Source organism: Yinghuangia aomiensis, assembly GCF_039542225.1.
Classification (GTDB): Bacteria; Actinomycetota; Actinomycetes; order Streptomycetales; family Streptomycetaceae; genus Yinghuangia; species Yinghuangia aomiensis.
The window spans coordinates 1-56,336 of sequence record NZ_BAABHS010000005.1 but is presented as its reverse complement, the minus strand read 5'-3'; the positions used below and the strand labels follow the sequence as shown (position 1 = coordinate 56,336).

Sequence of the window (56,336 nt, the reverse complement as noted above, 5' to 3'; positions counted from 1 at the left end):
GACCTGGACGACCTGGGCGTCGAGTCCGACGAGGTCGGCCTGTCCGCCGCCTGGTCGACGGTCGACTCCGCCACCGCCCGCCCGCCGCGCAGCAAGGGCGAGGTCGTCGAGGACGAGGGCGACGGCGGCGTGAAGCTCGCGGAGTTCCTCGCCGCGAAGAAGTTCATCTGAGTCGGGCAGCACCGGACCTTACGACTATCCCCGGGCTTCACCGGACAAGGAGAGAATGCTGTGGGTGAGATCCTCGTTCTCGTCGACCACGTCGACGGAGCCGTTCGCAAGCCGACCCTGGAACTGCTGACCCTGGCGCGCCGCCTGGGCGAGCCGTCCGCGGTCTTCCTCGGAAAGGGCGCCGACGCCGCGACCGAGACCCTGGGCCGCTACGGCGCCCAGAAGGTGTACGTCGTCGACGCCGCCGAAATCGACGACTACCTCGTCGTCCCGAAGGCCGACGCGCTCGCGCAGATCGCGCAGTCGGCGAACCCGGCCGCCATCCTCGTGCCGTCGTCCGCCGACGGCCGCGAGATCGGCGCCCGCGTCGCGGTGCGCCTCGGCTCGGGCCTGATCACCGACGCCGTCGACGTGGTCGCCGGCGAGAACGGCCCGGAGACCGAGCAGTCGGTCTTCGCCGCCACGTACCAGGTCCGCGCGCACGTCACCAAGGGCACGCCGGTCATCACCGTCAAGCCGAACGCGGCGACCCCGGAGGAGGCCCCGGCCACCCCCGCCGTCGAGTCCGTCTCGGTCGAGTTCTCCCGGGCCGCCACCGGCACGAAGATCGTCTCGCGCGCCCCGCGCGAGAAGTCCGACCGCCCCGAGCTGACCGAGGCCGACATCGTCGTCTCCGGCGGCCGCGGCGTGAACGGCGCCGAGAACTTCGTGGTCATCGAGCGCCTCGCGGACTCCCTCGGTGCCGCGGTCGGCGCCTCGCGCGCCGCCGTCGACGCCGGCTGGTACCCGCACAGCCACCAGGTCGGCCAGACCGGCACCCAGGTCTCCCCGCAGCTCTACATCGCCGCGGGCATCTCCGGCGCGATCCAGCACCGCGCGGGCATGCAGACCTCCAAGACCATCGTCGCCATCAACAAGGACGAGGACGCACCGATCTTCGACCTGGTCGACTACGGCGTGGTCGGCGACCTGTTCAAGGTCGTCCCGCAGCTGGAAGAAGAGATCAACAAGCGCAAGTAAGGCCCCAGGCCTACCGCTTCACCACACCGGCCCCCGATTCCGCACGGAATCGGGGGCCTGTGGCGTTCCGGTGTTCGTCGGCGCGGCCCCGTCGGCTACTGTCGGCTCCCCGATCCCGAGGAGGCGCCATCACCGACCCGAAGTTCCGGCTCATGAACGCGGACGAAGACGAAGTCCTCGGCGAATGCCGGGACATCGACGGCCTGTTCGTTCCCGATGACACACCGCCGAGGAATCGGCTCGTGCTGCTGGGCTGCTCGTCGGCCGACGCCATCAGCGAGGCCTTTGCGTCCCCGGCGCGGCCGTCCTATCTGGAATGGGAGGAACTCGACCGCGACGGCGACGCGATCGGGGGCTACTACGCCGACGCCCCGCACCTCGTCGACATCCGGCCCTGCCTGCGCGATCTCCGCCGACACGATGTCGTGGTCGAATACGGCGACGGGGGCGCCATCCCCGGCACCAGCGCGCCTCCGTATACGCATTTCCCCTTCTCCTCGGGCTACCGGCTCCGGGCCCACCAGGGCGACACGGCCCGCGAACTCGGCACCTTCCGCCAAGAGTCCTGGTTCGTCACCTACGACGACGAACCCGACGTCCCGATGACCTTGGTCGGTTGCGCGCCCGGCGACGGCCTCCGCCGCATCCTCGCTTCCACGAACCCCCGCCGCCGAGGCATCGGCCCCGTGTTGCTGTATCTCCTCGACCGAGACGGCGATGTCGCCCACACGGAGTCCTGCAGCATCACCGTCGGCGACGCGCGGCCGTCCCGCCTCGGCGACGGGCTCCTCGACATCACCGTGACCGGCCCCGCCTGGACGCGCCCGGTCGTGGATGCCGCCGCGGTGTGGGATCTGTGGCTGAACGGCAGGCCTACGAAGCCGGGTTCGTGGATCGGGCTAGCCGCCCGGGGCCGAGCGGAATGGCTGTCCTGGGCGGTCCCCGCCCGCGCGGGCTTCGCCGTCGGTACGTCCGACAGCCCCGCCGGGGCCGTCCACGAACTCGACGGCAGCGAGGTCACCGACGAGACCGGCTTCTTTTGCGCCTTGGGCGAGGCCGTCAACGGTCCGGGCGGATACTTCGGCAGATGCCTCGACGCGTTGGACGATTGCCTGAGCGGCGGGTACGGGGCCAGAACTCCGTTCACCCTGGTCTGGCGTCACTCCGAAGTGGCGGCCCGGCACGCGGCCGAGGCCGATGCCTCGTGGTTCGCCGACTGTGTGGACCTTTTGCGGAGTTCCGGCGTCGACGTGCGGATGTCCTGACCTCCCGACGCCGTCGCGGCCGCGGACGAACGAGCGCGGCGTGCCCCGCGCTCGCCGAGTGCCCATACCCCCAGACCCGCCAGGGCGAAGGACGCGCCCAGGGCGCATACCGCGTGCCAGCCGGCCGCGGCGTACAGGGTGGTTGCGGTGATGGCGCCCAAGGCGCTGCCGAGGGAGTAGAAGACCATGTAGCCGCCGATGAGGCTGCTGCCCGCGTCGGGGCGCAAGGCGTAGAGCACCGTTTGGTTCGTGACGTGGACGGCTTGTACCGCCAGGTCCAGGACGATGGCCCCTGCTGCCAGCGCCCACAGGGTCGAGGTGGTTGCCGCGAGGGGCAGCCACGAGAGGGTCAGCAGGGCGAGTCCGCCGCCGGTGACGTGGCGGGCGTAGCCGCGGTCGGCGAGGCGTCCGGCGGGGGACGCGGCGAGGGCGCCGGCCGCGCCTGCCAGGCCGAAGGCGCCGATGGCGGAGTGCGAGAGCGTGTACGGCGGTTCGCTCAACGGCAGGGCGACGCTGCTCCACAGGGTGCCGAACGATGCGAACAGCAGCAGCGCGATCACCGCGCGTTGCCGGAACAGCGGTTCGGTGCGCAGGAGTTCCGGCAGCGAGCCGAGCAGCTTGCGGTACGGGGGCGGTGTCGGCCGGGCGCCGCCGGACGGGAGGATGCGCGCGAGTGCGGCCGCGACGGCGACGCTCAGCACCGCCGATGCCGCGTACACCGAGCGCCAGCCCGCGGCGTCCGCGAGCAGCCCGGCGACGGTGCGCGCGAGCAGGATCCCGACCACGATCCCGGCGGTGACCGTGCCCACCACGCGTCCGCGGGACGTGTCGTCGGCGAGTGCGGCGGCCGACGCGACGAGGAGCTGCGTCACCACCGCGAGGAGCCCGACGGCGGCGAAGGCCGCGAAGAGCACGCCCGGGGACCGCGCCGTCGCGACCGCGGTCAGCGCGAAGGCCAGCGCCAGCATCTGGGCGACGGCGAGGCGCTTGCGGTCGAGCCGGTCGCCCAGCGGTACGAGCAGCAGCAGGCCGATGCCGTAGCCGAGCTGGGTGAGGGTGACGACGGCGCCGACGGCGCGCTCGCCGATGCCGAAGTCGGCGCCGAGGGTGGCGAGCAGCGGTTGCGCGAAGTACACGTTCGCCACCGAGGCGCCCGCGGCGACGGCGAACAGGAGTGCGGCTCCGGGCGGGAGGCCGGTGGGGGCGTTGGGGCGCAGTGCGGGCACGGCGGCTCCTCTCTGGTTTCAAGATGAAACCAGAGGAACGTAGCCGTTAGTGGTAGCATGATGCAACCACGAAAGCCCGGGAGGCCCGGAGATGGTGAAACGCACCCGGTTCGACGCGGAGCCGTGCCCGGTCGCGCGGTCCGTCGACGCGATCGGCGACTGGTGGTCGCTGCTCATCGTGCGCGACGCGTTCGACGGGAGCCGGCGATTCGGCGACTTCCAACGCGGGCTCGGGATCGCCAAGAACATCCTCACCGCGCGGCTGCGCGGCCTCGTCGACGCCGGGATCCTCGACCGGCAGCCTGCCGCGGACGGCAGCCCCTACCAGGAGTACGTGCTCACGCCCCGGGGCCGCGACCTGTTCCCGGTCGTGGTCGCCCTGCGCCAGTGGGGCGAGCGGCACTTCTTCGAACCCGGCGAGCCCCGGTCGGAACTCCTCGACCGCCGCGACGGCAAGCCGCTGGCCCCGCTGGAGATCCGCGCCGCGGACGGCCGGCGTGTGGAAGCGCCGGAGACGGAAGTGCGGAAGGTGCCGGAGGGGGAGTGACCCCGGCCTGACCCGGCCCGGTCGGCGGCCGACCCGGGCCGGGTGCGGGCCTTGCGTCAGTGCTTCTCGCGGTACGTGTGCAGCGGCTCCGCCACCGACGCGTCGGTGCTGACCCGGCGCCGGTCGGGTTCGACGGCCGTGAGGGCCGTGGCCGGGCGGAGGCTGACGAGGGAGCGGGCGGCGAGGTCCTGGTAGACCTTGGTGCCGTTGGCCTTCCAGGCGAGTTCGGCGTCGGAGAGTTCGCGGGTCACCTTCGCGGGGGACCCCGCCGCGAGGTGCTTTTCGGGGACGACGGTGCCCGCCTTCACGAAGCTGTTGGCGGCGACGAAGGCGTACGCGCCGAGGTCGACGCCGTCCATGACGACCGCGTTCATGCCGACCAGGACGCCGCGGCCGACGCGGCAGCCGTGCAGGATCGCGCCGTGGCCGATGTGGCCGTCTTCTTCGACGACCGTGTCGGTGCCGGGGAAGCAGTGCACGACGCAGCCGTCCTGGACGTTCGCGCCCGCGCCCACGGTGATCCGGCCGAAGTCGCCGCGGAGACTGGCCAGCGGGCCGATGTAGCAGTGCGGGCCGATGATCACGTCGCCGACCAGGACGGCGTCCGGGTGCACGAACGCCGTCGGGTCGATCACAGGGACCACGGAGTCGATCTCGTATACCCGGGCCATGCCTGTCTCCGTTCCGTCGCAGCTCCCCCGCGGAGCCAGTATTGCTGACGGTGCGTCAGGTTTGGTGGGTGCCCGGCCTCACTCCTCGCCGAGGGCCGCTTCGTACGCCGCCAGCGTCCCTGTGAACACCGCCCGCTCCGCCGGGGTCAGCGGCTCCAGCGCCTTGCGCCACGCCCCCGCGCTGCGGCCCAGCCAGGCCCGGATCGCGGGCTCCTGGGCCGCCGCGATCCCGACGATGGCCTTGCGCCGGTCGGACGCGTCGGGGGAGCGCTCCAGAATGCCCTGCCTGGCGAGGTCGCCGACCATCAGGCTCACCGTCGCCGGCGCGACCTCCAGCCGCGCGGCCAGCTCGTTGACCGGCATCGGGCCGTCGAAAACCAGATAGGCGAGCAACGACAAATGCCGCGGCGCCAGCGTGAACCCCCGGAGTTCGGGCGGCACGCCGAGCCGCTTCGCCCGCCCGACGATCCGCGGCATGAGCAGCAGCAGCGTCCGGATCGCATCGTCGACGTCGACCCCCGGCGCGCCGTCGCGGGCCGGGGCGTCTCCCGGATCGGTTGACACCGGCGCGTCACCTCCATGGCTTCGAGAGCAAAGATACTTGGACCTGCCGCGCGAGGAACGCCGCGTGCCGGCCGAGGTGTTGCGGCGCGTCGAAGAGATCGCGGGGATGTCGGCCGGGGAAGGGGCTGCGGCACGCCGCGCAAAGCGGCAGGCTCCGGGCCGCGGACGCGGACCCGGAGCCTGCCGTCGAACCGAGGGGTGGATCAGTCCTGCACGCGGTTCCCGTCCATGCCCGCGTTCGGCGCCGCCTTCGCGACCAGGTCGGGGATGACGTCCGAGAGTTCCGCCGGGCTCCAGCGGCTGCCCTTGTCGACGGTCGGACCGTTGGCCCAGCCCTCGGCGACCGAGATCGAGCCGCCGGCGACCGAGAAGACCCGGCCGGTGACGCCCGCCGACGCGGTCGAGCCGAGCCACACGACCAACGGCGAGATGTTCTCCGGCGCGAGCTTCTCCGCCGCCTCGGACTTGTCGCCGATGAGGCCGGCCAGGTCCTCGGTCATGCGGGTGAGCGCGGTCGGGGCGATCGCGTTGACCGTGACGCCGTAGCGGCCGAGTTCCTGCGAGGCGATGACCGTGAACGCGGCGATGCCGGCCTTCGCCGCGCCGTAGTTCGTCTGCCCGACGTTGCCGAAGATGCCCGACGGCGACGACGTGTTGATGATGCGCGCGTCGACGGCCTCGCCCGCCTTGGCCAGGTTGCGCCAGTGCGCGGCCGCGTGGTGCGCCGGGCCGAAGGTGCCCTTCAGGTGCACCTTGATGACCGCGTCCCACTCGGCTTCGCTCATGTTGGTCAGCATGCGGTCGCGCAGGATGCCCGCGTTGTTGACCAGCACGTCGATCCGGCCGAACGTGTCGATCGCGAGCTGGATCAGCGACGCCGCGCCGTCCCACGTCGAGATGTCCTCGGCGTGCGCGACGGCCTCGCCGCCCGCGGCGACGATCTCGTCGACCACGGCCTGCGCCGGTCCCGTGGACGCGCCCGTGCCGTCGCGCGAGCCGCCGAGGTCGTTGACGACGACCTTGGCGCCCTCCGCGGCGAATGCCAGCGCGTGGGAGCGCCCGATGCCGTTGCCCGCGCCGGTGATCACGACCACGCGGCCGTCGCAGATGCCCATTCAGTCCTCCTGGACCCGGATCAATTGCTGACGCTCAATCAATAGCGTCACGATAACCGGGGACGCCAGAGGGAGAGAGGGCGAGCCCGGGATCCGCGGGCGGCAGCGGACGGCGCCGCACGCTTTCCGCCAACCCGTCCGCGCGGTCGCGGAGCGCGTTCAGCAGCGGCGTGGCGGCGCTGCCGCGGCGGACCGCGGCGAACAGGTGGCGGCGCGGCGCGGGGGCGCGCAGCGGGCGCACCGCGACGCCGGGCGGTGCCGACGCGAGCGACATGTGCGGCATCATCGCCACCCCGAGACCGGCGGCGACCAGCGCGTACATGGCGCCGAAGTCGGTGACGTGGTGCCGAACGCGCGGCTGGAAACCGGCCTGGCCGCAGGCCTGCGCGGCGAGCGCGTGGCAGGCGGTGCCTTCCGCGGTGAGCACCCATTCCTCGTCGACGAGGTGCGCGGCGAGGTCGAGTTCGGCGAGGTCGGCGAGCGGGTGGCCGGCGGGCAGCGCCATGTGGACGGGCTCGCTGAGCAGCGGATGCAGCACCAGCGTCGGGTGGTCGGCGGCCGGCACCTGCGGCGAGTTCATGACCACCGCGAGGTCGAGTTCGCCCGCGACGAGCAGCGGGATGGCGTCCTCGGTCTCCTTCTCGACGATCGCGAACCGCCAGCCCGGGTGGGTGTCCCGGACATGCGCGACCGCGGGCGCCACGAGCGACGCGAGCGCGGTCGGGAACCCGCCGACCCGGGCTTCGCCGACACCGCCGTGCGCGTGCGCGGCCAGGTCGGCGCGGGCGCGTTCGAGCTGGACGCCGATCGCGTCCGCGTGGGTGAGCAGGACGCGGGCCGCGCCGGTGAGCCGGACGCCGCGCCCGTGGCGCTCCAGCAGCGGGACGCCCGCCTCCTTGGCGAGCACCGCCAACTGCTGGGACACCGCCGACGGGGTCAGGTGCAGGCTTTCCGCGGCCGCGGCGACCGTGCCGTGCCGGGCGAGGGTCTGGAGGATGCGCAGCCGCTTCAGGTCCATTCAGGAAAACTACCGAATGGGTCCCGGAAAAAGTAGCTGGTCCTGAGGATAGGCCCGCCGGAACACTGGCGGTCATGCCGGAATCGCCGCAGGTGCCCCAAGTCCCCCAGATCCCGCACATCCCGCAGATGCAGCGCTCTCACACGGTCCAAGCCGCCCTGGTCGCCGTCATCTGGGGCCTGAACTTCGTCGCCATCGACTACGGCCTCGACGCGTTCCCGCCGCTGCTGTTCGCGGCCCTGCGGTTCACCTTCGTCGCCCTGCCCGCGGTGTTCTTCGTGCCGCGGCCGCGGGTGCCCGTGCGGATCGTGGTCGGCGTCGGCATGCTCGTGTGCGTCGGCCAGTTCGGCTTCCTGTTCACCGCGATGCACCTGGGCATGCCCGCCGGGCTGTCGTCGATCGTCCTGCAGTGCCAGGCGATGTTCACCGTGCTGTTCGCGATGGCGTTCCTCGGCGAACGCCCGGCGCGCGGCAGGCTCGCCGCGCTCGGCGTGGCGGCGGCCGGACTGGCGGTCATCGCGGCCGGACGCGGGCAGAGCGCCGGAATCGGCGCGTTCCTCCTGGTCGTGGCGGCGGGCGCGTCGTGGGCGCTGGGCAACGTGCTGACCCGGCGGGCGGGCAGCGCGGCGGGGGTCGGGCTGGTGGTGTGGTCGGGGCTGGTCGCGCCGCTGCCGCTGTTCGGGCTGTCGCTGGCCTTCGAAGGCTGGTCGGCCGACCGGGACGCGCTCACCGGCATCGGCCCGTCCGGCATCGCCGCACTGGTCTACATCGTCGTGGTGTCGACGTTCGCCGGCTACGGCCTGTGGAACAACCTGCTCGGCCGTTTCCCGGCCGTCGCCGTCGCCCCCTACACCCTGCTCGTCCCGGTCGTCGGCATCGCCGCCGCGGCCGCCGTCCTCGGCGAACGCCCCACCGCGTGGGACTGGGCCGGGGGAGCGGTCGTCATGGCCGGAATCGCGCTGATGAACCTCCCGACCCGCCGCCGCGCCGTGCCGCACGAGCCCGTGCGCACCCGCGCGCCCGCACCCACCCGCGAGCCCGCACACACGCAAGCGCGGGACCCCCGCCGAATCCGGCAGGAATCCCGCGCCGCGGACGGTGCCGACCCGGTCGGTGCCGGGTGACTACCGCATGACCGCTGTTCGGCTGCGTCGGTTACTTGGTGATGCCGAAGCGGTCCAGGCCGTACGCCTTGATGGCGTTGCCGCGGAACAGCTTGTAGCACTCCTCCTGCGTCAGGCCCGCGTTGGTGGCGATCTCCGTCGCGACCTTCAGCGTGTGCGGGAACGTCGCGTCGGCGTGCGGGTAGTCGACCTCGAAGCAGATCTGGTCGATGCCGATGATGTCGCGGTTCTTCAGGCCGATCTCGTCGTCGAAGATGCAGCCGTACACGCGGTCCTTGATGTACGACGACGGCTTGTTCGCCAGCGACGAACCGAAGTCGTTGTCGTCGCGCTCGGCCCACAGCTTGTCGGCGCGCTCCAGCACGTACGGCATCCAGCCGACCTGGCCCTCGGCGTACGCGATCTTCATGTTCGGGAAGCGGTCGAACACGCCCGAGAAGATGTAGTCGACCAGCGAGCCCATCGCGTTCTGGAAGGTCAGCGTGGACGACACGATGAACGGCGCGTCGGGCGACGTCGACGGCATCTTCGACGACGAGCCGATGTGCATGTTGATGATCGTGCCGGTCTCTTCGCAGGCCTGGAAGAACGGGTCCCAGAACCGGCCCTTGTCGTGCACCGACGGCAGGCCCAGCGGCACCGGGTTCTCCGAGAACGCCACCGCGAACGAGCCCTTGGCCGCGCAGCGGCGCACCTCGGCCGCCGCCAGCTGCGGGTCCCACAGCGGGATCAGCGTCATCGGCAGGAGGATGCCCTTGCCCTCACCGGCACACCACTCGTCGATGATCCAGTCGTTGTACGCCTGGACGCAGAGCAGCGCCAGCTCCTTGTCCTGGCGCTCCAGGAACGCCTGGCCGCAGAACCGCGGAAGGATGTTCGGGAAGCAGATCGACGCGTCCGTGTGGTTCGCCGCCATGTCCTTCAGGCGCTCGGACTGGATCCACGCACCCGGACGGATGTCGTCGAACGTGACCGGCGTCACGTCCAGCGTGTCGAAGCCGACCGCCGCGGACAGCTTCGGGAACGGGTAGACCAGGTCGTCGTACAGCCACCAGTCGCACCACTCGCCGTCCTCGACGCCCTTCTCGTACGAGAAGACGCCGCCGACGAAGTTGAACTTCGCCTTCTCGCGCACCACGCGCGGACCGCGGTCCTTGAACTTCGCCGGGAGCCGGTCCTGCCACAGGTTCGGCGGCTCGACGACGTGGTCGTCGACCGAGATGATGCGGGGGATTTCCAGCGTCATGATGCGGCTCCTGATCCGTGCCCTGGCCTGTCCCCTCCAGGAAACCCGCTGCGCCCGGCCCGGCCAAGCCCCCAGTCCCGGCTAACGTTATTCCGCACGGGCATATCCTGGCGGCATGGACTTGCGGGATCTGCGGAGCTTCCTGGCCGTCGCCGAAGAACGCCACTTCGGCCGCGCGGCCGCCCGCCTCTACCTGTCGCAGCCCATGGTGTCCAAGGCGGTCCGCCGCCTTGAGCAGCAACTGGGCGTCCGCCTGGTCGACCGCAGCTCGCTGCCGGTCACCCTGACCCCGGTCGGCGAGCAGTTCCGGCGGCAGGTCGACGACGCGTTGCGGCTCCTCGACGACGCCTGCGCGGACGTCCGCCGGCGCGCCTCCCGGGAAGCCGGGCAGGTGCGTGTGGGGTATACCTCGGGCCTCGGCCCGTCGCTCGTCTCCACCGCCATCTCCGCCCTGCACATCCGCCACCCGGAACTCCGCGTGCAGTGGACCAGCGAACCCACCGCCCGCCAGGTCGCCGACGTCCGCGAAGGCGTCCTCGACGCCGGCATCGGCTGGATGCCCGACCTCGGCCCGGGTCTCGGCTCCGCCCGCGTCGGCACCTTCGCCTTCGTCGCCCTGCTGCCCGCCGACCACGAGCTGGCCGCCCGCGACTCCGTCGACCTCTCCGAGCTGGTCCGCGGCGAACCCGTCATCGTCTGGCCCCGGGGCCCCCACCCGCGCCTCTACACCCGCGTCACCGACGCGCTGCGCCGTGCGGGCGCCGACGACATCGTCGAGGCGTACGGCAGCGTCGACGACGTCATCGCCCGCGTCGTCGACCGCCAAGGCGTCGGCATCTCCCCGCGCAGCTGGGCCCGCCAGCGCCCGGTCCGCGGCATCGTCCAGGTCGACCTCACCGGCACCCCCGACGTCCCCGTCACCGCCTTCTGGCGCTCCGACCGCGACCACGAAGGCGTGGACCTCCTGGTCCGATGCCTGCGCGAGGTCGCCGAGGACAGCGACCTCGCCGAGCAGCTTTAGCCGACCTGTCCGGCTGCCGGGGACGCCAAGATCCGCCCTTCGCGGCCCGTCCGCCCGACGCCCCGGAACCGCCCCCGCCGGGCCCCGCGGCGCGGTCGGCGCGGCTCGGTACGCTGCTGCGCACCGCGGGGCGATCTTCTGGCTGGGGGATAGGTGCACGACGACAACGGCAGTGACGGCGGCTGGCAGTGGGAGCGCCCGGAGGGCGGACGCGGCCGCCATCCGTGGGAACGGCCGTGGGACCGGCTGCGGATGCGCCGCGGCGGGGCACGCCGCTACGGGACTGCCGGACGCTGGGACGTGTTCGCGAGCTGGTGGTTCCGCACCGTGATGGTCAGCCTGTTCCTCGCGTTGGCCTTGGCCGTCATGAAGGGCGACTGGGGCACCTTCGGCGGCGACGACAAGTCCGCCGACTCGCCGGCCGACGTCGCGCCATGGCCGGCCGGAGCCCTGCTCGACCCCGAACAACTCCCCCTGATACCCGGCGAGTTGACCGGCTGGCGGACGGACTCGGGACACCGCGGCCCCGACTGCGTGCAGGTGAAGCTGCCGAACTCGGACGATGTGCGGGTGAGCGAACGGGGATTCACGCACGACACCGGCGGTGCCCGCGAGACGCTGATCCGCTACCAGCCCTTCACCCAGCGGCCCAACGCGCTCAGCCGCGTCATGGACGCGGTCACGGCATGCGCGGAAGGCTCGAAGGGCGTGCGCACCCCCGGCACGTCGGACGCGAACAACCTGGTGTGGGAGATCGACGACCCGAAGGGCGCGGAAGGGAAGGACACCCGGCTGCGGATCGGCATCCGGTTCGCCTACGACGCCATCGTGCTGGTCGTGGTCGACAGCAAAGGGCCGCCCCTGGACCCGGCGGTGCGGGTCATGGACGGGCTGCTGTCCGCGGCGGGCCGGGAAGCCGGCATCGCGGGCGGACGCCCGGCGGGCGGCGACATCCCGGCCCGGCCCGGAGTCCCGGCCTAGGCCGTCGCGGTCACTGCCTAGCCCGCGGCCCGGATGCGGCCGGTGTCGGTCTGCGCCCGGTAGCGCCGGTGGGCCGCCACGGTCTCCACCGCCACCAGCAGTGCCGCCACGCCCCCCGCCACGGCGGTGGCCGGCGCGGGCGGCAGGACGAACCCGGCCAGCACCAGCGCCGCCGCCGCGATCGCCCAGCGCACCAGCCGCTCCGGACCGCACGGGTCCTTCGGCCGCAGCGAGATCACCCCGACGGCGACGAGGAAGACCGCCAGCGGGACGGTGACCGCGAGCGCGGCGGTGCGGTCCGGAATCCCGTGCTCGGGACCGTGCGCCGCGACCGCCGCCGCGGCGGTGGCGATACCGCCGCCGACCGCGGCCAGGGCGCCGAAGACGACGTAGTGGCCGTAGCCCCACGTGAACGCCCGGGTCTGGCTGTCCGGCCCGTCGCCGCCGAGGGTGTCGAAGTACAGCCACCAGCACGAGAAGGCCACCAGCAGCCCGCCGCCCGCGACCGTCACGACCGGGGCGGTGACGCCGCCTTCCGTCGCGTCGTTGACCGCCACCGTCGCGGCCAACACGGACTCGCCGAGAATGATCAGCGCGAACAGGCCGTACCGCTCGGCGATGTGCTCCGCGTGCCACATCAGACCCGGCGCTTCGGCCTGCTCGGCCCAGATCGGCACCAGGATCTCGATCAGCATGAGCGGCAGGAACAACGCCTTGAACAGGGTGATCGAGTCCGGGATCGCCGCCCCGATCCACAGCAGCTGCACCACGCCGACGCCGATCGCGTACCGCCTCGCCCGGGTCCGCACACTCGGCTGGTGCGCGGCGACCCGCAGCCACTGCACGATCAACGCGACCCGCATGACCACGTAGCCGGCCACCACCACGCGGTACGTCTGGCCGTCGAACGCCGCGTCGACACCGGCCGCGAGGATCAGCACCCCGGCCATCTGCAGCAACGTCAGCAGCCGGTACGGCACGTCGTCGCTGTCGTGCGCGCTGGCGAACCACGTGAAGTTCATCCAGGCCCACCACACCGCGAACAGCAGCATCGCAAAGCCCTGCATGCCGGTGCCGATGTGCCCGGTGGCGTACGCGTGCTCCAACCGTCCGGTCAGCTGCGACACGGCGACGACGAAACACAGGTCGAAGAACAACTCCAGCGGCGTCGACGCCCGGTGCTCCTCGTCCGGATCCCGCAACGCCGCCCCCCGGCTCCACGGCTTTCCCGCCGTGACCACCAGGTTCTCCTCGGCCGCCATCCCCGCTCCGCTCCTCGTGCGCCAGATCTGCGCCACAGTACGCAGCGGGCGGGGGGAGTGGGGGGATTGCGGCGGGACGGGGGTCTGCGTGCGCGCGAAAGCCGTACGGCAGAAGTCGCCAAGCCGGATTCCGGGCGCAACGCAGCCGCCACCGGCACGCGTTTTGGCGGAAGATGCGGCGCAGACAAGCGGCACATGCGGCACGGACAAGCGGAAGATGCGGTACCGGACCGCACACGAACGCCGCCCGGCGTCGCGCCGGACGGTACGGAAGGGACCCCACCATGGCCTCGAGACGCGACGTGGTGCTCGTCGTCGACGACGATCCGGCGATCCGGCGGGCCGTCGGGCGCGGGCTGCGGCTGGCCGGGTTCGACGTGCGGCTGGCCGCCGACGGCGGGGAAGCCCTCGCCGCGGTCGCCGGCGACGCGGACCCGGGAGGCCCGCCGGACATCGTCGTCCTCGACGTGTGCCTGCCCGACCTCAGCGGCACCAGCGTGTGCCGGCGGCTGCGCGCCGACGGCTGGGACCTGCCGATCCTCGTCCTGTCCGCCCTCGACGAGGTCGCCGACCGCATCGCCGGGCTGCAAGCCGGCGCCGACGACTACCTCGTCAAACCGTTCGCGTTCGAAGAACTCGAACTGCGGCTGCGGGCCCTGCTGCGCCGCATACCCGGCACCGCGGGCCGGGCCGCACCCGAGACCGCGCTGCGCTGCGGCGGCCTCGTCGTCGACCCCGTGGCCCGTACCGCCACCGTCGACGGCACCGAACTCACCCTCACCCGGCGCGAATTCGCCCTCCTCGAAGTGCTCGTCCGCAACCGCGGGCGGGTGCTGAGCCGGGATCAGATCCTGGACCGGGTGTGGGGCTACGACTTCGACGTCCGCTCCGATGTCGTGGACACGTTCGTCAGCTACCTGCGCCGCAAACTCGAAGCCGACGGCGCACCGCGGATCCTGCACACCGTCCGCGGCATCGGATTCGTGCTGCGCGAGGACGGGGCCCGCCGGTGAGACTCTCCACCCGCATCGCCCTCGTCACTTCCGTGCTCGTGCCGCTGCTCGTCCTGTCCGCGGGACTGCTGCTGTTCCGGCTCGTCGTGCACGACCAGCGCACGCAACGCGACGACACCCTGCGGCGCCGAGCGGCTGTCCTCGCCCCGCAGGCGCAGTCGCTGCTGCGGGCGACGGCGAAGGACAACGACCGCCAGGAGCAGAGCCGTTCGGCCGAGCTGTTCCTGTCGGCGCTGGACGACGGGGTCCGGCTGACGACGACCGAGCAGACGTACAAAGCCGGACCCCAGCCCGGCCCCGACGTGAAACTGCCCGCCTCGGCACGCAAGCCGATCGGGGTCTCGGAAGGGGGACGGCACTGGCGTGCCGTGTCCGTCCCGGTGGTCCTCGCCAAGCCGCGCACGGCCGCGACGCTGTGGCTGTTCACCGCCGACGACGAAGCCCGCGGCCGCGAGAAGCAGCTGCGCAACCGGGTCTTCCTCGTCGCCGCGTTCGCCGTCCCGGCCGCCGCACTCGCCGGGTTCGCCGCCGCGAGCCGGGCCACGAAGTCCCTGCGGCAGCTGCGCGCCCGCGCGGCCGGACTCGACCCGAGCACCGACGCGACGCGCGACGTCCACGTCCCCACGGGCGTCGGCGACGTCGACGACCTCGGCAAGACCCTCGCCACCCTGCTCGGCCGCTACGACGAGCAGGCCGCCCGTACCGCGAGCGCCCTCGACACCGCCCGCTCGTTCGCCGCCGTCGCCGCGCACGAACTCCGCACGCCCCTCACCAGCATGCGCACCAACCTCGACGTCCTCGACCGGCACCCCGACCTCGACGCCGCCGACCGCACCGAGATCCTCGCCGACCTGTCCGGCGAACACGCCCGCGTCCTCGGCCTGCTCCGCGACCTCGGCGCGCTCGCGCAGGGCGACCTCATCGGGGACGACGCGTTCGGGCCGGTCGACCTCGCCGCCGTCGCGCAGGCCGCCGTCGACACGGCACGCGTCGCGTACCCGCGTGCCGACATCGCCCTCACCACTCTCGACGACGCCTTGGTGCGGGGCTGGGAGACCGGGCTGCGGATGGTCCTGGACAACCTGATCGGCAATGCCGTGGTGCACGGCGGGGCGACCACCCGGGTCCGGGTGGACGTCCGGACCGAAACCGGCGCCGACCGGGTGCGCATCACCGTCGCCGACGACGGCCCGGGGATCCCCCCGGAACTCCGCGCCGCGGTGTTCGAACGCTTCCGCCGCGGAGCCGCCAGCCCCGGATCCGGCCTCGGCCTCACCCTCGTCGCCCAGCAGACCGCCGTGCACGGCGGCACCGTGGAACTGGCCGACGCGGACCCGGGACCCGGGCTGCTCGTGCGGATCGACCTGCCCGTCCACCCGCCCGCGGCCACCGCCGCCGACCGGCACGACTGGCTTTCCGGAACGGGCCCAGGCCCACAGGGTTTCCACAAAAACCGCGGTTAACGTCGCCGTCATCGGCACCGGGACCCGCCGGTGCCGCCGACGGAAAGGAAACCAGCCATGGCACGTTCGACCCGCGTTCTCGCGCTCGGCGCGGTCCTCGCGGCCGCCGCCGCGCTCGGCGCCGGCCCCGCCGTCGCCGACACGGGCACGCCCTCCACGGCCCCGTCCGCCCAGTCCGACGCCGCGCAGAAGGCGGCCCAGAAGGCGGCGGAGAAGGCGGACAAGGCGGCCGCGAAGAACGCCGCCAAGTTCTGCGCCCGCGTCCCGGTCCTGGAGACCCGCCTGAACAAGGCCCTGACCCGGCTCAACGGCGGCGCGAAGGACGCCGGCTCCATCGCCGCGGTGCAGGCGCGCATCGACCGTCAGAAGGCCCTCGGCCACCCGGAGATCGCCACCCTCCTCGGCGACCGGCTCGCGGCCCGGCAGGCGCTGCTGCCGATCCTGACGAAGGGGAAGACCGACCTCGACGCGGTCAAGAACTGGTGCGCGGCCCAGCCGAAGCCGGCGTCCAGCCCGTCGGGCAAGGAGTGACCCGCGCCCGAGCCGGACTCGCCGTGGCGGGGGTGGTCGCTGCGGTGCTCCTGACGGCTTCGTGCCAGTCGGACGGCGGCAGTTCGGCCACCCCTTCAGGCGGGACCCCGGCCGCCACGGCGGTGCCGTCGGACATCGCGAGCATCGCGGCCGCGGCGGAGTCGGCCGCGGACCGAGCGGACGCGGACGCGGCGCAGGGGGACGGCGACTCGGCGCCGTAGACCGGATGACCCCGCGTTTCCCCCGCATGTCCGTCCCCGCACGGTGTGAGTGCTCCGACACTCCGCGGCAACGTCGAAGTAACACGACATCAGGTTGCGTAACGCGCGCGTAACTTCGACGTACACCGGGGGAAACCGGGGCTCTCCACGCTGGGCTGAGCCCCGCGGCCGGGCGGGGCGTGCCCAGGGGAAAAGGACATGCCGATGCGATTGGCCGCGGACCAGCTCAATGCCGGGGACACCGCGTGGATGCTGGCCGCGACCGCGCTCGTGCTGCTGATGACGCCGGGGCTCGCGCTCTTCTACGGCGGCATGGTGCGCGCCAAGAGCGTCCTCAACATGATCATGATGAGTTTCGCGGCGATCGCCGTCGTGAGCATCGTCTGGTTCGCGTTCGGGTGGTCGCTCGCGTTCGGCGGCGATCTCGGCGGGGGCGGCCTCCTCGGCGGGTTCGGGCAGATGTTCCTGCACGGGATGAAGCCCGACTCGCTGACCGGCACGATTCCGTCGCTGGTCTTCATGGTGTTCCAGCTGACCTTCGCGATCATCACCGTGGCGCTGATCAGCGGCGCGATCGCCGACCGGGCGCGGTTCCGGGCGTGGCTGGTGTTCTGCGCCGTGTGGGTGACGCTCGTGTACGTGCCGCTCGCGCACTGGGTCTGGGGTCCGAACGGCTGGATCCGGGAGAAGCTCGGCGCGCTCGACTTCGCCGGCGGCCTGGTCGTCGAGGTCAACTCCGGTGCCGCGGGCTTGGCGGTCGCTCTGGTCCTCGGTCCGCGCCTCGGCTTCAAGAAGGACCCGATGCGCCCGCACAACCTGCCGCTCGTGATGCTCGGCGCCGGGCTGCTGTGGTTCGGCTGGTTCGGCTTCAACGCCGGCTCCGCGCTCGGCGCCAACGGCCTCGCCGCGCAGTCCCTGGTCAACACGCAGGCCGCCGCGTGCACCGCGCTGCTCGGCTGGCTGCTCGTGGAGAAGCAGCGCGACGGGCACGCCACCACGCTGGGTGCGGCGTCCGGCGCCGTGGCGGGCCTGGTGGCGATCACCCCGTCGTGCGGCGTCGTCGACATGCCGGGCGCGCTGGTGATCGGGCTCGCGGCGGGCGTGCTGTGTTCGTACGCGGTCGGCTGGAAGCACAAGTTCGGCTACGACGACTCGCTCGACGTCGTCGGCGTCCACTTCGTCGGCGGTGTCGTCGGCACCGTGCTGATCGGCGTGTTCGCGTGGGACGGTGTCACGCCCGACGGCGAGCGCGGCCTGCTGCACGGCGGCGGACTCGACTTGCTGGGCAAGCAGATCGCCGCGGTGATCATTGCGGCGCTGTTCTCGTTCGGGGTCACGTACGCGATCGCGAAGGTCATCGACCGGACGATCGGGTTCCGCACGTCCGAGGAAGACGAGCAGGTCGGCCTGGATCTGGCCGTACACGCCGAGACCGCCTACGATCTCGGTTCGGTCGGGGCCGCGTCCCACCTGTCCGGGGGCTCCTTCGGCGGCGGAACCGGCGGCACGGGCGGCTTCGGCATCAGCCGTCCGGACCGCGCCGAGCGGGCCGAGCGGGCCGACGCCGACGAGGACTGACCGCACCACGCGCCGGGCCGGCCTCCTGCGCCCCGACGAGGATTTGGCGGAAGAAGAGCCATGCGACTGATCACCGCGGTCATCAAGCCGCACCGACTGGACGACGTGAAGACCGCGTTGCGGGAGTTCGGCGTGCAGGGCCTGACCGTGACCGAGGCCAGTGGCTTCGGACGGCAGCACGGGCACACCGAGGTGTACCGCGGCGCCGAGTACCACGTGGACCTGGTGCCGAAGATCCGCCTGGAGGTCGTGGTCGAGGACGGCGACGCCGCGGACGTGATGACGATCATCACGAAGGCCGCCCACACCGGGAAGATCGGCGACGGGAAGGTGTGGAGCGTTCCCGTCGAGACGATCATCCGCGTACGGACGGGCGAACGCGGGCCGGACGCGCTGTAGCGCGCCCGGCCCCCGCATCCTCACTCCGCCGAAGGCACCCCCGCCACGCGGCGTTCGCCGCCGTTGCGGTCCTGCCAGAGCCGGTAGACGTCGACGGCGGCGTCTTCCGGCTGGTGGCGCATGGGCAGGCGGCGTTCGGTGTAGTCCTTGGCGAACTCGTCGTAGAACGTCGCCAGCTCGAAGTACTTGCGGTCGTCGACGTAGTGCGGCTCGTAGGCGTCGCGGGTGGTCAGGAACACCACCTCGTCCGGCGAGCAGTAGTACAGCGAGCCGAGGCACATCGGGCACGGGTGGGCCAGCACGTAGATCGTCGTTCCGGTCAGGTGCTCGGTGCCGAGCTTGGTGCACGCGTCGCGGATCGCGAGGATCTCGGCGTGGGCCGTGGGGTCGCCGGTCTGGGCGACCTTGTTGGGGCTTTCGGCGAGGATCTCGCCGTCCTTGACGATGACCGTCGCGAACGGCCGTCCGCCTTCGAGGACGTTGGCGCGAGCCAGGTCGATGGTGCGTTGTGCGAAGTCCATGGCGTCTCCAGGAGGCTCGGAGCGGATCAGAACGGCTTGGTCGGCAGGTACTTGCCGTCCAGCGTGATCACGGCCCGCTCGCCGCCCTCCGGGTCGGCGACCTTCTTGACGTCCAGCTTGAAGTTGATCGCCGAGATGATGCCGTCGCCGAACTCCTCGTGGACGAGCGCCTTGAGGGTGGTGCCGTACACCTGGAGCATCTCGTAGAAGCGGTAGATCGTCGGGTCGGTCGGGATGCCGCCCGGGATCGAGCCGCGGGTGGGAATGGTCCGCAGCAGCAGCTCGGCGTCCTCGTCGAGGCCGAGCAGCTCGACGACGGCCTTGGCGGAGTCGGCGGGCAGGGCGTGCTGGCCGAGCACCGCGGCGGTGACGAAGGCGACGGACAGGCCGGCCGCGTCCGCGATCTGCTGCCAGGTCAGGTCCCTGCGGGTCTTGGCGAGGACGGCTTCGGCGGCGAGGGCTTCGCGGGCGGTGGGGTCGAACTGGGCGTGCGGCATGGCGCTTGCTTCCTTGCGGTGGGGGAGAGGGGGAATCCGGGGGGAACGGCCGGTCAGGCCGCGTGTGCGGGAGCTGCCGGGGCGAGGACGTCGACGCCGCCGGTGGCGATGTCGAAGACCCAGCCGTGCAGCGTGACGGTGCCCGCGGCCAGCGCGCGGGCCACCGCGGGGTGGGTGGCCAGGTTCGCGAGCTGGGCGAGGACGTTGTGGCGGACCAGCGCGTCGACCGAGGAAGCGGCTGCACCGGCCCCCGTGCCGGACACCGCTTGTGCCGCGTCCGCGTGCCGCAGCCAGCCCGCCACCGCCGGGGCGGCGGTCAGGTCCCGGCGTTCGGCGAGCGCCGTCATCGCGCCGCAGGCGGAGTGCCCGCAGACGACGATGTCGGAGACGCCGAGCACGGCGACGGCGTACTCGATGCTGGCGGCGACCCCGTCCGTGCCCGGCGTGTACGCGGGGACGAGGTTGCCCGCGGTACGCACCACGAACAGCTCGCCGGGCTCGCTCCCGGTGATCAGCTCCGGCACCACCCGGGCATCCGAGCAGCCGACGAACAGCGTCGACGGCGCGTGATGCGCGGCCAGGTGCGCGAAGAGGTCCGCTTTGGCCGGGTAGACGTCGCGGCGGAACCGGGCGACGCCTTCGGTCAGGTCGGGCATGGTCACTCCTTCGATCGCGGCCGGTCCGAAAACCGACTCCTTCACCATGCACGAGCAGGGTCTATAGCGTCCAAGACGGAGAAATCATCACTCCTATAGATGTCGTCTATAGTCGGAGGAATGGCCGTCGAACTCCGTCATTTGCGCTATCTGCTCGCCGTGGCCGAACACGCCAACTTCACCCGGGCGGCGGAGGAACTCCACGTCTCGCAGCCGACCCTGTCGCAGCAGATCAAACAGCTCGAACGCGCGGTCGGCGCCCAGCTCCTGGACCGCACCGGCCGCGCGGTGCGGCTCACCGACGCCGGAGCGACGTACGTCCACCATGCCCGCCGCGCCCTGCGCGACCTCGCGGCCGCCGAACGCGCCGTCCACGACGTGCGGGACCTGTCGCGCGGCCACCTGCGTCTTGCCGTCACCCCGTCGTTCAGCGCCTACCTCGTCGGCCCCCTCACCGCGGCGCTGCACAGCCGTCACCCGGGCATCACGCTGACCGTCGAGGAAATGCCGCAGGAACGCATCGAACCGGCGCTCCTCGCCGACGCCATCGACCTCGGCATCGCCTTCGGCGGCGCACAGGCGACGGGCGTCGGGGCGGATCCGCTGTACGCCGAGACGCTCAGCCTGGTCGTCGGGGCCGCCCATCCCGATGCCCGGCGGCCCGAGAGTGCGGCGCCGCTCACGACCGCGGATCTGGCCGAACGGCAACTCGCGCTGCTTACCGGTGACTTCACCACCCGCGGGCATGTCGACGCCTATTTGGAACGGCACCGCGTGAGCCCGCGCATCGCGGTCGAGGCGAACTCGATCCAGGCGCTGGCCGAGATCGTCCGGCATGCGCCGCTGGCCACCGTGCTGCCGGATGCGGTCGCGGACGGCCACCCGGACCTCGTCCGGGTGGCCGTCGCCCCGCCGTTGCCGCCGCGCACGGTGGTGGTACTCGGGCGCACCGGCGCCTATCGCAGTGCGGCGGCCCGGGCGTTCCTGCGCATTGCGCAGGACTTGGTGCGGGAACGCGGGTATGCCACCGCCTGGTGGGAGGAGGGAGGGCCCTGAGTCAGGCCTCCGACAAGTCCGGTGCCCGGCCACCCGTCATCTTCGTCACCAGCCGCGTCGTAGCCGCCAACCGATCCCCGTAAGCCAGCACCTGCCTCCCCGTCACCTGCGACAGGCCGTTCAGCGTCATCCCCAGCGCCACCGTCCCCAGCGCGTCGAAGACCGGCGCCACGATCGTCGTGATGTCGTACGTCGCCTCCGGGTCCACCTCCAGCAGCTCGTAGTCCTCCTCGCCCAGCGCCGCCGTCAATTCCGCGATCCGGTCGCGCAGGCGCGGCGCTTCGCGGGGCCGATCGGCGAGGCGTTCCAGCGTCGCGCCGATCTCCGTGCGCGTCGGGCTCTCGACGGTGATCGAATAGCCGCGCTCGCGGACCACGGCCAGCGACAGCGGCAGGTGCACGCTCGCCGTGGCCTGCATGCGCCGGTCGAGCCGGGTCAGCCATGCCTCGATCTGCGCGGGCGGGGACCACGCGAAGAACGCCTGGCCCACCGGCGGGACGAGCGGCACCCGCTGCCCCACCCGCACGTCCGCCGACGCCAACTGCGGGCGCCCCTCGATCGCCAGGATCACCAGGTCGTCGCCGACCGGCGCGCTCAGGATCGCCTCGGTGCTGAATTCCTCCGCCAGGGCCCGCATTTCCCCCCGGGCCAGATCCACCATGCGGTTGCTGCGCAGCGCCGCGTCGCCGAGCGCGATCAGCGCGGGGCCCAGCTCGTACGTCTTGCGCCGCGGATGCCGCACCAAATAGCCCGCGTCCTCCAGCGCCTGGAGCACCGACAGCGCGGACGCCAGGTTGATGCCCGTCGAGGCGGACAGCTCGGACAGCGTGAACGCATCGCCCGGATGCGCCGCGAAGAAGTTCAGGATGTCGATCGCGCGTGTCGCCGCGAGTGCGGGACGAACCATCGTCGTCCTCCCCAGAATGCTCGGCCGGTCCCCGTGAACGCGCTGCCGCCCGGCGCCCACGCCGACGCGCGGAACCGGAATCGGCCCTGCCGTCGGCCTTGTGGCCTGGCGGACATCGCGTCACACTCCCTATCACATTTCGAAGTGCTTTTCAGAATATCGAAAAATCCTCGGCAGACCCCAGCGACCTGGAGGCGCGCGCATGAAGCTCGACGTGCTGTACGAAGTCGACGTCCCCCGCCCCTGGAACGGCCCCCACCCCTACGGCCAGCGCCGCGAGGAGCAGCGCGCCTACCGCGAGGCGGTCGAACAGATCCGGCTCGCCGACAAGATGGGCTTCAACACGATCTGGGCGGTCGAACACCACTTCCGCGAGGGCCGCTCCCACATGCCCGCCTCCGAAGTCTTCCTCGGCCATCTCGCCGGCCTGACCGAGCAGATCCGCATGGGCTTCGGTGTCACCCTCACCCCCTTCGGCTTCACCCCGCCGCAGCGCATCGCCGAAAAGGTCGCGACCGTCGACATCCTGTCCAACGGCCGCGTCGAGTGGGGCACCGGGCGCTCGACGCCCATGGAGCAGACCGCGTTCGGCGTCGACATCGCCAAGTCGCGCGACGACTGGCGCGAGGCGATCGAGATCGTGTGCGGCATGTGGCGCGACGAGTACTTCGAGTACGAGTCCGAGCGCTTCTCGTTCCCGAAGCGCATGGTCACCCCGAAGCCGTTCCAGGACCCGCACCCGCCCGCGTGGATGGCCGCGACGTCCAACGGCTCCGCCGAGGTCGCGGGCGCCAACGGGCTCGGCCTGCTGTCGTTCTCGATCATGCAGCCGCTGGAGGTCATGGCCGCGCAGGTCGCCGCGTACCGCGCGGCCGCCGCGAACGCGACGCCGCTGACCGACGTCGCGACCAACAAGGTCGCCGCCTACACCCTCGTGCACACCACAGGCAGCAAGAAGGTCAGCCCGAAGGTCTGGGAATCCGTCGCCTGGTGGTACAAGAACCTCGCGATGTTCACCCTGGAGTGGGAACTCCCGCACCTGAGCCCGGAGGAACGGGACAAGACCTTCCCGCTGCTCAAGCCGCTCTTCGAAGGCGACGTCCCGGTCGAGACGTTCGACGCCGCGGACATGATCGTCATCGGCGACGTGGAGACCTGCATCACCAAGATGAAGCGTTACGCGGACCTCGGCGTCGACGAACTCATCTGCTACGTCCAGTGGGGTTACCTGGACCACCAGGACATCCTCAAGACCATCGAGATCCTCGGCAAGGAAGTCATCCCCGAGCTGGAGAAGTACACGCCCAAGGTGCAGCCGCCGACCGCCTGATCCCGACCCCGCCCGGATTCGTGGCCGGACGTGCCGAAGTGGTTTGCTTGCCCCGCCGGCACTCCGCCGGCGAGTCCGAACTCGAGGAGTGGTGATGGGGCAGGTCAACGCCGATGCGTCGCGCGAGGTCGCCGGGGAGCCGGACGCGGTGTTCGCCGCGCTGTCCGACTACGCGGGGACCCGGCCGAAGCTGCTGACCGAGCACTTCTCCGGCTACGAAGTACGCGAAGGCGGCCAGGGCGCGGGCACGGTCGTGCACTGGAACCTCCAGGCCACCAAGAAGCGTTCGCGCGAATGCCTGCTCGACGTCGCCCAGCCCGCCGAGCGCACCCTGGTGGAGACCGACCGCAACTCCAGCATGGTCACCACCTGGACGGTCGTCCCGGCGGGCACCGGCGGCAGCCGCGTCAACATCCACACGACGTGGCAGGGTGCGGGCGGCATCGGCGGCTTCTTCGAGAAGACGTTCGCGCCGTCCGGCCTTCGCAAGATCTACGACGGCGTGCTCGCCAGGATCGACGAGGTCGTCTGACCCAGCGCCGGCACCCGACCGGCCGACGCACCACGCAAAAACGCCGGAGTCCCACAAGGACTCCGGCGTTTCGTGTGTCTCCTGCCCTCCCGCCCGCGCGGGGCCGCGCGGGGGGCCGGGGCGCGCCGCTCAGGCCGCGGCCAGCAGCCACCCCGCCGCGACCCCCAGGCACACCGCGTTCACCACGCCGAACAGGCCGACCCACGCCGCGCCCGGGATCCGGGTCAGGGTGGCGAGCTGGTCGGCGTCCGACCACTGCGCCTGGCCGCGGCGGCGCAGCTGCTGGAGTTCGAACACCGGGCGGATGCCGGCGATCAGCAGGAACCACACCAGCAGGTACGCGAACCCGGCCTGCACCTGGTACTTGGCCAGCCACGACACCGCGAACACCACGCCGCCGACCACGACCAGGGCGAACGCGCCGTACACGTTCCGGATCATGGTGAGCATCAGCGCCAGCCAGAGCAGGGTGATCCACAGCGTCATGGTGATGTGCCCGGACGCGAGGAGCGCCGCGCCGCCCATGCCCAGCAGCGACGGGGTCACGTACCCGGCGAACGCGGTGACGACCATGCCGAAGCCCGTCGGCCTGCCCACCGACAGCGTCACCCCGGAGGTGTCCGAGTGCAGGCGTATGCCCGTCAGGCGCCGCCCGGACAGCAGCGCGGCGAGCGCGTGGCCGCCTTCGTGCGCGATGGTGACCACGGTCCGCAACGGCCGCCACACCGGGCGGTTCAGCACCGCGGCAAGCGCGACAATCCCGGTCACCGCCATCAGCCAGCGGGGCGGGTCGGGCTGGGTGCCGACGACCCGGTCCCACAACTCCTGCAAGGACACCGTCTCCACGCGCGCTCCGCCCTACACACCGCTATTGATTGACCCTGACAAGGACTCGTAGTACGCAGTGCGTCATGACGATGCACCCTGACGACGAGTTCCATCCGCCGACCGTCGACGACCCGTACTGGACCGAGACGTGCTGGTTCACGTTCACGGTTCCCGAGCGCCGGCTGTCGGGCCAGTTGTATCCGTTCTTCCGCCCGAACCAGAAGGTCGCCGCCGGCGGCGCCTACTTCTGGGACGACACCGGCCGCCACCCGCACGACGCGCTGTACGCCAAGAACTTCTGGCATCTCCCTCTCCCCGAGCAGCAGCTGACGGACATTCAGCTACCCAACGGGATCAGCTACAAGTGCCTCGAACCGCAGAAGGTCTACGAGGTCAAGTACACCGACCCCGACGGCGGCGACGAGATCTCCGTCGACCTGACCTTCACCGCCGTCCTGCCGCCGCACTACCTCGGCGACAAGCACGTCGACCAGCCCGGCCGCTACACCGGCACCATCGAGCTGCGCGGCGAGACCATCCCGGTGGACTCCTACGGCTTCCGCGACCGCTCCTGGGGCGTCCGCTCGCAGTTCGGCCAAGGCCTCATGACCTCGCCCGCGCGCCGCGGCGGCTACAGCTACGCCACCGCCTCCGACCGGGACGCCTTCCACTCCATCACGATGGACTTCGGCTCCGGCTGCATCTCCATCCACGGCTACGTGCTCCGCGACGGCGTGTGGGCGAAGCTCGCCAAGGGCCGCCGCGAGGTCGTCGAACGCGACGCCGAATCCGGCTGGGCGACACGTGTCGTGTTGGAAGGCGTCGACGAACTCGGCCGCGAACTCCACGCCGAAGGCCGCACGATGAACCGCCTCGGGTTCTTCCTCAACCCGAACCTGTTCACCGTCAACTGCCTCACCGAATGGACGTTCGACGGCGTCACCGCCTACGGCGAGGACCACGAGAACTTCAGCGCCGCGGAAATCCGCCGCTTCAGCCGGGAACTCCGCGAGCTGCGCGTCGGGTAGCGGAACGTGATCCCGCGGTGACCGGACGGGCGGCGCGGCAGGCCCCGGCACGGCGGCCACGGACCCGGGACCAGGGTCCTGGCGCCGTGCCGCCCTTGGTCGGGACCTGCCACGAACCGCCCGTTCGGCGCGGCGGGCGACCGGAGCGAGGACGACCGTCCGGCTTATCGTGGACCGCGTGAACACCGAGCCGACCCCCGAGCGGCGGGTCGCCGGGCGGCTCGACACCGCGCCCTCGCCTTCCTCGATCACCGCGCGCTGGATCTGGTGGGCCCCCTTCGTCCTCGTCGCCGTCGACGCGCTGGGCGAAATCATGATCCCGCGCAGGCTCGCCGCCGGATTCCTGCTCATCGGCGTGCCCGTGTTCGCCGCGCTCACCCGCAGCGCCCGCACCGTCGCCCTGTTCATCGTCGTCGCGCTCGGCCTGGAACTCCTGTTCGCGTGGCGGTTCGACCACCTCGGCGAGGTCCACCACATCGGCCTTTACGTCTCCACCGTCGTGCTCGGCACGGTCAGCATCGAGCTGTCCCGCCAGCGCCAACGCGACGCACGCAACGTGATCCAGGCCCGCTCGGTGTCCGAAGCGCTGCAGATGATGCTGCTGAAACCCGTTCCGGCCACGCTCGGGCCGGTCCACGCCGCCGGCTTCTACGCGGCCGGCGACCCGCGCACCCTCGTCGGCGGCGACCTGTACGACCTGGTGGAAACCCGCTTCGGCGTCCGCGTCGTCATCGGCGACGTCCGCGGCAAAGGCCTCGGCGCGATCCGGCACGTCGGCACGGTCCTCAGCAGCTTCCGCGACGCCGCCTACGACATCCCCGACCTGGCGGACCTCGCCGACCACATGGAACGCCGCCTCGTCCGCGAAGCCCACGAGGTCGGCGACACCGAACTGTTCGTCACCGCGCTCTTCCTGGAATTCCCCGCGGACCGCCCCGAGGTCCGCATCGTCGGCCGCGGGCACCCCGCGCCGATCCTCGTCCGCGACGGCAAAGCGCAGAAGATCCCGGTCCACCCCGGCATCCCCCTCGGCCTCGGAGCGTTCGCCGACACCCGCACCGAAGCCACCACACAGCCCCTCGCCCCCGGCGACGTGCTCGTCCTGCACACCGACGGGGTCAGCGAAGCCCGCGACGGGCACGGCGTCTTCTACCCGACCGAGGAACGCCTCACGACGCGATTCTGGGGACGCAGCACCGTCGACCCCGCCGCCGTCGTGGCGTTCCTGCGCGAAGACCTCGCGGCGTACGCGGTCGAGGCGGAGGACGACGTGGCGGTGATCGCCCTGGCGCGCGGGGCGTAGTCCGCGCCGGTTGTCGTTCGCGCCGTGTAATTCGCCCGGTGTGATTCTCCCGGTGTGATTCCGCGGGTGTGATTCCGCGGGTGTGATTCCGCAGGGTCGCGCTACATGCCGAAGGCCTTCCGCAGCGCCGCGTACGAGCCCGCGGTGGCGGCCGCCGCAGGGGCGACGAAGTCGGCGAAGCTGACGAAGCCGTGCGACATGTCCGGGTGGTCCTCGACGGCGGCCGGGACTCCGGCGGCACGCAGCCGCTCCGCGTACACGATCCCCTCGTCGTGCAGCGGGTCCTCGCCCGCGACCACGACCAGCGCCGGGGCGAGTCCGGACAGGTCGTCGGCGAGGGCGACGGCGCCATAGGGGACGGCCGCGCCGGGCGGGATCTTGGAGAAGTAGTGCTCGCCGAACCACGCGATGGAGTCCGGCGGCAGCAGCGGGTCGTTCGTGTTGGCGAGCTGCGACGCGGTGCCTTCGACGCCGGTCGCCGGGTACCACAGCAGCTGGAACACCGGCTGCGCGATCCCGCGGTCGCGGGCCATGAGGCACACGGCGGCGGACAGCGAGGCCCCCGCGCTGTCCCCGGCCACCGCCACCCGGTCCGGGTCGCCGCCGAGGTCCGCGGCATGCTCGCGGACCCACGCGTAGGCGGCGCAGGCGTCCTCGTAGGCGGCCGGGAACGGGTGCTCGGGCGCCAGCCGGTACTCGACCGAGACGACGATGCAGCCGACCTGCTCGGCGATCTTCCGGGCCACCGGGTCGTGGCTCCCGATGCTGCCGATGCAGAACCCGCCGCCGTGGAAGAAGACCACGACCGGCAGCCCGGGCGCGGCCTCCGGGGATTCCGGCGCGTAGATCCGCACCGGCAGCTCCGGGGCGCCCGCCGGGCCCGGGACCGTCCGGTCCTCGACCCGGGGGAGCGGCGTGGTGACCGGCCGCAGAGCCATGCCGGCGTCCATTTTCGCGCGGAACTCCGCGGGCTCGCCGGCAAAGGCGAGCTGCGGGATCGCGGCGAGGAACGCGCCGAGTTCGGCGTTGAGCGTCATGAGGGCTCCCTCGGGCAGGTGGTCGCGGTGAACCGGACGTGGTGGTTGGCACGCGGTGTCAGGCTGGGGGCACTGTACGGCGCGGCGCGGGGGAGGTGAAGCGCGTCGCGTGCGAAGCTGTGGACAACCGACGGCTGTGGACGAAGAGCTTGCTGCCCCGGCGCCGGTTCGGGCAGCGTGGAATTCAGGGGACCCCCCAGGCCGGTGTGATCATCGGGGAATCGGTCTCCGTCGAGAGGGGCTCTCATGCGCGATAGGGCCACCGTCACCGCCCCGCCCGTGTCCGGCATCGGCACCAGTCCGCCGCGGCCCGACGGGATCCTCAAGGTCAAAGGGGCCTTCGCGTACGCCTCCGACCTGTGGGCGGACGGCATGCTGTGGGGTGCCACGCTGCGGAGTCCGCATCCGCGGGCGCGGATCCTCTCCGTCGACATCGGCGCCGCGCTGGCCACCCCCGGGGTCGAGGCCGTGCTGACCCACGCGGACGTCCCCGGCCGCAACCTCTACGGCCTCGAAACCACCGACACCCCCGTCCTCGCCGAGGGCGAAGTCCGGTACCACGGCGAGCCCGTCGCGATCGTCGCCGCCGACCACCCGGAGACCGCCCGGCGCGCGGCCGCGCGGATCGCCGTCGCGTACGACGTCCTCGACCCGGTCGTCACCGAAGCCCAGGCCCTCGCCCCCGACGCGCCCACCGTCAACCCGTTCCACCCCGGCAATGTCGTCGCCCGGCAACCCGTCCGCTGCGGCGACCCCGACGACGACGCCGTGCGCGCCCGCGCCGCGGTCGTCGTGCGCGGCCGGTACGCCCTCGGGATGCAGGACCAGGCGCCGCTCGGCCCGGAAGCCGCACTGGCGGTGCCGGGGGAGGACGGCGGCATCGACCTGTACGTCGCCACCCAGTGGCTGCACGTCGACCAGCGCCAACTCGCCCCCGTCCTGGGCCTCCCCGAGGACAAGGTCCGCCTCACCCTCGGCGGCATCGGGGGCGCGTTCGGCGCCCGCGAAGACCTCACCTTGCAAGCGCACGTCTGCCTGCTCGCCCTGCACACCGGCAAGCCCGTCAAAATGGTCTACGGCCGCGAGGAGTCGTTCCTCGGCCACGTGCACCGCCACCCCGCCACCCTCGACTACGAACACGGCGCCGACCGCGACGGCAAACTCGTCTACGTCAAAGCCCGCGTCGTCCTCGACGGCGGCGCCTACGCCTCCACGACGTCCGCCGTCGTCGGCAACGCCGCGGTCCTCGGCGTCGGCCCCTACGAGGTGCCGCACGTCGCCATCGAATCGATCGGCCTGGTCACCAACAACCCGCCGTGCGGTGCGATGCGCGGTTTCGGCGCGGTGCAGGCGTGCTTCGCGTACGAGAGCCAAATGGACCGGGTCGCCGCCGAACTCGGCCTGCATCCCGTCGAGTTCCGGCAGCGCAATGCGCTCGCGGAAGGCGGGGCGACGCCGACCGGGCAGGTCCTCGACTCGCCCGCCCCCGTCGCCGAGATCCTCGGCATCGTCCGGGACCTGCCGATGCCGGCCGACGCGCAGCCCCGGGACACCGGCGAACTCCCGGGCGGCTACTCGTATTCGACCCGCGGCGAAGGCGTGCGGCGCGGCGTCGGCTACTCCGTCGGCGTCAAGAACATCGCGTTCTCGCAAGGCTTCGACGATTACTCGACCGCCCGGGTGCGCCTCGAACTGGTGGCCGGCGAGCCGCTCGCGACGGTGCACACCGCCGCGGCCGAGGTCGGGCAGGGCGGGGTGACGGTCTGGACGCAGATCGCCCGCACCGAACTCGGGCTCGACGCCGTGGTGCTGGAGACCGCGGACACGCGTGTGGGATCGGCCGGGTCCACGTCGGCGTCGCGGCAGACGTATGTGTCCGGCGGGGCCGTCCGGGACGCCTGCCGGCTCGTGCGGGCCGAGCTGCTCGCCCGCGCGGGACTGCCGGCCGACGCCGTCCTGGCCGGGGGGCTGGTCACCGCGGCGGACGGCACCGTACTCGGCGGCATCGCCGACGCGCTGGCCCGGGCGGGCGAGCCGATCGAACGCACGACGGAGTTCCGGCACCGGGCCACGTTCCCGCTCGACCCCGTGACGGGGCAGGGCGACGCCGTCGTGCAGTACAGCTTCTGCGCGCACCGGGCGGTCGTCGACGTCGACGTGGAACTCGGCCTCGTCAAGGTCGTCGAACTGGCGGCCGCGCAGGACGTCGGGCGCGCCATGAACCCGCAGGCGATCGCCGGGCAGGTGCAGGGCGGCGGACTGCAGGGCATGGGCCTTGCGTTGACCGAGGAGATCGTGGTGCGCGAGGGGCATGTGGTGAACGGGTCGTTCACCGACTACCTGATCCCGACGATCGCCGACGCGCCCGCGATGCCGGTGGTGCTGCTGGAGTACCCGGACCCGCATGCGCCGTACGGGCTGCGCGGGGTCGGCGAGGCGCCGACCGTGTCCGCGGCCCCGGCGGTGGTCGCGGCGATCCGGGCGGCCACCGGACTGCCGCTGGTGCGCATCCCGCTCCGGCCGGCGGACTTGGTGGCGCCGGCCGAGGTGCCGTGAGCTACTCCACAAGAGGCCGGATAACCCCATAGACCTGGGCGAACACCGTGAATCATCGTCACACCGATGGCGGCTGTCCTGGTTTGTCCTGGGAAGCGGAGGTGGTTGTGCCAGATTTCCGTTGAACCTGTCCTACTCTGGTCGATTGTGACCAACCAGAACATGCGTGATCAGCACGGCGCGCACCACGGCTCGCCCGAGCTCCGGTACGAGAACGAACCGGACCTCAAGGACAAGGGCCTCAGTCACAACGCCATCGGCCTGGTCGGCAGCGTCGTCGTCGCGATCTCCACGGTCGCGCCGGTGTACACGCTGACCGGCGCGCTCGGGCCGACCGTGCGCGAGGTCGGCGTGCACCTGCCGGCGATCTTCCTCATCGGGTTCGTCCCGATGCTGCTGGTGGCGTTCGCGTACCGCGAGCTGAACAAGGTCGTGCCGGACGCGGGCACGTCGTTCACCTGGACGGTCAAGGCGTTCGGGCCGCGCGTCGGCTGGATGACCGGCTGGGGGCTGGTCATGGCGACGATCATCGTGCTGTCGAACCTCGCGGGCATCGGGACGTCGTTCTTCTACCTCACGCTCGGCAAGCTGTTCGACAGCGACTGGGTCGCCTCCTGGGACGGCAACAAAGCCATCCACATTCCGACCTGCATGGTGTTCATCGCGATCGCGACCGCCATCAGCTACCGCGGGATGACGGTCACCAAGCGCGTCCAGTACTTCCTCGTCGTGCTGCAACTCGCGGTGCTCGCCGTGTTCATCGCCATGGCGATCGGCAAGGCGACCTCGGGCGACTTCCCGGACACGTCGCTGTCGTTCTCGTTCGGCTGGCTCAACCCGTTCGGTGTGGAGAACTTCGCCGCACTCACCGCGGGACTTTCCCTGTCGATCTTCATGTACTGGGGCTGGGACACCGCCCTGACCATGAACGAGGAGACCGCGGGCGGCCGGAAGGTGCCCGGGCGCGCGGCCATGGTCACGCTCGTGGTGATCGTGTGCGCCTACCTGATGACGGGCATCGCGACGCTCATGGTCGCGGGCGTCGGAGACACCGGGCTCGGACTCAACAGCGACGACACCAACATCTTCGCCAAGCTCGCCGACCCGGTGATGGGCTCCGGCTTCGGGATCATGCTGTTCATCGCGGTCCTGGCCAGCTCGGTGGCGAGCCTGCAGACCACGTTCATCCCGGTGGCGCGCACCGCACTGGCGATGTCGACGTACGAGGCGTTGCCGCCGGCGTTCGCGCGCGTCCACCCGCGCTACAAGACCCCCGGCTTCGCGACCGTCACGGCGGGCGTCGTCACCGGCGTCTTCTACACCGTCATGACCCTGGTCAGCACGTCGGTCCTGGAGGACACGATCGCCGCGCTCGGCCTGATGATCTGCTTCTACTACGCCCTCACCGCGTTCTCCAGCGTCCGCTACTTCCGCCACGATCTGCGGCGCAGTGTGCGGGACTTCTTCATCAAGGGTGCCATGCCGCTGATCGGCGGCCTGATGCTGAGCGCGATCTTCGTGAAGACGCTCGTGGACGCGTGGAACCCCGACTACGGCAGCGGCAGCTCGGTGTTCGGCATCGGCAGCGTGTTCGTCATCGGCGTCGGCGTGCTGCTGCTGGGCGCGATCTTCATGGAGGTCACGGCGCGCCGCAGCCCGCGCTTCTTCCGCGGCGAGGTGCTGAAGGTGGACACACCGGTCTTGGTGCCGGACGAGGACTGAGGCTCGGACGGCTCCTCGGCGAACGCCGCGAGAGCACCCGGACACGCGCGCCGAGCAAGCCGCCCCCTTCGCGCAGGGGACCAGGGCCGGGGCGTGAACGGTGGCTCCGGTCGCGGGTTGTGGGCCGTTCGGCTCCGGGGCATTCAGCGGCCGATGTCGTCCAGCTCGGCTAGGTCCTCATGAGAGAGGGCGAGTCCCGCGCCGGCGATGTTCTCTCGCAGGTGGGCCGTGGATGACGTGCCGGGGAGGAACGGGATGTTCGGTGATCGCGGCAACGGCCAGGCCAACGCGACGGACATCTGCGTCGCCTCCGATCGAGCGGCGGCCGCCGACAGCGCCGAGGTCCGGATCGATCGCGTCAGAGCCTCGGCGTCTTCGGGGTGTCCGACAGGAACCGCACTCAGGTGTGAGGTGAGGCGTTTACGCCCCGTGCGTGGGCGTTCTCGGGTCACCGTTCCGGACCCAGCCCGCGTTCGACGGTCCGGCCGCCTGTCATCATCCACTCGCGATAGCGGGCTGTCTCCCGATCGGCACGGTGCTGCCTCGCCTGTGCACGGCCTCGTTGCACGATCGTCGGCTGCCATGGACGGTCCGGTCCTTTGTGATGCCTTGATTGCTGATCGCCCTGCTTCTGTGACAGTTGTGGAGACGCGCGGACGATACCCACGGCCGCGCATTGGGATTTACGCAACGTCTCCTGCCGTCTGCGCAGCTCGGAGAGTCGTTCGTCCTCCTGCCGGATGTATGCGGCGGCCTCGCGAGGATCGTCGGTCAGCAGATGCCGCGGGCGGGCGGGAATCCCTTCCTCCTTTCCGTGCTCCATCCACGTCTCCAGGCCCGCCCAGAACGTTGTACCCACGAAAGCGACTGGCGCAGCGGGGCTTTTGCGTGTGCCGAATTCAGTGAACGCCCGGGTGACCTCGTCCAGTGTGCCTTGGCTCCCGGGGAGGACACCAAGCCCGCGAGTGTCCTTGAGCAGGCCTTTGAGGCGGCTGTAGAACGAGTGCAAGAACACGTTTCTCTGCGGGTCGACGAAAGCGTTTGACCCCTGCTCGGACGGCAGAATCAGATTGAGTCCGGCGGACGGCGCGCCTGCGCGCTGGGCACCACGGTTGGCGGCCTCCATAACACCGGGCCCGCCTCCCGTCACGATGCCGTACCCCGCCATGCCCAGTTCATAGGCGGTCGACTCCGCCAAGTCGTAATATTGGTCGCCACGTTGCAACGGGCGGGCCGTTCCAATGATGGTCACCCAGCCACGGTCGAAGCCGTTGAGGACGCAGGCAATCCTCTCGAGATCTGCCGCGTACTCCGCGATGTCTGTGCGCGGGTCCCATAGTCTCGGCCGCTCTATCGCCAAAGTAGGCCCTTCCCAGTACTACTAGCCCCAGTACTACTAGCCGTCACGAGGGTGCAGCGCGGCATCGTGACACGGAACTTCCGCCGATCTCCGGGTGAGCTTCCCACGAGCCAGGGCGGGGCCAGAAGCGGGTCCTCGTTCCGGAACGTATCCGTGACAGTGGGACGCGCGTTCCGCTCCGCGGTGCAACGTCCGCCACTACGGGGCGTTGGCGTCAGGAAGCGGCCGGACCGCGTCGCGTGCTGCTGAGCCTCCGGCAGTGGTGCGGGTGTGGGCGGACGTGACGTGTTCGCGCCGGCAGCGTCGTTCTCGCCCGCGGCAGTGACCGGATGAACCCCTCCAGCGGATCGCGGCGGGTTACTCGCCCGACGGTCAGGCTGTGGCGAAGTGGGTGAAGCTGTAGCTGCCGCGCCCGTCCTTGCAGACGTCGAACACCCGGAAGTGCTGGCCGAGATACCGACCAGGGCGGCTGCCACGAAGGCGCCGTTCCTGAGTTTGCGCACGGGGGACTCCACAGAGTTGAAGCGGGGGATTCCCGGTGCCGCGCCCTGTCTGCCCCGTCCGGCGCCGAGGCCGCAAGCTGCGCCTCCACTTCCGGCCCCGCGGAAGACCATGATCCGGAAAACCACCCCGATCCCGCGCCGGACGTCCTTGCCGTGACGTACCGGGCGCCACGCTGCATCCGCTATGCGGCGCGCTCTCATCTGAACCCGCTCGAATTCCTCGGCTACGACCACGCGTCGGGCTCCGGGGCGACCCATGCCCGGGACCTGGACCGCTACCTCGCCCGGACCCTCGGAGACCTGGACGCAGCGCCGGTCCTCGCCGGGGACCTGAACCACGGGAATCCCGGCACGACCCTGCCCGGCGTGTTCGAACGGCTGGGCCTCGACGAAGCGCTCGACGAGCGGCCCACCACGTTCTGGGGCGGCATGCAGGACCATGTGCTCTACAGCCCGGGCCTCCACTTGCTCGGCAGCGGCATCGCCCCGACGAAAGCTGACCACCACCTCTCCTGGGCGACCTTCGCCGTCCCGGATGCCGGGAAGCCGGCCGGGAGCACCCCGTTTGCCCTGGCCCGGAGCGCCGTGCGGGACCCGGCGGTGACTGGGCTTATCCGGGTGTCGGAGGCCGCCACCGTCGCCCCGCCGCGGACCGGGCATCGCGTGTGGCCCGCAGTCCGGCCACGTGCAGACCCTGCGGTCGTCGCCAGGCGCCGCATTGCACCGGTCCCTCGAACTCGGCTGAGCGCCGCGGCACACCGGGGGCCGCCGCCTACGCGCGCATGGCGGCTGCGGCCGCTCGGCAACCGGAAGAGCTGCTCGACGGCAAGCCCCCCGTCGTTGCCGAGGATTGCGCCTTCCGGCGGGACAGCCGGGGCGTCGGCGTTGTCGTCCGCCGCAGGTTCCGGGCTGGTGCGGGCGGTTTTGTCGGCTTGGGTGTTTCGGGGGCGCGGGCGGCGGCGGATAGGCAAAATGGAGTGCGCACATCAGCCGCGTTCTTCTCGAAAATTTGCCTCGTAGGCAAGAAAATTGCCAGCGAGGCTAAGTCTGCCTACATTCTCACCATGTCCGCAGGATCATTCCGCGCTCCGCAATCCCCGCGCCAGGGCCGAACGGCCCCCTCGGTGCCGCCGGGCTCCGGACCGGGTCCGGCTGCCCCCGCGCGACGGGAAACCTCCCAAGGGCCGGAGACCGCCGCCCCCGGCCTCGGCGACCGGCTCAAGCAGGCCCGGCTCGCGCACGGGCTCACCCTGGAGGACGCCGCGGGGGTGAGCGGCCTGTCCGTCGCCTACCTCTCCCGGCTGGAGAACGAGCGCCGGCAGCCGTCGCTGCCCGCGCTGCTCACCCTCGCGCGGGTCTACGCCACCTCGGTGTCGACGCTGCTCGGCGAGGCGGGCGCCGGTGAAGAAACCATCATCCGGGCCAAAGCCGCCGAGCCGTTCAAGGCGCACGGCTGGACGTACTGGCGGGCCGGCAGCCCGCGCCGCGGCATGCAGGCGCTCCGCGTCCAGGTGCCGCCCGGCCGCGCCAACGGGCCCGCCCGGGTGCACCCGGGCGAGGAGTGGCTCTACGTCACCGCGGGCCAGCTCCGGCTGACCCTCGACGGCGTCGTCCACCTGCTCGCCCCCGGCGATGTCGCGCACTTCGACTCCGCGCTCTCGCACGTCATGGAATCCGCCGACGACCACGTCCCGGTCGAGTTCCTGATGGTGCACGCGGCGCCGGCGATGGTCGCCTTCTCGGCCTGCCTTCCACCGTCGCACTGACGCGTCCCGCGTCGCCGCCCGCGCCCGGGCACCGCGCCACGCCGCGCCGACGTCTTCGACGCACCCAGAGAAAGGCCCCGGCAATGTCCGCCCAGGAATCGGAGAAGAGCCGCGAGAACGGCATGTGGATCCGGCTCTCCATATACGTCCTCGGATTCGCCGTCATCTTCGGCACGCTGGTGATCGTCGCCGCGACGCAGCGCTGACCGCCCCTCCGCGGCCGGGCGCCGAGAGTCCTCGACGCCGGGCCGCGGAAGCGCCCCGCACCTTTCAGCCGGCAACGGCCGGCGGCGGGGATATCGCGCGGCCCAGCCACGCCAGGGCGTCCGGAATGCCGAGGGCCCAGGTGTGGAAGTTGTGGCCGCCGGACGGGGCGACGACCGTCGTCACCTCGTTCGGCGCCCGGAACCGGGCCGCGAAATGCTGCATGTCCTTCACCGCCGGACCCTCGCCGCGCGCCGCGAACAGGTACATCCGCAGCGGGCGCGCCCGGGGCCGGTCGATCGTCACGATCGGGCTGTTCGCCCGGCGCACTTCCTCGTTGCCCTTGTACAGGTCGCCGGTGGTCATGTCGGTGATCGCCTTGTAGTAGCCGGACAGGCTGGCCGCGGCACCGAACCGGTCCGGGTAGTTGATGGCGAGGTTCGCCGCGCAGAACCCGCCGGTCGAGTAGCCCATGATGCCCCAGCGCGCCGGGCGTTCCGCGGTGCGGAAGTTCGCCTCGACGGCGGCCGGCACGTCCTCGCCGAGGTAGGTCGCCGCCCGCGCGCCGCCCACCGCGTCCACGCACTCGCTGTCCCGCCCGTCGACCGGGTTCTGCTCGGGCAGCACCGCGATCGACGCCGGGATCTTCCCGGACTCCATGAGCCCGGCGAGGATCTTCTCTATCCGCATGCGGCGTATCCACGTGCTCGGCGTGCCCGGATAGCCGGACTGGAGCTGGATCACCGGGAACCGCTCGGCGGCGCGCGCCGGATCGAAGTAGGCCGCGGGCAGGTACACGTTCGCGGGCAGGTGGTGCCCCGACTTGGCGCCCTTGACCGACGTCGACACCAGCACGCCGTGCCGGGTGTCGACCTTGCCGCCGGGCGGCATCCAGGCCGGAGCGCCGGGTCCCGCGGGCAGCGCCGCGGTGGTCGCCAGGTCGGGCGCCTTCACGTGCGGCACGTGCACCTTCGGTGCGGGCGGCCCGTCGGCGATCGTGAGGACGTCCGAGACCGTGCTGTAGAAGTACATCCGGCTGTTGATCGCGGTCAGGATCGTCAGCGTGACCATCAGCTGCGTGAAGATCAGCGTGACGATCCTGCGCGTGCGCTTCAGCCTTCTGCGCTGCCAGGTCAGCACCGTCGCCACGACGGCCCCCACCGTCACCACCGTCATGCCCAGGACGAACCACCCGCTGGTGATGTCCAGATCCCATGCCGGCCGGGCAGCCAACCCGTTGCCCATCGCCCTTCCTCCCGTTCCGCGGAGGGTCGGCAATGCCGCCCGCCCCCCAGGCCTCCCCCGGTGCCCCGCGGCACCCGCCCCCCTCGGCACGGCCGCGGACACACCCCTGGGGAAGGGGACGCGTCCGCTTGCTTGCGCGGTTCGCCGCTTCGTCGGTGTTACGCGCGTGGCGCCCGAAAGGTGACGGCATCGGTGCGGATCCCATCCTCGCGGCCGGGTCCCGCGTCCGGCATCGGCCGATGGTCTGGAGCACGGGTCACCTGGAGGTCGTACGCGCGCATGCCAAAGTCGTCCCGGTATCGGCCGATGGTCGGACTGCCCTGGCCGAAAAGCGGTTCCGCCGCGCGGGCCGGGTGCCCGAGACTGATGCGATGCCGACGACACTGCTCATGGGCGTGGTGGGTTCCACCGCGTACGGCCTGGCCACCGCCGGGTCCGACGAGGACCGCCTCGGGGTCTACCTCGCCGACCCCGAGGATGTTTTCGGCCTGCACGGGCCCGCGGCGCTCACCGGCTCCCGGGTCACCACCCACCCCGACGTGACCCTCCACGAGCTGTACAAGTTCACGACCCTCGCCCTCAAGGGCAATCCGACGGTCGGGGAACTGCTGTGGCTCGACGACTACGTCGTGCAGACCGAGACCGGGCGGGCCCTCGTCGAGATACGCGACGCGTTCCTGTCCACCCGCGCCATCCGCCGCTCCTACACCGGCTACGCCATCCAGCAGGCGCACAAGCTCCGCACCCGGCACGGCGAAGGCAAGCCCGGCTTCGCCGCCGACCTGACCCGCCGCACCGCCAAGCACGGCCGCCACTGCCTGCGCCTGCTGCGCCAGGCCCGCGGCCTGCTGGCCACCGGGTACCTGACCGTCGACGTCTCCGACCAGCGCGACGAGCTGTTCGCCGCGGGCGAGTTGGCCGCCACCGACCCCGACGCCTTCGCCGAGCTGTTCGAACGCGAGGTCGCCCGGCTCGACGCCATCGAATCGGTCCTGCCGGAGACGCCGGACACGGCCCGGGTGGAACGGCTCCTGGTGGAGATACGCCTGGCGTCGGCCGTCCGAGGGGCGTAGCGCCGTGCTGCCGGGCGCCGTGAGCGCGTCCGCGGACCCGGCGTCATGCTGGTTCTTCGCTGTGTGGTCGGTCGTCGCGCTGGGTCTGGGCTGCCGCTCGCGCTGGACTACCGGAACGTCGCGCTGCGGATGTCCGACCGTTTGAACGCGCGTTCTCCCGGCGGTCCTGGTATCCGGCGCCCCGACTTTCTGCGGAGACTGGGCGGAGTTGTCGCCGGAGCAGGCGCGATCGTCCTGCCTTTGGCGGTCCTCGGCCTCACTGCCCGTTGAGCTTGCGGGGTACGGTGCCCCCGGGGGCTGACCTGCGCGTACCGGGTCAGTAGTATTTGACCTAGTCAAATGGATTCTTGTCGGCCCGGAGGAGTGCCCGTGACCTCGTCGTTGTTTGCCTCGCCCGAGGACGTGCGCGAGCGGTTGGCGGCGGGGGACTACCTGGCCGACGCGCACATCGCCACCACCGTCTTCCTCGCCGACGCGCTCGGGAAGCCGCTGCTCGTCGAAGGCCCCGCCGGTGTCGGCAAGACCGAGCTGGCCAAGGCCGTCGCCGCGGCGACCGGCGCCGGGCTGGTCCGGCTGCAGTGCTACGAAGGGCTCGACGAGGGCCGCGCGCTCTACGAGTGGAACTACCGCAAGCAGCTCCTCCGGATCCAGGCCACGCCCGAAGGCCAGGACTGGAACGAGACGCACGACGACATCTTCAGTGACGAGTTCCTGCTGTCGCGGCCGTTGCTCACCGCGATCCGGCGCAGCGAGCCGACCGTCCTGCTCATCGACGAGATGGACAAGACCGATGTCGAGGTGGAGGGCCTGCTGCTGGAAGTCCTCTCCGACTTCCAGGTGACCATCCCCGAACTCGGCACCGTCGCCGCCGAGCGGAAGCCGTTCGTCCTGCTGACGTCGAATGCGACGCGGGAGCTGTCGGAAGCGCTCAAGCGCCGCTGCCTCTACCTCTACCTGGACTACCCGACGCCCGAGCGCGAACGCGAGATCGTCGTACGGCAGGTGCCCGGGATCAACGAGGCGCTCGCCGAGCAGCTCGTGCGGACCGTCGCGACGCTGCGCGCGCTCGACCTCAAGAAGTCGCCGTCGATCGCCGAGACCATCGACTGGGCGCGGACCCTGCTCGCCCTGCAGGCCGACACCCTCGACGAAGCCGCGATCGCGCGGACCCTCGGCGTCGTGCTCAAGCACGTCTCCGACCACGGCCGGGCCGCCAAGGAACTGGGGCTGCCCGACGCCGAGCTGAGCTGAGAGACGGCACACCATGGCTCTCCTCGACCGGCATGTGGGATTCCTCGACGCGCTGCGCGGCGCCGGACTGCCGGTGTCGCTCGCCGAAGGGCTGGACGCGGCACGGGCGTTGACCGTCCTCGACCTGGTCGACCGGGAAGCCCTCCGGGCCGCCTACGCGGCCACCGTCGTCAAACGGCCCTCGCACCGGCCGCCGTTCGACACTCTCTTCGACCTGTGGTTCCCGGCCGCCGTCGGCGACGGTGCCGCGGGACCGCCGCCCGAACGCCCCGCCAAGACCGCCGGGCCCCGGCAGCCGGACCCGCTCGCCGAAGCCATGCGGGAACGACTGTTCGACCTGCTGCTCGACGGCGACGAAGCGGGCATGCGGCAACTCGTCCGCGAAGCCGTCGCCGCGTTCGGCCAGTCGCCGTCCGCGGCCCGCCCCGCCTGGTCGACCTACGCCGTCGGCTCCGCGCTCGACCCGCGGACGCTCATGGCCGGGCTCCTGCGTGCCGTCCTCGAAGGCCAGGAACGCGGCGGCCTCGCCGAACGCCGCGCCCGCCAGATGCTGGAAGACCGCATCGCCGACCTCAACGAGATGATCGTCAGCGAGACCCGGCGCCGGGTCGCCGAGGACAAGGGCACCGAACGGGTGGCGAAAGTCGCCGTGCGGCCGCCGTTGGAAAACCTCGACATCCTGCGCGCCACGAAGAAGGACCTCGCCGAACTCCGCCGCGCCGTCCACCCGTTGGCGCGACGGCTGGCCACCCGGCTGGCGATCAAGCACAAGGCCGGGCGGCGCGGACGGCTCGACTTCCGGCGCACGGTGCGCGCGTCGCTGTCCACGGGCGGCGTTCCGGTGCGCACCTTCCACCGGCCGCGGCGGCCGCACAAGCCCGAACTGGTCGTGCTGTGCGACGTCAGCGACTCGGTGTCGTCGTTCGCGCACTTCACCCTGCTGCTCGCCTACGCACTGCGCGAACAGTTCACCAAGGTGCGGGTGTTCGCGTTCATCGACAACCTCGACGAGGTCACCAAGTACTTCGCGCCGGGCGTCGACGTCGGCGACGCGATGAAGACGATGACCTCCGAAGCCGACCTGACCTGGGTGAGCGGACGCACCAACTACGGCCGCGCGTTCGAACTCTTCGCCGAGCGCTATCCCGACGTCGTCGGCCCGAAGACCGCCCTGCTGATCCTCGGCGACGCCCGCTCCAACTACGGCCCGCTCGCCCTGTCCACCCTCGCCCGCGTCGCCGGCAAGGCCCGCCGCGCGCACTGGCTCAACCCGGAGCCGGCCCGCGACTGGGACACCGGCGACTCGGCGTCCTCTACCTACGACAAGGTCGTGCCGATGGCGGAATGCCGGAACCTCGCACAACTCGGCCAGTTCATCGAGGACTTGGCCTGACCGTTCCGGCCGTTCCGGCCGCTGACGGGCCGCGACGCCGCGGCCCTGCTCCCCAGTCGAGGGAATTGGGGCCGCGGCGGCGGTCTCACGGCACCGGCTGCAGGCTCTCCAGCCCCAGCGGCAGCGGCCCGAAGTGGATCACGCCGAGCCGCTGCGTCGCCCGGGTGAGCGCCACATACAGGTCGTGCAGCGTGAACTCGGCCGGCTCCACGACGAGCACCGTGTCGAACTCCAGCCCCTTCGCCTGCCGCGGCTCCAGCAGCACCACCGGATTGGCCAGGTCCGGAACGAGACCCGCCGACGCATCCGGCAGGGCCTTCGCCAAGTCGTTCTGGTACTCCGCCGGGGCGATGACGGCCAGGCGCCGCGCCGGATCGGCGTGTTCGGCGACCGCGTCGGCCACGGCCGCCGGAATGTCCGCGGTCATCCGCGCCCACGGCGCGACACCGGTCGACCGCACCGACTCCGGCGGGTTGAAGCCGGCCTCCGCGGCCCGCATGAGTTCCGCGGCGACCTGCATGATCTCGGTCGGCGTCCGGTAGTTCACGCCGAGCCGGGTCAGCTCCCAGCGGCCCTCGACGAACGGCGTCAGGATCCGCTCCCACGAACCGCAGCCGCCCGGCTCGGACGTCTGCGCCGGGTCGCCGACCAGCGTCATCGACTTCGTCGGCGTCCGGCGCATCAGCAGCCGCCACGCCATCGGGGACAGCTCCTGCGCCTCGTCGACGACGATGTGGCCGAACGCCCACGTGCGGTCCGCGGCGGCGCGCTCGGCGGCACTGCGGTGGTCGGCTTCCTCGTGGCGTTCCGCGAGGCGCTCGGCGTCGACCAGGTCGTGGGCGCTGAGGACTTCGGACTCCTCGTCCTCGCGGTCCTCGAACTCCTGGGTGCGGGAGCCGTACGAGAGGTCGAGCACGCCCTGCGCGTACTCGATGCGCCGCCGCCGCTCGATCTCGGCCTTGCGGCGGGTCTCGGTGTCGTCTTCGCCGAGGAGGTCGGCGGCCTCGTCGAGCAGCGGCACGTCCGACACGGTCCACTCGCGGGTGACCGGGCGGCGGATCGCGGCGGCCTCGTCGTCGCGCAGGTAGACCGGGTCGGCGAGGTAGTCGGCGACGACCTGTTCGGGCGTCAGCGGCGGCCACAGCTCGTCGATGGCCGTCTGCACGTCGGCGCTCTCCGCGACACCCATGGTGATCTCGGCGATCTCCTCGGAGTTGAGGAAGTTCGGTCCGCCGAACGGGTCGCCGCCGATCCGGTCGGCGAGCTGCGAGGCCAGCCCGTCGATGACCGCGGACGCGAAGCGCGGCCGGGCCAGGTTGTGCGGCAGCTGCGACTCGCGGGCACGGCGGCGCGCCTCGCGGGCGATGTCGGCGTCGAGGAGGAGTTCGTCGCCGTCGTGGTCGACGACGAGCGGCAGGTCGGGGATCGTCTGCCGGTCGGCGACGAACCGGCCGAGGACCTCCGCCATCGCCGCGCGGCCCTTGATCTCCGCGGCGGCGGGCTCGTCGACCGCGGTCGCCTTCACCCCCGGGAACAGCTCGCCGGGCGTGGCGAACAGCACACCGGTCTCGCCGAGGGACGGCAGCACGTCCTCGATGTAGCCGAGGAACGCCGGGTTCGGGCCGACGACCAGGACGACGCGGCGGGTGAGCTGCTCGCGGTTCGCGTACAGCAGGTACGCGGCACGGTGCAGCGCGACGGCGGTCTTGCCGGTGCCGGGGCCGCCTTCGACGACGAGGACGCCTTGGTGCGGGGCACGGATGATGCGGTCCTGCTCGGCCTGGATGGTCTGCACGATGTCGTGCATGCGGCCGGTGCGGGCGGCGTCCAAGGCGGACAGCAGGACGGCGTCGGCGTCGGAGCCTTCGAACCCGGTGCGCTCGTGGTCGTCGAGGTCGAGGATCTCGTCGTGCAGGTCGGTGACCCGTTGGCCGGTGGTGGTGATGTGCCGGCGTCGGCGCAGGCCCATCGGCGTGTGGCCGGTGGCGAGGTAGAAGGGGCGCGCGACGTCGGCGCGCCAGTCGATCACCAGGGGAGTGTGCTCGGTGTCGTCGCGGCGGATACCGATACGGCCGATGTGGTGGTCGGCGCCGTCGCGGAAGAGCAGGCGGCCGAAGCAGAGGCCGGTCTCACCGGCGTTGAACGCGGCGAGCAGCCGGGTCTGCTCGGCGACTTCGATGTCGCGCTCGATGCGGGCCTGCCGGGTGCCGCCGTCCTCACGCCCGAGCGCGCCCTCCACCGCGGCCGCGGCGCGGTCCTGCAGCTCGGAAAGGCGCGCGTAAAGCAGATCGACGAATTCCTGCTCGTGCCCCAATTCCGCATTTGACAATTCGACTCCCGGGCGGATATGATGACTCCAGTTGTTTACTCCGCGATTCCGTGTGGCACGGAATGCGGAAAGAATCAATATAGCACCGAGAATTAACCCCGAGGCCGACGGCCCGGGGTTTTTTGCGGTGGGGGCGCTGCGGGAGCCGAATGCCGGGCGGGCGAGGTCGGCCGGAGCCGGCGTGGGTGCCGGTGCGCGGGAGCCGCGTGGCGGGCGCTCGGGTTGGGCGGAGCCAGGCGCGGCGAGAGGGAGCGCGGCGCCAAGGGGGCCGAAATGCCGCGCCGGGTGGGGCGGGGCTTGGGGCGGTGGCTGCCGGTAGTGCGTGGGTTCGCGGCACGGACGCGCGGTGCCGGTCCGCCTGTGGAGCGAGCCCCATCCCGTGTCGCCGGTGCGGAGCGCCCGAGCGTGGTTCGGGGCGGCGCTGCCTGGCCGCGCAAGTGTGGCGGGCAGACCGGGCCGGTTTGCCTCGCGGCTCCGGGTGGAGTGGCGGCCGTCGGGTCGTCCGGGCGCGCCGGGGAGTCCGGCGCGGACCGTGCCCGTCCCGCGGCGCGTGCCGCCGAGAAGCCTTGGCGGCGGCGCGGCCCGGGGTCGTTGCGTGCAGCGGGAATCCCCCACACGTCCGAACCCGGGCCGCGTCCCTTTTATCCCCGGTCGTCTATGCCCCGGTCGTCGCGGGGCCTTTCGCGACCGTCAGGCTTACTGCCCCTTGCGCTCCGTCAGGAAAGCCTCGATGTGCTTGCCCACGTAGGCGATGCTCTCGTCGGTCAGGCCGTGGTTGCAGGAGATCAGCATTCCGCGTTCCATGACCTCGTCGGCGCCCGGGAGACCGGATTCCGGGACGCGGAACTCGGCGTTCTTCATGAACGGCTGCCGGGCCGCGTTGCCGGTCCACACGACGCGGGTGTCGATGCCGTGGCCCTCCAGGTACTGCTGGAGGTCGCTGCGGGTGAAGCCGGCGTCGGGGCGGATCAGGAAGCAGTACGACAGCCACGCCGTGTCCAGGCCGGGGATCTGGCGCGGCGCCACGAACGCCTCCGGGTGGCGGGCGAGGATCTCCGTGTACAGGTCGTAGTTGCGCCGGCGTCGCGCGCGGTTGCCGGGCAGCTTGTGGACCTGCGGGACGCCGAACGCGGCGCAGATCTCGGTGGGCAGGAAGTTCCAGCCGGCCTCGTCGAAGATGAACATGTTGTCGTAGGCGATGCCGTCCAGGTCGGTCCAGAAGTCCCGCGACCCGGCCTTCGAACCGAACAGCTGCGTCTCGGAGCGGCGGCCCCAGCCGCGCAGCGTCAGGCAGCGGTCGCGCAGCGCGTCGTCGTCGAGCATCACCATGCCGCCCTGGCCCGCCGCGGTGATGATGTGCGACAGCGAGAAGCTGGTCACCGAGATGTCCGAGCGGGTGCCCGTCGGCGTCCCGTGCAGGGTGCTGCCGACCGCGTCGCACGAGTCCTCGATCACCGGCAGGTCGTGCCGGTCGGCGATCTCCCGGATCGCGTCCCAGTCGGGGGCGTTGCCCGCCAGGTTCGGGAACAGCAGGGCGCCGGTGCGCTCGGTGATCATCTCTTCGATCTTCGTCACGTCGACCTGGAAGGTGTCCGGTTCGACGTCGACGAACACCGGCACGAGCCCGGCGCGCAGGAGCGGCGACAGGTCGGTGGAGAACGTCAGCGGCGAGGTGATGACCTCGGTTCCGGGTGTCAGGCCGAGGAGTTCGACGGCCAGGAACAGCGCGGCGGAGCCGGAGGACACCATGACGCCGTGCCGCTTGCCGAACAGGTCGGCGACGAGGCGCTCCATTTCGGCGACGTTCTCGCCGATCCGCAGGCCGTTCTGACCCTGGGTCAGGACCCGGTTGACGGCGTCGATTTCGGCCTGGTCGTAGACGGCGGTGGCGTAGACGACCTTGCGGTCCGCGGCGGTCTCGGCGGCGTCGGCGGCGGTGCCGGCCGGGTTTTCGGACATGGCGAAGCTCCTCGGGGGCGGTTCGGTGGGGTGGTCGGTGCGGTGCTGTGCAGCTCTTGTAGAGCTATCATGGCCATGATAGCCATGAAAAGGGGGGTAGGGTGGGTGAGCGAAACCGCGGACGGCCGGGCCGGCACCGCAGAGGCGCCCGCCCGGCCGCCCGGACGAAACGGCGAGAGACGAGGACCTGAGCGATGGATTACCGCAACGTCGGCACGTCGGACCTGCGGGTGTCGGCGGTCGGTCTGGGCTGCAACAACTTCGGCATGCGGATCGACGAGGACCAGACGCGCGCGGTCGTCGACGCCGCGCTCGACGCGGGCGTGACGCTGTTCGACACCGCGGACATGTACGGCGGCGGCGCCTCCGAGGAGATGCTCGGCAAGGCCCTCGGCGCCCGCCGCGACCAGGCCGTGATCGCCACCAAGTTCGGCAGCAAGATGCCGTACGGCCAGGGCGCGGGCCGCGCACACGTCGTCGCCGCGGCCGAAGCCAGCCTCAAGCGGCTCGGCACCGACTACATCGACCTGTACTACCTGCACTTCCCGGACGCGTCGACGCCGATCGACGAGACCCTCGCCGCCCTCGACGACCTGGTCAAGGCCGGCAAGGTCCGCACCATAGCCTCGTCCAACCTGCCCGCGTGGGAGATGGTCCAGGCCGAGTACGTGGCCCGCGAACTGGGCACCGCCCGCTTCGCCGCCGCCCAGGTGGAATGGAACCTGCTCACCCGCGGCGTCGAGGCGGAGATCGTCCCGGCGAGCCGCGCGTACGGCATCGGCGTCATCCCCTACTTCCCGCTGGCGTCCGGGCTCCTGTCCGGCAAGTACCGCGCGGACCAGGCGTTCCCGGACGGCAGCCGGTTCGCCGACATGCCGTACTTCGCGTCCGTGGCGACGCCGGAGAACTTCGCCAAGGTCGAGAAGCTGCGCGCTTACGCCGACGCGCACGGCCGCACCCTCCTCGAACTCGCCGTCTCCTGGCTCGCCGCCCAGCCCGGCGTGCCGAGCGTGATCAGCGGCGCGACCAAGCCCGAACAGGTCTACGCGAACGCCGCCGCGGCCGACTGGGCCGTCGACCCGGCCGACGTCCTCGCCGCGATCGGCGAAGGCGGCGCGGCGTGACGGGCACCCCTTCGGGGATGCCCGGCGCCTCGGCGACCGCCGACGTCGTGATCGTCGGCGCCGGGTCGGCGGGCTGCGTGCTCGCCGCCCGGCTGTCCGAGGACCCGGGACGCTCGGTCCTGCTGCTGGAAGCCGGCCCCGACCACCGGGTCGCCGAACTCCCCGCCGAACTCCGCACGCTCTCCAAGCCGGTTGCGTGGCCCTACAACTGGGGCGACAAGGTCGCCTCCACCGGCGGACGCGAACTCAACTACGCGCGCGGCCGCGTGGTCGGCGGATCGTCCGCGACGAACGGCGCCGTCGCGCTGCGCCCGGAACCCGAGGACTTCGCGTCGTGGCCGGCCGCGCTCGGCTGGGACCGCATGCTCGGCTACCTCAACCGCATCGAGAACGACCTCGACTTCGGCGGCGACGCCTACCACGGCGATGCGGGCCCGATCCCGATCGTGCGGCACGCGGAACCGGACTGGACACCGCTGCAGCACGGCTTCGTCACCGGCTGCCTCGACGCGGGCCTCGAATTCTGCGCCGACCACAGCCGCCCCGGGTCGACGGGCGTCGGGCCGATCCCGATGAACCGCAACGACCGCGACCGGGTCTCGAACGTGGTCGCGTACCTCGACCCGGTCCGCGACCGCGCGAACCTGGCCGTGTGGGGCGACTGCCACGTCGCCCGGCTGCTCGTCGCCGACGGCCGCGTCGTCGGCGTCGAGTGCGCGGACGGCCGGATCGTGCATGCCGGACAGGTCGTCCTGTCCGCGGGCGTCGTCCAGAACCCGCTGCTGCTGTGGCGCTCGGGCATCGGCCCGGCTGCCGGAATACGCGGCCTCGGGCTCGACGTCGTCCACGAACTCCCGGCCGTCGGGGGCAACCTGACAGACCATCTGGTGATCTCGTACCGGGCGGCGGTCGACCCGTCGAGCACCCCTGAGGGCGCGCCGACGCTGCAGACGATCGCCCGGGCCACCGCGCCCGGCAGCGACCGGCGGCACGACATCCAGCTCACCCCGGTCGCCCGCCGCAACCCGGACGGCAGCCGGGAGATCGAGATCAGTGTCGCCTTGCAGCTTCCGACGGGGGCGGGGAGCATCACGCCGTCGGGCGCGGAGGTCTCCGACCCCGCACGGATCGTCTGGCCGTTCGCGGCCGACCCCGACAACCGGGCCCGGCTGCGCGACGGTTGGCGTCTGGCGGCGCGTGTGGTGGCGGGCTCCGGACTGGCGCTCGACAAGGCCGCCGTGGCCGCGGATGCGGAGGAGACCGACGAGGTCCTCGACCGGCTGATCGACGAGAGCCACTACGCCTTCTACCACGGCGTGGGTACCTGCCGGATGGGCGACGACGCGTCGACGTCCGTGGCGGATGCGGAACTCCGCGTCCACGGCCTCGACGGCCTGAGCATCGTCGACGCGTCGGTGGTACCGACGGTCCCGCGCGCCAACACCCACCTGCTGGTGACGGCCCTGGCGGAGCTGGGGGCGGAGCTGATCGCCGCTCGGGGGTAGGCGGGAGGGGACGTGACGGGGCCGCTGCCGGATTCGGCGGCGGCCCCGTCCGCGTGCGGTCGGACGGGGCCCGCCGGCGGCGGGGTCTCGGCGGGTCGCCGGGGTACGACGCTGGTCGGGCCCGGTCGGTGGGGGCAGCCGGGGACTGTGCGACGGGGCCGGTCGGCCATGCGTCGCGGTGGCCCGGGTGGTCGCGGCAGACGGCAGCCAGGACGGCCGGGACATCGCGGAGGGCCGAGGCGTGATCCGCCGGGGGACGGGTGCGGGCGGCGGCCGCGTGGGCACCGACGACAGTGCACTCGGCGTCGACCTCGGCGATGACCCAGGCGGGATCGCAACGCGCGATGTGGTCGGCCGGTCGTTCGGGAGTCGGGCGCGGAGACAATCGACCAGTGCCTCGAACAGGGGGCTGGTCTCCTCCCAACCCGGGCCGGCTCGAACCGGTAGTCCGTGGCATCAGAACAGGAGTGTGGTGGAGCCTGCTTCCGGCTCGCGCGCGAAGCTGCGCGAGGTGGGTGAGGGCCAGGCGCAGCCGCCGGTGATGCGGGGATCGGCCATGGCGCGGCGGTCTCCGGCCGGCGCGGTCAGGGTCCGGAGCGTCTGCAGGCCGGCCGCGTATACGGCGACGCGGCCGGCCGAGGCAAGGTGCGGGTGGTCGGGAGGACATGCCGCTGCGGAACTTTCGCGGGCTCGGGTGTGTTCTCGCGTGCGGCGGTGGCCGCGTCCCGTTCCGTCTTCCGGTCGTGGTCGGCGAGCATCTCCGTGATGTAGTTCTGTGGACGAGGCCCATCGCGCGACGTCAATACGAGGGGACGATTACCCCGGCGTCTCAAGCGAGTCCGGCCCGGCCGCGCTCGACGGGGGTGCCGGTGCCGTCGGGTCGTCGGGTGTGTCAGTGGTGGTGGCCATGACCGTGGCCGTGCTTGTGGCTGTGGGGGTGGTCGCCCGGCTTGCGGGTGAATTCGGAGTCGGGGGCGTGGGCGGCTTCGGCTTTGGCGAGGAGGGCCAGCAGCGTGGCGCGGTCGGTGTCGGTGAGGGCGGTGAAGTAGTCGGTGGCGACTGCTTCGCGGGCTTCGCGGCTGGCGGTGAGCATGGCGGTGCCGGCGGCGGTGATGTGGAGGACGGTGGCGCGGCGGTCGTCGGGAGCCGGGGCGCGGGTGACGAGGCCGCGGGATTCGAGGGCGTCGACGACGCTGGTGGCGGAGCGCGGGGCGATGTGCAGGCGGTCGGCGAGGCCGCCCGGGCGGAGGGTGCCGTCGGCGGCGGCGATGACGTGCAGCGCGCGGCCCTGGGCGGGCGTCAGGCCGAGGGGGGCGAGGCGGTGCAGCGCGGCGCGGCGGATGCGCTTTGCGGTGTGCGTGAGGGCGTCGGCCAGTTCGAGGCCGGTGGCAGCCGTCACGGCCGACCTCCGAAAGTGAGCGCGTCGGGGACGCGGGCGAGAAAACTCGTCGATATGCTGAGCTAAGCTCAATATGATTCAAGCCCGCTATGCGGCGGGATGTGTCCCACCGTGCCCGATCACGTGCCGAGGAGCAACCTCATGCCCCGATCCCTTGCCCACGTCACCACCGACCGCCCCGGCCGTTACGCCAAGCAGCTCGCCTCGCACCTCGGCCGTAGGCTGGCCACCGCGTGGGACGACGAGTCCGGCGTCGGCAGCGTCGAGTTCCCGGACGGCGCGAAAGCGGAGCTGCGCGCCGAGCCGGGCGTGCTGGTCATGGCGGTGGACGCGTCGGCGGAGCGCCTGGACGGCGTCGAAGACGTCCTCGGACGTCATCTGGTCCGCTTCGGCGCCAAGGACGAACTGGTCGCCGCCTGGCGCCGCGAGGACGGGACGGAGGGGACGACGCAGCGGTTCGCCGGCGACGAGTGACGAAACGCCGCGGGAGGCGCGGCGGCAGGGTCTCCGCGAGGGCGCGCCCCTGCGCCGCGCCACCGCCACCGACCCTCTCGCTCAGCGGTCCGGCAGTGACGCGATGCCCATGCCGGGGCGGGCCTCCAGCGGGTGGGATTGCGCGTACTCCACGTGCTGCCGGGACAGCGCGTGGGTGGCGTCGACGTCGCCCGCGGCGATGAGGTCGACCAGTTGGCGGTGCACGTCGAGGCCGGACTTGATGCGGTCGGTGAAGTCGGACCCGACCGGGACGGCGTCCGCCCAGTCGTGCTCGTGCACCGTCCACAGCGTTTCGGCGGTGCCGAGCAGCAGTTGCATGGTCGTGTTGCCGCACAACCGTACGAGCCCCTCGTGGAATTCGCGGCACGCGCGCACGAACGCGGGGAGATCGTCGACAAGTTGCACGCACCGTTCGTGCAAGGCCCGCAGCTGCGGCACGACTTCGGTGGCGCGGTCGGCGCGTGCCGCGCACATTGCCGCGCAGGTGGGTTCCAGATTGCGGACGGCCGCGGCGAGGTCTTCGAGCGGCACGCGGCGGCTGCGCAGCACCAGGCCGAACGTCCGGGCGGCGTCGGCCTCGCTGGGGAGTTGCACCGCGAGGCCGCCGGTGTTGCCGCGGCGCACGGTCACCAGGCCCTCGGTCTCCAGGATGCGGATCGCCTGGCGCAGCGTCGTCTTGCCGACCTTGTATTCGTCCAGCAGTTCGCTCTGCTTCGGCAGCAGATCGCCGTCGTGCATGCCGCCGTCGAGGATCCGGTCGCGCAGCACGTCGGCGAGACCCTCGGCGACGCTCACACCCCGGACCGGCATGCGGCGGGGCTGTCCGGTGCGGGCGGCGGCTTCGGCATCCATCGGAACTGCGGGTCTCCGGTCTCGGGCGGGGCTGCGGGCGGTGAGGGTGCGGGCGGGGTGCGGGCTTCATCGTACGGAGCCGGACCCTGTGTTGTCTTTGATAGCTAAGATAGCTAACTTAGCCACCGCAGAGCACCGACCTTGCTCCCCGCAATTGGAAACGAGGTAAGAAAATGCGCATAGAGGACAGCCGCTACACCGTCATCTCGTCGGACGGGCACGCCGGCGCCGACCTGCTCGACTACCGCCCCTACCTGGCGAGCACCCACCACGAGGCCTTCGACGCCTGGGCCCGGCAGCACGTCAACCCGTTCGAAAGCGAACACCTGCTGAGCAAGGCGCAGGACTGCAACTGGGACACCCGGATCCGCAACGCCGACCTGGAGTCCCAGGGCATCGTCGGCGAGGTCGTCTTCCCCAACACCGTGCCGCCGTTCTACCCGCAGACCCAGTTCTTCGTCCCGCCGCCGCCGCACGACCGGCACGCCTACGAACTCCGCTGGGCCGGACTCCGGGCCCACAACCGCTGGCTCGCCGACTTCTGCGCGGAGACGCCCGGCCGCCGCGCCGGGGTCGCGCAGATCATGCTCAACGACATCGACGACGCGGTCGCCGAAATCCGCCGGCTCAAGGAATCCGGGCTGTTCGGCGGCATCCTCGTGCCCGGCATCCCGCCGGGCTCCGCACTCCCGCCGCTGTTCGACGCGGTCTACGACCCGATCTGGGCGGCATGCGAAGAACTCGACGTGCCGGTCAACCTGCACAGCGGCGGCGGCGTCCCCGAATACCCGCACGACCCGCGCGGCCTCGCCGTCCTGCTGTCGGAGATCACCTGGTTCTCCAACCGCGTCCTCGCCCACCTGATCTTCGGCGGCGTGTTCGAGCGCTACCCGCGGCTCAAGGTCGCCTTCACCGAGCAGGGATCCGCCTGGGTGCCGCGCGAACTGGCCAAGCTCGACCAGTTCGTGCACGTCATGCCGCTCGACGGCACGTCCCAGCACTTCTTCGGCAAGGACATGATCCAGGGCCTGAGCATGCTCCCCAGCGAGTACTTCGCCCGGAACTGCTTCCTCGGCTCCAGCCCGCTGCGCCCCGCCGAGTGCGCGATGCGGCACCGGATCGGCGTCGCGAACATCATGTGGGGCGCGGACTACCCGCACGCCGAAGGGTCGTTCCCCTACACCCTCGAAGCCTTGCGGTTGACCTTCGCCGACGTGCCGGAGGACGAGGTGCGCGCGATGCTCGCCGACAACGCCGCCCGCTTCTACGGCTTCGACCTGGCGGCCCTCGCCCCGCTCGCCGCGCGGTGCGGTCCCCGCGTCGCCGACGTCGCCCGCCCGCTGGCCCGCGAGGAGGTCGCCGCGGACGCCCTCGGTTCGGTCTTCATCGACCACTTCGGCGCCGAGCACCCGGCACTGGCGGCACGGCACTCGGCCTGAGTGGCCACGGTCAGCAGAAGCGGGCCTCCGCGGCGATCGGATCGCGGGGGATACGCAGCGCAGTACGGGACGCCGCCCCCGTCAGGTTGCTCCAGAAGCGCTTCACGGTGAGCGGTTCCCGGGTCGAGTCGAGGAGTTCCTTGAGGTCGCCGCAGCTCAGGGCATGGCGGGCGGCGGCCAGCCCGGCCGCGGTGGCCTTGGGGTAGCCGGGCGGTGGCTCGGTGACGCGGGGGTCGAGTTCGAGGGCGAGCAGCCACACGTCGTCGATGAGCTTGCGGTGGCCGGGCCAGTACTCGCGCCAGTCGTCCGGGTATTCGAGGTGGGCGCCGACGGTGTTGGCCAGGCCCCACATCTCGACGATGCGCTGGTCGAGGGGGACGGCGGCGCCGGTCACGCCCAAATACCAGCCGGGCACGGAGACCTGGGTATCCGCATATGCCGGGTTGAGTGGCACGGCGGAGTCGAAGCCGTGGTCGCCGGGGCGCAGATGTAGGAGTACCGGTTGGGGGCCCGCCATGCCCTGGGCGATCGCGGCGCGGAGTTCGGGGAACGCCCGGAGCCAGTCATCGGTGCGGTCGGCATTGCGGGTGCCCGTGATGCCGATGTCGCTGGTGTGGACGACGACGGTCTTGGCGCCGGCGGCGCCGGCCGTCGGCGTGAAGGCCGAGGGATGCCACGGGCCGATGCACGCCACCGCCCACACGGTCACGGCCAACGACACCGTGGCGAGTGACCGCGTGGCCCGTACGACGAGCACCGGCAGCAGGGCGAGGAACAGCGGTGGCAGCAGCATGCGGGCATGCATGTAGTCGCCGCCGACCTTGACCACGTAGGCCGCCAGCAGCGCTGCCGCGACCACCGGTGTCCCGGTGACGATCCGGTCGCGCGTGCCCGCGCGCCGGAAGAATACGGCACCGGCCACCGCCAGGACCGCCAGCGGGATGGAGAGGAAGTACGGGGCGGCGAAGTCCGCGCCGTAGCGCCACCCCAGCCCGAGTTCGGTCTCCCCGGCCTCCTTGGTGAGCGCGGGCATCGGTGTGAGGAGCCCGTAGTAGCCGGCGCGGAAGATCTCGTAGGCCACCGATCCCGCGCCGGCCACGGCCAGCCACGCCGCGGTGCGACGCCACGACGGACGCCGCAGCAGCCAGGCGCCCGTGAGGAAGGCGGCCGTGACCACGGCGAGTTCGGGGCGTACCAGGAATCCGGCGCCGTACCAGGCCGCGGCGGGCAGTCCGCCGGTGCCGCGCCGGGCCGGGTCGGCGTCGCGGACGAACAGCCACCAGCAGCCGGCGAGCCAGAGCGTGCCGAGGCCGGTGTCCAGCCCGGCGGTGGAGAAGTCCCAGAACGGGGGCAGCGCGAGGAAGACGAGGATGCCCGCGGGGGCGAGGGGGATCGGTCGACGGGCGCGGCGCGCGTGCAGGCGGCGCGTGGCGTCGCAGGCGACGGCCAGTCCGGCGGTAGTGAAGACGAGCCCGGTGACGACCGTGATGAAGCCGATGTCGCCGGGGAACACCCAGCCCAGCAAGGCGAGCAGCCACTGCCACAGCGTGCTGGTGTTCGCTTCGACGCGTTCCCCGGCGTTGAGTACCGGTCCGTTGCCCGCCAGGATCTGCCGCACGGTGCGCAGGAAGATCGTGCCGTCGTCGGTGAGGGCGCGGTGCCGCCAGCCGAGGAGTGCGAGGAGTGCGACGGGTAAGGCCACGACCGCGAGATTCCACCAAGTCGTCCACTGCCGAGGCGGATCGGTCCGCGATGCCGTGGAGGACGGCGTGCGGATGGCCTCGACAGTGCTCACGGAATCCCCCTGGGGCGGGCCCTTGCGTGCGGGCGCGCCGCGGCCGCACGGGCGTTCGGCAGCCCGCGTCCGACCAAGGGCGATTCTAACGACTGGTTGTATGGGTCAACGGTTCGCCGCGCCGGGGCCTGGCATATGGCCTGTGGACGGGGTGCAGCCGCCGGAGCAACGCGTCCGCGCACGTCGACGGTGCTGCCGGACCGCACGCTGGGTCCGGGGTGGGCAGTGGGCCGATTGCCGGGCGGGGCGTGCGCATGTCAAACCCCTTTGGCGACAATGCAGTTCGCCGTCGGCGTCCGGCGTTGTGCGGATATCGCGCGGTGCGCGGCGCGGCGTAGGGTCCCCGGCATCCCGCCCCCGACGGAAAGCATGAGCATGCCCGGAAATACTGCGTACCGGCGCCCCCGCGCCCGGCGTTTGGCCGCGGCCGTGATCGCGGCCGCGGCCCTGACCGCGACGGCCGCGTGCGAGCCCGGTGAACCCACGGCGCACGGCAGCGCTTCCGCCGCGCCGCCTTCCGCGTCCGCCGCGCCGCGAAGACGACCGGCGCCCCTGCCGACGCGGCGCGGCCCGCCGGTTCGGCGGTGCCCGCGGCATCGCCCACCGGCGCGGCTTCGCCGGCGGCGACCGGCCCGCTGCCGTTCGACCTGCCGGGTACGGCCGCCCTGCGTGCTTCGGGGAAGAAGGTGTTCGCGCACTACTTCACCCCGTACCCGGTCTCCCTCAACAACGCGGCCGGAGACGCCGACTACTACCGCAAGAACTATCTCAACCCCGACGGCGAAGGCGGCAAGCACAAGCCGTACGGCGGACTGCTCCGCGACAGCCCCCTGCCCCGGGCGCCGCTCTCCGGCGACTGGGAACTGCAGGACATGGAGACCGAGGTACGCAACGCGGTCTCCGCCGGTATCGACGGCTTCACCGTCGACCTGCTCAACCTCGACCCGTCCAGCCCCCACCGCAAGCGCGTCGACCTCCTCGTCAAGGCCGCGGAAAAGGTCGATCCCGGCTTCCGGATCGTGCTCATGCCCGACATGACGGCGACGCAGATCAAGAGCCTCGACCCGGCCGGCCTGGCAACCGCGCTCGCCGGCCTCGCCGGATCGCCCGTGGTGCACCGGTTCGACGACGGGCGTGTGGTCGTCTCGCCGTTCAAGGCCGAGGAGCGGCCCGTGCAGTGGTGGCGTGACTTCCTGGCCGCCATGGGACAGCGCGGCAAGCAAGCGGCGCTCGTACCCGTCTTCCTCAACTTCGGCGCCAACGCGCAGGCCTTCGCGCCGATCAGCCAGGGTTTCTCGGTCTGGGGCAACCGCAGCCCCAAGGCGCAGAGCACCATCGCCGCGGACGCCGCCAAGGCGCACGGCCTCGGCAAACTGTGGATGCAGCCCGTGTCCGTCCAGGACGAACGTCCCAACCAAGGGATCTTCGACGAAGCAGGGAACACCGAGAATCTGCGCGCCACGTGGAACGGCGCCATCGCCGGCGGCGCCGACTGGGTGCAGCTCACCACCTGGAACGACTTCTCCGAGGGCACGCAGTTCGCGCCCTCCGTCCACAACGGCCGTGCCTATCTGGACATTTCTTCGTACTACCTGACGTGGTTCAAGACGGGCAAGGCACCTGCGATCGTGCGTGACGTGGTGTACCTGACGCACCGCCGCCAGCTTGCGGCGACGCGCCCGACCGCGGCCGGGCAGACCAAGTTCATGCAGCTGCGCCCCGGAAGCACGCCCGTCCGCGACACGGCGGAAGCGCTGGCCTTCCTCACCGGAACAGCCTCCGTCCGCGTCAAGTCCGGCGACCGCACCCAGGAACGCACCGAAGGCCCCGGCGTCGTGGCGGTGACGGTGCCGCTCGCCTACGGCACCCCGAGCGCCACCGTGACCCGCTCGGGAACCACCGCCGCGACGGTCGCCTCGCCGTTCCCCGTCGACCCCGCCCTGCCGGTCCAGGACCTGCAGTACGTGGCGGCCGGCAGCGCCCGCCGCTAGGGCGCGTATCTGGTTGTGATCAGTTTGCGGGAGTGGCCATCGCGGCAGGGTCTGATCTGGTAGACCGTGTTGTGTGACACGAGCGCAACTGACGGACGATGAGTGGGAGTTCATCGCGCCGCATCTGCCGATCGGTGACTATGGCCCGTATCCCGAGCGGCTGCGGCAGCAGTTCGAGGGGGTGGTCTGGAAGTTCCGGACGGGCTCGCAGTGGCGGGAGATGCCACGGGAGTTCGGTGCCTGG

Annotated in this window: 50 protein-coding genes and 2 pseudogenes (1 of these 52 running past the window's edge); 30 read left to right on the top strand and 22 right to left on the bottom strand. The window is 71.7% G+C overall.

Annotated elements, in window-relative coordinates:
• From ABEA93_RS08245 to ABEA93_RS08235, 3 genes are all read left to right on the top strand, one after another.
• Positions 1-171 carry the 3' end of an electron transfer flavoprotein subunit beta/FixA family protein gene (locus ABEA93_RS08245; RefSeq protein ID WP_345674676.1) on the top strand. It extends 591 nt beyond the left edge of the window, so only the last 171 of its 762 coding nucleotides appear in the window; its start codon lies beyond the left edge, outside the window; the stop codon is at positions 169-171.
• 60 nt (positions 172-231) lie between these two features.
• Complete coding sequence (locus ABEA93_RS08240; RefSeq protein WP_345674675.1) at positions 232-1,191, top strand: electron transfer flavoprotein subunit alpha/FixB family protein; 960 nt, start codon at positions 232-234, stop codon at positions 1,189-1,191.
• A 152-nt stretch (positions 1,192-1,343) separates the two neighbouring features.
• Positions 1,344-2,456 carry a barstar family protein gene (locus tag ABEA93_RS08235; RefSeq protein ID WP_345674674.1) on the top strand — a complete coding sequence of 371 codons (1,113 nt, stop codon included), beginning with the start codon at positions 1,344-1,346 and terminating at the stop codon, positions 2,454-2,456.
• Here ABEA93_RS08235 and ABEA93_RS08230 read toward each other — a convergent pair.
• Complete coding sequence (locus ABEA93_RS08230) at positions 2,351-3,682, bottom strand: MFS transporter (protein ID WP_345674673.1); 1,332 nt, start codon at positions 3,680-3,682, stop codon at positions 2,351-2,353. The two genes, ABEA93_RS08235 and ABEA93_RS08230, sit on opposite strands and share 106 nt — an antisense overlap.
• A gap of 91 nt (positions 3,683-3,773) precedes the next feature.
• Between ABEA93_RS08230 and ABEA93_RS08225 the strand changes: the two genes are divergently transcribed.
• Complete coding sequence (locus ABEA93_RS08225; protein ID WP_345674672.1) at positions 3,774-4,229, top strand: winged helix-turn-helix transcriptional regulator; 456 nt, start codon at positions 3,774-3,776, stop codon at positions 4,227-4,229.
• 56 nt (positions 4,230-4,285) lie between these two features.
• Here the strand turns inward: ABEA93_RS08225 and ABEA93_RS08220 are convergent, their stop codons facing one another.
• From ABEA93_RS08220 to ABEA93_RS08205, 4 genes are all read right to left on the bottom strand, one after another.
• Positions 4,286-4,900, bottom strand: coding sequence for an acyltransferase (locus ABEA93_RS08220; protein ID WP_345674671.1), 615 nt, complete (start codon positions 4,898-4,900; stop codon positions 4,286-4,288).
• 78 nt (positions 4,901-4,978) lie between these two features.
• Positions 4,979-5,377, bottom strand: coding sequence for a MarR family winged helix-turn-helix transcriptional regulator (locus tag ABEA93_RS08215; RefSeq protein WP_345674939.1), 399 nt, complete (start codon positions 5,375-5,377; stop codon positions 4,979-4,981).
• 290 nt (positions 5,378-5,667) lie between these two features.
• On the bottom strand, positions 5,668-6,579 hold the full coding sequence (locus ABEA93_RS08210; RefSeq protein ID WP_345674670.1) for an SDR family oxidoreductase: 912 nt from the start codon (positions 6,577-6,579) through the stop codon (positions 5,668-5,670).
• Positions 6,580-6,613: 34 nt separating this feature from the next.
• On the bottom strand, positions 6,614-7,597 hold the full coding sequence (locus tag ABEA93_RS08205; protein ID WP_345674669.1) for a LysR family transcriptional regulator: 984 nt from the start codon (positions 7,595-7,597) through the stop codon (positions 6,614-6,616).
• A gap of 74 nt (positions 7,598-7,671) precedes the next feature.
• Here ABEA93_RS08205 and ABEA93_RS08200 point away from each other — a divergent pair, with 74 nt between their 5' ends.
• Positions 7,672-8,721, top strand: a complete 1,050-nt coding sequence (locus tag ABEA93_RS08200) for an EamA family transporter (protein WP_345674668.1) — start codon at positions 7,672-7,674, stop codon at positions 8,719-8,721.
• Positions 8,722-8,752: 31 nt separating this feature from the next.
• Here ABEA93_RS08200 and ABEA93_RS08195 read toward each other — a convergent pair whose 3' ends face one another.
• Positions 8,753-9,967, bottom strand: coding sequence for an amidohydrolase family protein (locus tag ABEA93_RS08195; protein ID WP_345674667.1), 1,215 nt, complete (start codon positions 9,965-9,967; stop codon positions 8,753-8,755).
• A 115-nt stretch (positions 9,968-10,082) separates the two neighbouring features.
• Here ABEA93_RS08195 and ABEA93_RS08190 point away from each other — a divergent pair, with 115 nt between their 5' ends.
• The gene (locus ABEA93_RS08190; protein WP_345674666.1) at positions 10,083-10,988 is read left to right on the top strand and encodes a LysR family transcriptional regulator; all 906 of its coding nucleotides are present in this window, start codon (positions 10,083-10,085) and stop codon (positions 10,986-10,988) included.
• A 153-nt stretch (positions 10,989-11,141) separates the two neighbouring features.
• Positions 11,142-11,969 (top strand): hypothetical protein, encoded by an 828-nt coding sequence (locus tag ABEA93_RS08185; RefSeq protein WP_345674665.1) that lies wholly within the window; start codon positions 11,142-11,144, stop codon positions 11,967-11,969.
• A gap of 17 nt (positions 11,970-11,986) precedes the next feature.
• Here the strand turns inward: ABEA93_RS08185 and ABEA93_RS08180 are convergent, their stop codons facing one another.
• Positions 11,987-13,231 (bottom strand): low temperature requirement protein A, encoded by a 1,245-nt coding sequence (locus ABEA93_RS08180; RefSeq protein ID WP_345674664.1) that lies wholly within the window; start codon positions 13,229-13,231, stop codon positions 11,987-11,989.
• A 284-nt stretch (positions 13,232-13,515) separates the two neighbouring features.
• On the opposite strand from ABEA93_RS08180, the gene ABEA93_RS08175 reads away from it, so the two are divergent.
• The 5 genes from ABEA93_RS08175 (at position 13,516) to ABEA93_RS08155 (ending at position 18,436) form a co-directional block, all read left to right on the top strand.
• Positions 13,516-14,244: a response regulator transcription factor gene (locus tag ABEA93_RS08175; RefSeq protein WP_345674663.1), complete on the top strand. Its 729-nt coding sequence runs from the start codon at positions 13,516-13,518 to the stop codon at positions 14,242-14,244.
• On the top strand, positions 14,241-15,707 hold the full coding sequence (locus tag ABEA93_RS08170; protein WP_345674662.1) for a sensor histidine kinase: 1,467 nt from the start codon (positions 14,241-14,243) through the stop codon (positions 15,705-15,707). The genes ABEA93_RS08175 and ABEA93_RS08170 overlap by 4 nt, the downstream gene beginning before the upstream one ends.
• 57 nt (positions 15,708-15,764) lie before the next feature.
• Positions 15,765-16,238: a hypothetical protein gene (locus tag ABEA93_RS08165; RefSeq protein WP_345674661.1), complete on the top strand. Its 474-nt coding sequence runs from the start codon at positions 15,765-15,767 to the stop codon at positions 16,236-16,238.
• A gap of 425 nt (positions 16,239-16,663) precedes the next feature.
• Positions 16,664-18,037 carry an ammonium transporter gene (locus tag ABEA93_RS08160; RefSeq protein WP_345674660.1) on the top strand — a complete coding sequence of 458 codons (1,374 nt, stop codon included), beginning with the start codon at positions 16,664-16,666 and terminating at the stop codon, positions 18,035-18,037.
• Positions 18,038-18,097: 60 nt separating this feature from the next.
• Entirely contained in the window at positions 18,098-18,436 is a 339-nt protein-coding gene (locus ABEA93_RS08155) for a P-II family nitrogen regulator (protein ID WP_345674659.1), read from the top strand.
• A gap of 20 nt (positions 18,437-18,456) precedes the next feature.
• Here the strand turns inward: ABEA93_RS08155 and ABEA93_RS08150 are convergent, their stop codons facing one another.
• The 3 genes from ABEA93_RS08150 to ABEA93_RS08140 are packed head-to-tail and all read right to left on the bottom strand — an operon-like array spanning position 18,457 to position 20,110.
• Positions 18,457-18,957 (bottom strand): nucleoside deaminase, encoded by a 501-nt coding sequence (locus ABEA93_RS08150; RefSeq protein ID WP_345674658.1) that lies wholly within the window; start codon positions 18,955-18,957, stop codon positions 18,457-18,459.
• Between the two features lie 26 nt (positions 18,958-18,983).
• Complete coding sequence (gene cynS, locus ABEA93_RS08145) at positions 18,984-19,454, bottom strand: cyanase (RefSeq protein ID WP_345674657.1); 471 nt, start codon at positions 19,452-19,454, stop codon at positions 18,984-18,986.
• 53 nt (positions 19,455-19,507) lie between these two features.
• On the bottom strand, positions 19,508-20,110 hold the full coding sequence (locus tag ABEA93_RS08140; protein ID WP_345674656.1) for a carbonic anhydrase: 603 nt from the start codon (positions 20,108-20,110) through the stop codon (positions 19,508-19,510).
• A gap of 120 nt (positions 20,111-20,230) precedes the next feature.
• Here ABEA93_RS08140 and cynR point away from each other — a divergent pair, with 120 nt between their 5' ends.
• Positions 20,231-21,166: a transcriptional regulator CynR gene (gene cynR / locus ABEA93_RS08135; RefSeq protein WP_345674654.1), complete on the top strand. Its 936-nt coding sequence runs from the start codon at positions 20,231-20,233 to the stop codon at positions 21,164-21,166.
• 1 nt (position 21,167) lies between these two features.
• Here the strand turns inward: cynR and ABEA93_RS08130 are convergent, their stop codons facing one another.
• A complete protein-coding gene (locus ABEA93_RS08130) occupies positions 21,168-22,073 on the bottom strand; it encodes an IclR family transcriptional regulator (RefSeq protein WP_345674653.1) in 906 nt (301 codons plus the stop codon).
• Between the two features lie 202 nt (positions 22,074-22,275).
• Between ABEA93_RS08130 and ABEA93_RS08125 the strand changes: the two genes are divergently transcribed.
• Entirely contained in the window at positions 22,276-23,403 is a 1,128-nt protein-coding gene (locus ABEA93_RS08125; RefSeq protein WP_345674652.1) for an LLM class flavin-dependent oxidoreductase, read from the top strand.
• A gap of 94 nt (positions 23,404-23,497) precedes the next feature.
• The gene (locus ABEA93_RS08120) at positions 23,498-23,935 is read left to right on the top strand and encodes an SRPBCC family protein (RefSeq protein ID WP_345674651.1); all 438 of its coding nucleotides are present in this window, start codon (positions 23,498-23,500) and stop codon (positions 23,933-23,935) included.
• 129 nt (positions 23,936-24,064) lie between these two features.
• On the opposite strand, the gene ABEA93_RS08115 is transcribed toward ABEA93_RS08120, so the two are convergent.
• Positions 24,065-24,781, bottom strand: a complete 717-nt coding sequence (locus ABEA93_RS08115) for a M50 family metallopeptidase (protein WP_345674650.1) — start codon at positions 24,779-24,781, stop codon at positions 24,065-24,067.
• 65 nt (positions 24,782-24,846) lie between these two features.
• Between ABEA93_RS08115 and ABEA93_RS08110 the strand changes: the two genes are divergently transcribed.
• Together ABEA93_RS08110 and ABEA93_RS08105 are read left to right on the top strand one after the other, a co-directional pair.
• On the top strand, positions 24,847-25,791 hold the full coding sequence (locus tag ABEA93_RS08110) for a DUF7065 domain-containing protein (protein ID WP_345674649.1): 945 nt from the start codon (positions 24,847-24,849) through the stop codon (positions 25,789-25,791).
• Positions 25,792-25,969: 178 nt separating this feature from the next.
• Entirely contained in the window at positions 25,970-27,094 is a 1,125-nt protein-coding gene (locus ABEA93_RS08105) for a PP2C family protein-serine/threonine phosphatase (RefSeq protein ID WP_345674648.1), read from the top strand.
• A gap of 101 nt (positions 27,095-27,195) precedes the next feature.
• Here the strand turns inward: ABEA93_RS08105 and ABEA93_RS08100 are convergent, their stop codons facing one another.
• A complete protein-coding gene (locus ABEA93_RS08100; protein WP_345674647.1) occupies positions 27,196-28,131 on the bottom strand; it encodes an alpha/beta hydrolase in 936 nt (311 codons plus the stop codon).
• A 246-nt stretch (positions 28,132-28,377) separates the two neighbouring features.
• Here ABEA93_RS08100 and ABEA93_RS08095 point away from each other — a divergent pair, with 246 nt between their 5' ends.
• Positions 28,378-30,687, top strand: a complete 2,310-nt coding sequence (locus ABEA93_RS08095) for a molybdopterin cofactor-binding domain-containing protein (RefSeq protein ID WP_345674646.1) — start codon at positions 28,378-28,380, stop codon at positions 30,685-30,687.
• 162 nt (positions 30,688-30,849) lie between these two features.
• On the top strand, positions 30,850-32,409 hold the full coding sequence (locus ABEA93_RS08090; RefSeq protein WP_345674645.1) for an APC family permease: 1,560 nt from the start codon (positions 30,850-30,852) through the stop codon (positions 32,407-32,409).
• A gap of 143 nt (positions 32,410-32,552) precedes the next feature.
• Here ABEA93_RS08090 and ABEA93_RS08085 read toward each other — a convergent pair.
• Both ABEA93_RS08085 and ABEA93_RS08080 read right to left on the bottom strand, forming a co-directional pair.
• Positions 32,553-32,759, bottom strand: a pseudogene (locus tag ABEA93_RS08085) (aldo/keto reductase); the annotation flags it as partial.
• A 98-nt stretch (positions 32,760-32,857) separates the two neighbouring features.
• A complete protein-coding gene (locus ABEA93_RS08080) occupies positions 32,858-33,661 on the bottom strand; it encodes an LOG family protein (RefSeq protein ID WP_345674644.1) in 804 nt (267 codons plus the stop codon).
• 1,675 nt (positions 33,662-35,336) lie between these two features.
• Here ABEA93_RS08080 and ABEA93_RS08075 point away from each other — a divergent pair.
• Both ABEA93_RS08075 and ABEA93_RS08070 read left to right on the top strand, forming a co-directional pair.
• On the top strand, positions 35,337-36,038 hold the full coding sequence (locus ABEA93_RS08075; RefSeq protein WP_345674643.1) for a helix-turn-helix domain-containing protein: 702 nt from the start codon (positions 35,337-35,339) through the stop codon (positions 36,036-36,038).
• Positions 36,039-36,121: 83 nt separating this feature from the next.
• Positions 36,122-36,244 (top strand): hypothetical protein, encoded by a 123-nt coding sequence (locus ABEA93_RS08070; RefSeq protein ID WP_345674642.1) that lies wholly within the window; start codon positions 36,122-36,124, stop codon positions 36,242-36,244.
• 64 nt (positions 36,245-36,308) lie between these two features.
• Here ABEA93_RS08070 and ABEA93_RS08065 read toward each other — a convergent pair whose 3' ends face one another.
• Complete coding sequence (locus ABEA93_RS08065; RefSeq protein WP_345674641.1) at positions 36,309-37,487, bottom strand: alpha/beta hydrolase; 1,179 nt, start codon at positions 37,485-37,487, stop codon at positions 36,309-36,311.
• A gap of 371 nt (positions 37,488-37,858) precedes the next feature.
• On the opposite strand from ABEA93_RS08065, the gene ABEA93_RS08060 reads away from it, so the two are divergent.
• From ABEA93_RS08060 to ABEA93_RS08050, 3 genes are all read left to right on the top strand, one after another.
• Positions 37,859-38,560 carry a nucleotidyltransferase domain-containing protein gene (locus ABEA93_RS08060; RefSeq protein ID WP_345674640.1) on the top strand — a complete coding sequence of 234 codons (702 nt, stop codon included), beginning with the start codon at positions 37,859-37,861 and terminating at the stop codon, positions 38,558-38,560.
• A 339-nt stretch (positions 38,561-38,899) separates the two neighbouring features.
• Entirely contained in the window at positions 38,900-39,811 is a 912-nt protein-coding gene (locus ABEA93_RS08055) for an AAA family ATPase (protein WP_425584873.1), read from the top strand.
• Positions 39,812-39,824: 13 nt separating this feature from the next.
• On the top strand, positions 39,825-41,204 hold the full coding sequence (locus tag ABEA93_RS08050; RefSeq protein ID WP_345674638.1) for a vWA domain-containing protein: 1,380 nt from the start codon (positions 39,825-39,827) through the stop codon (positions 41,202-41,204).
• Between the two features lie 85 nt (positions 41,205-41,289).
• On the opposite strand, the gene ABEA93_RS08045 is transcribed toward ABEA93_RS08050, so the two are convergent.
• Together ABEA93_RS08045 and ABEA93_RS08040 are read right to left on the bottom strand one after the other, a co-directional pair.
• On the bottom strand, positions 41,290-43,518 hold the full coding sequence (locus tag ABEA93_RS08045; protein WP_345674637.1) for a HelD family protein: 2,229 nt from the start codon (positions 43,516-43,518) through the stop codon (positions 41,290-41,292).
• A gap of 711 nt (positions 43,519-44,229) precedes the next feature.
• Complete coding sequence (locus tag ABEA93_RS08040) at positions 44,230-45,492, bottom strand: DegT/DnrJ/EryC1/StrS family aminotransferase (RefSeq protein ID WP_345674636.1); 1,263 nt, start codon at positions 45,490-45,492, stop codon at positions 44,230-44,232.
• A 194-nt stretch (positions 45,493-45,686) separates the two neighbouring features.
• On the opposite strand from ABEA93_RS08040, the gene ABEA93_RS08035 reads away from it, so the two are divergent.
• Both ABEA93_RS08035 and ABEA93_RS08030 read left to right on the top strand, forming a co-directional pair.
• Complete coding sequence (locus ABEA93_RS08035) at positions 45,687-46,616, top strand: aldo/keto reductase (RefSeq protein WP_345674635.1); 930 nt, start codon at positions 45,687-45,689, stop codon at positions 46,614-46,616.
• Entirely contained in the window at positions 46,613-48,121 is a 1,509-nt protein-coding gene (locus tag ABEA93_RS08030; protein ID WP_345674634.1) for a GMC family oxidoreductase, read from the top strand. Before ABEA93_RS08035 ends, ABEA93_RS08030 begins: the two co-directional genes overlap by 4 nt.
• Before the next feature lie 178 nt (positions 48,122-48,299).
• On the opposite strand, the pseudogene ABEA93_RS42100 reads toward ABEA93_RS08030, so the two are convergent.
• Positions 48,300-48,578: pseudogene (locus ABEA93_RS42100) on the bottom strand (DUF6221 family protein); the annotation flags it as partial.
• Positions 48,579-49,013: 435 nt separating this feature from the next.
• Positions 49,014-49,520, bottom strand: coding sequence for a MarR family winged helix-turn-helix transcriptional regulator (locus ABEA93_RS08025; protein WP_345674633.1), 507 nt, complete (start codon positions 49,518-49,520; stop codon positions 49,014-49,016).
• A 141-nt stretch (positions 49,521-49,661) separates the two neighbouring features.
• Here ABEA93_RS08025 and ABEA93_RS08020 point away from each other — a divergent pair, with 141 nt between their 5' ends.
• Positions 49,662-49,994, top strand: a complete 333-nt coding sequence (locus tag ABEA93_RS08020) for a DUF2218 domain-containing protein (RefSeq protein ID WP_345674632.1) — start codon at positions 49,662-49,664, stop codon at positions 49,992-49,994.
• Between the two features lie 81 nt (positions 49,995-50,075).
• On the opposite strand, the gene ABEA93_RS08015 is transcribed toward ABEA93_RS08020, so the two are convergent.
• Positions 50,076-50,867, bottom strand: coding sequence for a FadR/GntR family transcriptional regulator (locus ABEA93_RS08015; RefSeq protein ID WP_345674631.1), 792 nt, complete (start codon positions 50,865-50,867; stop codon positions 50,076-50,078).
• Between the two features lie 173 nt (positions 50,868-51,040).
• Here ABEA93_RS08015 and ABEA93_RS08010 point away from each other — a divergent pair, with 173 nt between their 5' ends.
• Positions 51,041-52,306: an amidohydrolase family protein gene (locus ABEA93_RS08010; RefSeq protein ID WP_345674630.1), complete on the top strand. Its 1,266-nt coding sequence runs from the start codon at positions 51,041-51,043 to the stop codon at positions 52,304-52,306.
• A gap of 10 nt (positions 52,307-52,316) precedes the next feature.
• Here the strand turns inward: ABEA93_RS08010 and ABEA93_RS08005 are convergent, their stop codons facing one another.
• On the bottom strand, positions 52,317-54,101 hold the full coding sequence (locus ABEA93_RS08005; RefSeq protein WP_345674629.1) for an arabinofuranosyltransferase AftB family protein: 1,785 nt from the start codon (positions 54,099-54,101) through the stop codon (positions 52,317-52,319).
• A gap of 584 nt (positions 54,102-54,685) precedes the next feature.
• On the opposite strand from ABEA93_RS08005, the gene ABEA93_RS08000 reads away from it, so the two are divergent.
• Together ABEA93_RS08000 and ABEA93_RS07995 are read left to right on the top strand one after the other, a co-directional pair.
• Positions 54,686-56,092 (top strand): glycoside hydrolase family 71 protein, encoded by a 1,407-nt coding sequence (locus ABEA93_RS08000; RefSeq protein ID WP_345674628.1) that lies wholly within the window; start codon positions 54,686-54,688, stop codon positions 56,090-56,092.
• A 73-nt stretch (positions 56,093-56,165) separates the two neighbouring features.
• On the top strand, positions 56,166-56,336 hold a 171-nt coding region (locus tag ABEA93_RS07995; RefSeq protein ID WP_345674938.1), incomplete at its 3' end, for a transposase.

Bases quoted from the DNA above. Each gene is read 5' to 3' on its own strand.
- ABEA93_RS08235 (WP_345674674.1), top strand. From the start codon at position 1,344: ATGAACGCGGACGAAGACGAAGTCCTCGGCGAATGCCGGGACATCGAC.
- ABEA93_RS08225 (WP_345674672.1), top strand. From the start codon at position 3,774: ATGGTGAAACGCACCCGGTTCGACGCGGAGCCGTGCCCGGTCGCGCGG.
- ABEA93_RS08220 (WP_345674671.1), bottom strand. From the start codon at position 4,900: ATGGCCCGGGTATACGAGATCGACTCCGTGGTCCCTGTGATCGACCCG.
- ABEA93_RS08215 (WP_345674939.1), bottom strand. From the start codon at position 5,377: ATGCCGCGGATCGTCGGGCGGGCGAAGCGGCTCGGCGTGCCGCCCGAA.
- ABEA93_RS08210 (WP_345674670.1), bottom strand. From the start codon at position 6,579: ATGGGCATCTGCGACGGCCGCGTGGTCGTGATCACCGGCGCGGGCAAC.
- ABEA93_RS08205 (WP_345674669.1), bottom strand. From the start codon at position 7,597: ATGGACCTGAAGCGGCTGCGCATCCTCCAGACCCTCGCCCGGCACGGC.
- ABEA93_RS08200 (WP_345674668.1), top strand. From the start codon at position 7,672: ATGCCGGAATCGCCGCAGGTGCCCCAAGTCCCCCAGATCCCGCACATC.
- ABEA93_RS08195 (WP_345674667.1), bottom strand. From the start codon at position 9,967: ATGACGCTGGAAATCCCCCGCATCATCTCGGTCGACGACCACGTCGTC.
- ABEA93_RS08190 (WP_345674666.1), top strand. From the start codon at position 10,083: ATGGACTTGCGGGATCTGCGGAGCTTCCTGGCCGTCGCCGAAGAACGC.
- ABEA93_RS08180 (WP_345674664.1), bottom strand. From the start codon at position 13,231: ATGGCGGCCGAGGAGAACCTGGTGGTCACGGCGGGAAAGCCGTGGAGC.
- ABEA93_RS08175 (WP_345674663.1), top strand. From the start codon at position 13,516: ATGGCCTCGAGACGCGACGTGGTGCTCGTCGTCGACGACGATCCGGCG.
- ABEA93_RS08165 (WP_345674661.1), top strand. From the start codon at position 15,765: ATGGCACGTTCGACCCGCGTTCTCGCGCTCGGCGCGGTCCTCGCGGCC.
- ABEA93_RS08160 (WP_345674660.1), top strand. From the start codon at position 16,664: ATGCGATTGGCCGCGGACCAGCTCAATGCCGGGGACACCGCGTGGATG.
- ABEA93_RS08155 (WP_345674659.1), top strand. From the start codon at position 18,098: ATGCGACTGATCACCGCGGTCATCAAGCCGCACCGACTGGACGACGTG.
- ABEA93_RS08150 (WP_345674658.1), bottom strand. From the start codon at position 18,957: ATGGACTTCGCACAACGCACCATCGACCTGGCTCGCGCCAACGTCCTC.
- cynS (WP_345674657.1), bottom strand. From the start codon at position 19,454: ATGCCGCACGCCCAGTTCGACCCCACCGCCCGCGAAGCCCTCGCCGCC.
- ABEA93_RS08140 (WP_345674656.1), bottom strand. From the start codon at position 20,110: ATGCCCGACCTGACCGAAGGCGTCGCCCGGTTCCGCCGCGACGTCTAC.
- cynR (WP_345674654.1), top strand. From the start codon at position 20,231: ATGGCCGTCGAACTCCGTCATTTGCGCTATCTGCTCGCCGTGGCCGAA.
- ABEA93_RS08130 (WP_345674653.1), bottom strand. From the start codon at position 22,073: ATGGTTCGTCCCGCACTCGCGGCGACACGCGCGATCGACATCCTGAAC.
- ABEA93_RS08125 (WP_345674652.1), top strand. From the start codon at position 22,276: ATGAAGCTCGACGTGCTGTACGAAGTCGACGTCCCCCGCCCCTGGAAC.
- ABEA93_RS08120 (WP_345674651.1), top strand. From the start codon at position 23,498: ATGGGGCAGGTCAACGCCGATGCGTCGCGCGAGGTCGCCGGGGAGCCG.
- ABEA93_RS08110 (WP_345674649.1), top strand. From the start codon at position 24,847: ATGACGATGCACCCTGACGACGAGTTCCATCCGCCGACCGTCGACGAC.
- ABEA93_RS08100 (WP_345674647.1), bottom strand. From the start codon at position 28,131: ATGACGCTCAACGCCGAACTCGGCGCGTTCCTCGCCGCGATCCCGCAG.
- ABEA93_RS08095 (WP_345674646.1), top strand. From the start codon at position 28,378: ATGCGCGATAGGGCCACCGTCACCGCCCCGCCCGTGTCCGGCATCGGC.
- ABEA93_RS08090 (WP_345674645.1), top strand. From the start codon at position 30,850: ATGCGTGATCAGCACGGCGCGCACCACGGCTCGCCCGAGCTCCGGTAC.
- ABEA93_RS08075 (WP_345674643.1), top strand. From the start codon at position 35,337: ATGTCCGCAGGATCATTCCGCGCTCCGCAATCCCCGCGCCAGGGCCGA.
- ABEA93_RS08070 (WP_345674642.1), top strand. From the start codon at position 36,122: ATGTCCGCCCAGGAATCGGAGAAGAGCCGCGAGAACGGCATGTGGATC.
- ABEA93_RS08065 (WP_345674641.1), bottom strand. From the start codon at position 37,487: ATGGGCAACGGGTTGGCTGCCCGGCCGGCATGGGATCTGGACATCACC.
- ABEA93_RS08060 (WP_345674640.1), top strand. From the start codon at position 37,859: ATGCCGACGACACTGCTCATGGGCGTGGTGGGTTCCACCGCGTACGGC.
- ABEA93_RS08055 (WP_425584873.1), top strand. From the start codon at position 38,900: ATGGATTCTTGTCGGCCCGGAGGAGTGCCCGTGACCTCGTCGTTGTTT.
- ABEA93_RS08050 (WP_345674638.1), top strand. From the start codon at position 39,825: ATGGCTCTCCTCGACCGGCATGTGGGATTCCTCGACGCGCTGCGCGGC.
- ABEA93_RS08040 (WP_345674636.1), bottom strand. From the start codon at position 45,492: ATGTCCGAAAACCCGGCCGGCACCGCCGCCGACGCCGCCGAGACCGCC.
- ABEA93_RS08035 (WP_345674635.1), top strand. From the start codon at position 45,687: ATGGATTACCGCAACGTCGGCACGTCGGACCTGCGGGTGTCGGCGGTC.
- ABEA93_RS08020 (WP_345674632.1), top strand. From the start codon at position 49,662: ATGCCCCGATCCCTTGCCCACGTCACCACCGACCGCCCCGGCCGTTAC.
- ABEA93_RS08015 (WP_345674631.1), bottom strand. From the start codon at position 50,867: ATGGATGCCGAAGCCGCCGCCCGCACCGGACAGCCCCGCCGCATGCCG.
- ABEA93_RS08010 (WP_345674630.1), top strand. From the start codon at position 51,041: ATGCGCATAGAGGACAGCCGCTACACCGTCATCTCGTCGGACGGGCAC.